The 57,671-nt window shown below is 66.0% G+C and carries 57 protein-coding genes (1 of these 57 running past the window's edge); 32 read left to right on the top strand and 25 right to left on the bottom strand.

What is annotated here, in order from left to right; translation table 11 throughout:
• The 10 genes in view from AU198_RS14650 to AU198_RS14605 are tightly spaced (at most 58 nt apart) and all read left to right on the top strand, a layout consistent with a single transcriptional unit that may run on beyond the window.
• Positions 1-10, top strand: partial view of an LLM class flavin-dependent oxidoreductase gene (locus AU198_RS14650; RefSeq protein WP_064348872.1) — the final stretch only. 1,064 nt of this gene lie to the left of the window's left edge; 10 of the gene's 1,074 nt are visible here — the last part of the coding sequence; its start codon lies off the left edge, out of view; its stop codon occupies positions 8-10.
• A 29-nt stretch (positions 11-39) separates the two neighbouring features.
• Positions 40-1,500 (top strand): class I adenylate-forming enzyme family protein, encoded by a 1,461-nt coding sequence (locus AU198_RS14645; protein WP_064348871.1) that lies wholly within the window; start codon positions 40-42, stop codon positions 1,498-1,500.
• On the top strand, positions 1,497-2,666 hold the full coding sequence (locus AU198_RS14640; protein ID WP_064348870.1) for an acetyl-CoA acetyltransferase: 1,170 nt from the start codon (positions 1,497-1,499) through the stop codon (positions 2,664-2,666). Before AU198_RS14645 ends, AU198_RS14640 begins: the two co-directional genes overlap by 4 nt.
• A complete protein-coding gene (locus AU198_RS14635) occupies positions 2,663-3,070 on the top strand; it encodes a Zn-ribbon domain-containing OB-fold protein (protein ID WP_064348869.1) in 408 nt (135 codons plus the stop codon). The genes AU198_RS14640 and AU198_RS14635 overlap by 4 nt, the downstream gene beginning before the upstream one ends.
• Positions 3,070-3,471, top strand: coding sequence for a nuclear transport factor 2 family protein (locus AU198_RS14630; protein WP_064348868.1), 402 nt, complete (start codon positions 3,070-3,072; stop codon positions 3,469-3,471). Before AU198_RS14635 ends, AU198_RS14630 begins: the two co-directional genes overlap by 1 nt.
• A gap of 58 nt (positions 3,472-3,529) precedes the next feature.
• Positions 3,530-5,551 carry an alpha-ketoacid dehydrogenase subunit alpha/beta gene (locus AU198_RS14625; RefSeq protein ID WP_064348867.1) on the top strand — a complete coding sequence of 674 codons (2,022 nt, stop codon included), beginning with the start codon at positions 3,530-3,532 and terminating at the stop codon, positions 5,549-5,551.
• On the top strand, positions 5,548-5,775 hold the full coding sequence (locus tag AU198_RS14620) for a biotin/lipoyl-containing protein (protein WP_064348866.1): 228 nt from the start codon (positions 5,548-5,550) through the stop codon (positions 5,773-5,775). Before AU198_RS14625 ends, AU198_RS14620 begins: the two co-directional genes overlap by 4 nt.
• Complete coding sequence (locus AU198_RS14615) at positions 5,772-6,626, top strand: enoyl-CoA hydratase/isomerase family protein (RefSeq protein WP_064348865.1); 855 nt, start codon at positions 5,772-5,774, stop codon at positions 6,624-6,626. The genes AU198_RS14620 and AU198_RS14615 overlap by 4 nt, the downstream gene beginning before the upstream one ends.
• Positions 6,627-6,632: 6 nt before the next feature.
• Positions 6,633-7,430, top strand: coding sequence for an enoyl-CoA hydratase/isomerase family protein (locus tag AU198_RS14610; protein WP_064348864.1), 798 nt, complete (start codon positions 6,633-6,635; stop codon positions 7,428-7,430).
• 4 nt (positions 7,431-7,434) lie between these two features.
• Positions 7,435-8,196, top strand: coding sequence for an enoyl-CoA hydratase/isomerase family protein (locus tag AU198_RS14605; protein WP_064348897.1), 762 nt, complete (start codon positions 7,435-7,437; stop codon positions 8,194-8,196).
• Here the strand turns inward: AU198_RS14605 and AU198_RS14600 are convergent.
• Together AU198_RS14600 and AU198_RS14595 are read right to left on the bottom strand one after the other, a co-directional pair.
• Positions 8,168-9,370: an acyl-CoA dehydrogenase family protein gene (locus AU198_RS14600; RefSeq protein ID WP_064348863.1), complete on the bottom strand. Its 1,203-nt coding sequence runs from the start codon at positions 9,368-9,370 to the stop codon at positions 8,168-8,170. The genes AU198_RS14605 and AU198_RS14600 overlap by 29 nt on opposite strands.
• A 2-nt stretch (positions 9,371-9,372) precedes the next feature.
• Positions 9,373-10,185, bottom strand: coding sequence for an enoyl-CoA hydratase/isomerase family protein (locus AU198_RS14595; protein WP_064348862.1), 813 nt, complete (start codon positions 10,183-10,185; stop codon positions 9,373-9,375).
• A gap of 91 nt (positions 10,186-10,276) precedes the next feature.
• Here AU198_RS14595 and AU198_RS14590 point away from each other — a divergent pair, with 91 nt between their 5' ends.
• Genes AU198_RS14590 through AU198_RS14580 form a run of 3 tightly spaced genes read left to right on the top strand, consistent with a single transcriptional unit; the run spans position 10,277 to position 13,605 of the window.
• Positions 10,277-11,473, top strand: coding sequence for a cytochrome P450 (locus AU198_RS14590; RefSeq protein WP_064348861.1), 1,197 nt, complete (start codon positions 10,277-10,279; stop codon positions 11,471-11,473).
• Entirely contained in the window at positions 11,470-12,270 is an 801-nt protein-coding gene (locus tag AU198_RS14585) for an enoyl-CoA hydratase/isomerase family protein (RefSeq protein ID WP_064348860.1), read from the top strand. Before AU198_RS14590 ends, AU198_RS14585 begins: the two co-directional genes overlap by 4 nt.
• Positions 12,271-12,318: 48 nt before the next feature.
• Positions 12,319-13,605, top strand: coding sequence for a cytochrome P450 (locus tag AU198_RS14580; RefSeq protein ID WP_064348859.1), 1,287 nt, complete (start codon positions 12,319-12,321; stop codon positions 13,603-13,605).
• Between the two features lie 101 nt (positions 13,606-13,706).
• Here the strand turns inward: AU198_RS14580 and AU198_RS14575 are convergent, their stop codons facing one another.
• Positions 13,707-15,047: a phosphotransferase family protein gene (locus tag AU198_RS14575; protein ID WP_064348858.1), complete on the bottom strand. Its 1,341-nt coding sequence runs from the start codon at positions 15,045-15,047 to the stop codon at positions 13,707-13,709.
• Positions 15,048-15,128: 81 nt separating this feature from the next.
• Between AU198_RS14575 and AU198_RS14570 the strand changes: the two genes are divergently transcribed.
• The 4 genes from AU198_RS14570 to AU198_RS14555 are packed head-to-tail and all read left to right on the top strand — an operon-like array spanning position 15,129 to position 18,197.
• The gene (locus tag AU198_RS14570) at positions 15,129-15,950 is read left to right on the top strand and encodes an SDR family oxidoreductase (protein WP_064348857.1); all 822 of its coding nucleotides are present in this window, start codon (positions 15,129-15,131) and stop codon (positions 15,948-15,950) included.
• Between the two features lie 5 nt (positions 15,951-15,955).
• On the top strand, positions 15,956-16,732 hold the full coding sequence (locus tag AU198_RS14565; RefSeq protein ID WP_082691032.1) for an SDR family NAD(P)-dependent oxidoreductase: 777 nt from the start codon (positions 15,956-15,958) through the stop codon (positions 16,730-16,732).
• Between the two features lie 5 nt (positions 16,733-16,737).
• Positions 16,738-17,259 (top strand): nuclear transport factor 2 family protein, encoded by a 522-nt coding sequence (locus AU198_RS14560; RefSeq protein WP_064348895.1) that lies wholly within the window; start codon positions 16,738-16,740, stop codon positions 17,257-17,259.
• Complete coding sequence (locus tag AU198_RS14555) at positions 17,256-18,197, top strand: SMP-30/gluconolactonase/LRE family protein (protein ID WP_231744675.1); 942 nt, start codon at positions 17,256-17,258, stop codon at positions 18,195-18,197. Before AU198_RS14560 ends, AU198_RS14555 begins: the two co-directional genes overlap by 4 nt.
• Before the next feature lie 7 nt (positions 18,198-18,204).
• Here AU198_RS14555 and AU198_RS14550 read toward each other — a convergent pair whose 3' ends face one another.
• On the bottom strand, positions 18,205-19,500 hold the full coding sequence (locus AU198_RS14550) for an amidohydrolase family protein (RefSeq protein WP_064348856.1): 1,296 nt from the start codon (positions 19,498-19,500) through the stop codon (positions 18,205-18,207).
• Positions 19,501-19,614: 114 nt separating this feature from the next.
• On the opposite strand from AU198_RS14550, the gene AU198_RS14545 reads away from it, so the two are divergent.
• Positions 19,615-19,821: a hypothetical protein gene (locus tag AU198_RS14545; RefSeq protein ID WP_064348893.1), complete on the top strand. Its 207-nt coding sequence runs from the start codon at positions 19,615-19,617 to the stop codon at positions 19,819-19,821.
• Position 19,822: 1 nt separating this feature from the next.
• Here AU198_RS14545 and AU198_RS14540 read toward each other — a convergent pair whose 3' ends face one another.
• Complete coding sequence (locus tag AU198_RS14540) at positions 19,823-20,965, bottom strand: acyl-CoA dehydrogenase family protein (RefSeq protein WP_064348855.1); 1,143 nt, start codon at positions 20,963-20,965, stop codon at positions 19,823-19,825.
• Between the two features lie 3 nt (positions 20,966-20,968).
• Entirely contained in the window at positions 20,969-22,015 is a 1,047-nt protein-coding gene (locus tag AU198_RS14535; protein ID WP_064348854.1) for an acyl-CoA dehydrogenase family protein, read from the bottom strand.
• Positions 22,016-22,182: 167 nt separating this feature from the next.
• On the opposite strand from AU198_RS14535, the gene AU198_RS14530 reads away from it, so the two are divergent.
• A complete protein-coding gene (locus AU198_RS14530) occupies positions 22,183-22,983 on the top strand; it encodes an SDR family NAD(P)-dependent oxidoreductase (protein WP_064348853.1) in 801 nt (266 codons plus the stop codon).
• Here the strand turns inward: AU198_RS14530 and AU198_RS14525 are convergent.
• The 4 genes from AU198_RS14525 to AU198_RS14510 are packed head-to-tail and all read right to left on the bottom strand — an operon-like array spanning position 22,976 to position 27,072.
• A complete protein-coding gene (locus AU198_RS14525; RefSeq protein WP_064348852.1) occupies positions 22,976-24,172 on the bottom strand; it encodes a cytochrome P450 in 1,197 nt (398 codons plus the stop codon). The genes AU198_RS14530 and AU198_RS14525 overlap by 8 nt on opposite strands.
• A gap of 7 nt (positions 24,173-24,179) precedes the next feature.
• Positions 24,180-24,632 (bottom strand): VOC family protein, encoded by a 453-nt coding sequence (locus AU198_RS14520; RefSeq protein WP_064348851.1) that lies wholly within the window; start codon positions 24,630-24,632, stop codon positions 24,180-24,182.
• A complete protein-coding gene (locus AU198_RS14515; protein ID WP_286141472.1) occupies positions 24,629-25,834 on the bottom strand; it encodes a CoA transferase in 1,206 nt (401 codons plus the stop codon). Before AU198_RS14515 ends, AU198_RS14520 begins: the two co-directional genes overlap by 4 nt.
• A 14-nt stretch (positions 25,835-25,848) precedes the next feature.
• Entirely contained in the window at positions 25,849-27,072 is a 1,224-nt protein-coding gene (locus tag AU198_RS14510; RefSeq protein ID WP_064348850.1) for a CaiB/BaiF CoA transferase family protein, read from the bottom strand.
• 78 nt (positions 27,073-27,150) lie between these two features.
• Between AU198_RS14510 and AU198_RS14505 the strand changes: the two genes are divergently transcribed.
• Entirely contained in the window at positions 27,151-28,383 is a 1,233-nt protein-coding gene (locus tag AU198_RS14505; RefSeq protein ID WP_231744673.1) for a CaiB/BaiF CoA transferase family protein, read from the top strand.
• A 2-nt stretch (positions 28,384-28,385) separates the two neighbouring features.
• On the opposite strand, the gene AU198_RS14500 is transcribed toward AU198_RS14505, so the two are convergent.
• The 3 genes from AU198_RS14500 to AU198_RS14490 are packed head-to-tail and all read right to left on the bottom strand — an operon-like array spanning position 28,386 to position 31,794.
• Complete coding sequence (locus AU198_RS14500; RefSeq protein ID WP_064348849.1) at positions 28,386-29,504, bottom strand: thiolase family protein; 1,119 nt, start codon at positions 29,502-29,504, stop codon at positions 28,386-28,388.
• Complete coding sequence (locus AU198_RS14495) at positions 29,501-29,725, bottom strand: hypothetical protein (RefSeq protein ID WP_064348848.1); 225 nt, start codon at positions 29,723-29,725, stop codon at positions 29,501-29,503. The genes AU198_RS14500 and AU198_RS14495 overlap by 4 nt, the downstream gene beginning before the upstream one ends.
• Positions 29,726-29,727: 2 nt before the next feature.
• The gene (locus AU198_RS14490; protein ID WP_231744672.1) at positions 29,728-31,794 is read right to left on the bottom strand and encodes a CoA transferase; all 2,067 of its coding nucleotides are present in this window, start codon (positions 31,792-31,794) and stop codon (positions 29,728-29,730) included.
• A gap of 130 nt (positions 31,795-31,924) precedes the next feature.
• Between AU198_RS14490 and AU198_RS14485 the strand changes: the two genes are divergently transcribed.
• The gene (locus AU198_RS14485; RefSeq protein ID WP_064348847.1) at positions 31,925-33,139 is read left to right on the top strand and encodes a cytochrome P450; all 1,215 of its coding nucleotides are present in this window, start codon (positions 31,925-31,927) and stop codon (positions 33,137-33,139) included.
• A 25-nt stretch (positions 33,140-33,164) separates the two neighbouring features.
• On the opposite strand, the gene AU198_RS14480 is transcribed toward AU198_RS14485, so the two are convergent.
• From AU198_RS14480 to AU198_RS14465, 4 genes are read right to left on the bottom strand one after another with little or no spacing between them, the layout of a single operon-like run.
• Entirely contained in the window at positions 33,165-34,220 is a 1,056-nt protein-coding gene (locus tag AU198_RS14480) for an acyl-CoA dehydrogenase family protein (RefSeq protein ID WP_064348846.1), read from the bottom strand.
• Complete coding sequence (locus AU198_RS14475; protein WP_064348845.1) at positions 34,210-35,403, bottom strand: acyl-CoA dehydrogenase family protein; 1,194 nt, start codon at positions 35,401-35,403, stop codon at positions 34,210-34,212. Before AU198_RS14475 ends, AU198_RS14480 begins: the two co-directional genes overlap by 11 nt.
• A complete protein-coding gene (locus tag AU198_RS14470; protein ID WP_064348844.1) occupies positions 35,400-36,710 on the bottom strand; it encodes an amidohydrolase family protein in 1,311 nt (436 codons plus the stop codon). Before AU198_RS14470 ends, AU198_RS14475 begins: the two co-directional genes overlap by 4 nt.
• Positions 36,711-36,756: 46 nt before the next feature.
• A complete protein-coding gene (locus AU198_RS14465; protein ID WP_064348843.1) occupies positions 36,757-37,182 on the bottom strand; it encodes an SRPBCC family protein in 426 nt (141 codons plus the stop codon).
• Between the two features lie 81 nt (positions 37,183-37,263).
• Between AU198_RS14465 and AU198_RS14460 the strand changes: the two genes are divergently transcribed.
• The 6 genes from AU198_RS14460 (at position 37,264) to AU198_RS14435 (ending at position 42,563) form a co-directional block, all read left to right on the top strand.
• Positions 37,264-38,160: an enoyl-CoA hydratase/isomerase family protein gene (locus tag AU198_RS14460; protein WP_064348842.1), complete on the top strand. Its 897-nt coding sequence runs from the start codon at positions 37,264-37,266 to the stop codon at positions 38,158-38,160.
• 65 nt (positions 38,161-38,225) lie between these two features.
• Complete coding sequence (locus AU198_RS14455; RefSeq protein ID WP_064348841.1) at positions 38,226-39,131, top strand: SDR family NAD(P)-dependent oxidoreductase; 906 nt, start codon at positions 38,226-38,228, stop codon at positions 39,129-39,131.
• Between the two features lie 20 nt (positions 39,132-39,151).
• Positions 39,152-40,534 (top strand): aromatic ring-hydroxylating oxygenase subunit alpha, encoded by a 1,383-nt coding sequence (locus AU198_RS14450; protein ID WP_064348840.1) that lies wholly within the window; start codon positions 39,152-39,154, stop codon positions 40,532-40,534.
• A 17-nt stretch (positions 40,535-40,551) separates the two neighbouring features.
• Positions 40,552-40,974 carry a Zn-ribbon domain-containing OB-fold protein gene (locus AU198_RS14445; protein WP_064348889.1) on the top strand — a complete coding sequence of 141 codons (423 nt, stop codon included), beginning with the start codon at positions 40,552-40,554 and terminating at the stop codon, positions 40,972-40,974.
• Positions 40,974-42,152 carry a thiolase family protein gene (locus tag AU198_RS14440; RefSeq protein ID WP_064348839.1) on the top strand — a complete coding sequence of 393 codons (1,179 nt, stop codon included), beginning with the start codon at positions 40,974-40,976 and terminating at the stop codon, positions 42,150-42,152. The genes AU198_RS14445 and AU198_RS14440 overlap by 1 nt, the downstream gene beginning before the upstream one ends.
• Before the next feature lie 99 nt (positions 42,153-42,251).
• A complete protein-coding gene (locus AU198_RS14435; RefSeq protein WP_286141471.1) occupies positions 42,252-42,563 on the top strand; it encodes a nuclear transport factor 2 family protein in 312 nt (103 codons plus the stop codon).
• Positions 42,564-42,648: 85 nt separating this feature from the next.
• On the opposite strand, the gene AU198_RS14430 is transcribed toward AU198_RS14435, so the two are convergent.
• The 7 genes from AU198_RS14430 to AU198_RS14400 are packed head-to-tail and all read right to left on the bottom strand — an operon-like array spanning position 42,649 to position 51,430.
• A complete protein-coding gene (locus AU198_RS14430; RefSeq protein WP_064348838.1) occupies positions 42,649-44,367 on the bottom strand; it encodes an MCE family protein in 1,719 nt (572 codons plus the stop codon).
• Entirely contained in the window at positions 44,367-45,557 is a 1,191-nt protein-coding gene (locus AU198_RS14425) for an MCE family protein (protein ID WP_064348837.1), read from the bottom strand. The genes AU198_RS14430 and AU198_RS14425 overlap by 1 nt, the downstream gene beginning before the upstream one ends.
• On the bottom strand, positions 45,554-46,885 hold the full coding sequence (locus AU198_RS14420; RefSeq protein WP_064348836.1) for an MCE family protein: 1,332 nt from the start codon (positions 46,883-46,885) through the stop codon (positions 45,554-45,556). The genes AU198_RS14425 and AU198_RS14420 overlap by 4 nt, the downstream gene beginning before the upstream one ends.
• Positions 46,882-47,952 (bottom strand): MCE family protein, encoded by a 1,071-nt coding sequence (locus AU198_RS14415; RefSeq protein ID WP_064348835.1) that lies wholly within the window; start codon positions 47,950-47,952, stop codon positions 46,882-46,884. Before AU198_RS14415 ends, AU198_RS14420 begins: the two co-directional genes overlap by 4 nt.
• A complete protein-coding gene (locus tag AU198_RS14410) occupies positions 47,942-48,973 on the bottom strand; it encodes an MCE family protein (protein ID WP_064348834.1) in 1,032 nt (343 codons plus the stop codon). Before AU198_RS14410 ends, AU198_RS14415 begins: the two co-directional genes overlap by 11 nt.
• Positions 48,973-50,172, bottom strand: coding sequence for an MCE family protein (locus AU198_RS14405; protein WP_156431611.1), 1,200 nt, complete (start codon positions 50,170-50,172; stop codon positions 48,973-48,975). Before AU198_RS14405 ends, AU198_RS14410 begins: the two co-directional genes overlap by 1 nt.
• Positions 50,173-50,215: 43 nt before the next feature.
• A complete protein-coding gene (locus tag AU198_RS14400) occupies positions 50,216-51,430 on the bottom strand; it encodes a cytochrome P450 (RefSeq protein ID WP_064348833.1) in 1,215 nt (404 codons plus the stop codon).
• Positions 51,431-51,622: 192 nt separating this feature from the next.
• Here AU198_RS14400 and AU198_RS14395 point away from each other — a divergent pair, with 192 nt between their 5' ends.
• The 4 genes from AU198_RS14395 (at position 51,623) to AU198_RS14375 (ending at position 56,054) form a co-directional block, all read left to right on the top strand.
• Positions 51,623-52,186, top strand: a complete 564-nt coding sequence (locus tag AU198_RS14395; RefSeq protein ID WP_064348832.1) for a TetR/AcrR family transcriptional regulator — start codon at positions 51,623-51,625, stop codon at positions 52,184-52,186.
• Positions 52,187-52,450: 264 nt separating this feature from the next.
• Positions 52,451-53,224, top strand: coding sequence for an SDR family NAD(P)-dependent oxidoreductase (locus AU198_RS14390; RefSeq protein WP_064348831.1), 774 nt, complete (start codon positions 52,451-52,453; stop codon positions 53,222-53,224).
• A gap of 66 nt (positions 53,225-53,290) precedes the next feature.
• Complete coding sequence (locus AU198_RS14385) at positions 53,291-54,079, top strand: alpha/beta fold hydrolase (protein WP_064348830.1); 789 nt, start codon at positions 53,291-53,293, stop codon at positions 54,077-54,079.
• A 619-nt stretch (positions 54,080-54,698) separates the two neighbouring features.
• Positions 54,699-56,054 carry a tryptophan 2,3-dioxygenase family protein gene (locus AU198_RS14375; RefSeq protein WP_064348828.1) on the top strand — a complete coding sequence of 452 codons (1,356 nt, stop codon included), beginning with the start codon at positions 54,699-54,701 and terminating at the stop codon, positions 56,052-56,054.
• A gap of 19 nt (positions 56,055-56,073) precedes the next feature.
• Here the strand turns inward: AU198_RS14375 and AU198_RS14370 are convergent, their stop codons facing one another.
• Positions 56,074-56,880, bottom strand: a complete 807-nt coding sequence (locus AU198_RS14370; RefSeq protein ID WP_064348887.1) for an LLM class flavin-dependent oxidoreductase — start codon at positions 56,878-56,880, stop codon at positions 56,074-56,076.
• Between the two features lie 468 nt (positions 56,881-57,348).
• Here AU198_RS14370 and AU198_RS14365 point away from each other — a divergent pair, with 468 nt between their 5' ends.
• Positions 57,349-57,600 (top strand): hypothetical protein, encoded by a 252-nt coding sequence (locus tag AU198_RS14365; protein WP_064348827.1) that lies wholly within the window; start codon positions 57,349-57,351, stop codon positions 57,598-57,600.
• The last annotated feature ends 71 nt before the right edge of the window (positions 57,601-57,671 follow it).

Below are 57,671 nucleotides of genomic sequence, written 5' to 3'. Positions count from 1 at the left end.
GTCAGCTTGAGTCAACAGCTTCCGACCCGGATCCGTGCCGTGCTGGCACTGGATCCGGCGGCAGAAGCCATCGAGTACCGGGGCGTCTGGACCGACTGGGAAACGATCGGCCACATTGCGACTGCGGTCGAGAGCCGGTTGAGCGCCGCCGGATTGGGCACCGGCTCGCCAGTCGGTCTGATCCTGCGCAACCATCCGGCCATGGTGGCGGCGCTGCTCGGGGTCCTACTCGTCAATGGCTGCGTCGTCACGATCAATGCCGGGAGTGGGGACACCCGGCTCGCCGCCGACATCGAGCAGCTCCGGTTGCCCGCGGTGATCGCACTCGGTGCGGACTGGCGTCGACCCGCGATTACGGCGGCGGCCTCGGGCGCGCTCGGTCTGGAAGTCGGCACCGACCCGGTTGCGTTGCGGACGGTCGACGGGCTCGAGCGCCGTGGCCCGGGCCCGTTCCGTCCGGTGCAGGATGGTGTGGCGGTCGAGATGCTCACCAGCGGCACCACCGGCCCGCCGAAACGGGTCCCGTTGTCCTACAGATCGTTTGAGCACACCGTCGATGCTGCGGGAGCCCACTACGGCACCGGCGATGCCGGCCGTGTTCGACTGCGATCCGGTATAGCGATCATCAGCTCACCGCTAGTCCACATGTCCGGGCTGTTCCGCACGCTGCTGAACATCTGTGAGGGCCGCAGGATCGCGCTGCTGGAGCGCTTTCGGGTGGACGATTTCGTCGACCTTGTCGTGCGGCACCGTCCGAAGGCGGTCAGCCTTGTGCCGTCGGCGCTGGCTATGGTGCTCGACGCCGCGGTGCCGCCGGACGTCTTCTCCAGCGTGCAGGTCGTCACCTCCGGCACGGCACCACTGCCGGTCGACCTGCAGGAAGCCTTCGAGGCCCGTTACAACGTCGCGGTGTTGCCGTCCTACGGGGCCACCGAGTTTGCCGGGGGCGTCGCAGGCTGGAATCTGGCGCTGCACCGTGAGTGGGCAAAGACCAAGCGGGGCAGCGTCGGCCGCCCGCAGCGTGGCCGCGAGGTTCGTATCGTCTCCCCGGATGACGGCACCGAGATGCCGACTGGGACGCAGGGGCAGATCGAGGTGCGCACCCGCGGCGGCGAGTGGGTGCGCACCACGGACCTCGGTCGCCTCGACGAAGACGGCTTCCTTTACGTCGACGGGCGCACCGACGACGCCATCATCCGCGGAGGCTTCAAGATCTCCCCGGCCGACGTCGTCGACGCATTGCGCAGCCACCCCGCGGTGCGCGACGCCGGCGTTGCCGGGCTCCCGGATGCGCGGTTGGGCGCGGTACCGGTCGCCGCGGTGGAGCTCGTCGACGGCGCCCATGTCGGACCCGACGAGCTGATGGATTTCCTTCGTCAGCGGCTCACCCGATATCAAGTCCCCGCACGGTTGTTGGTGGTCGACGAACTGCCGCGCACCCCGTCTCTGAAGGTGAGCCAGCCCGCACTGCGGGAACTGTTCGGACAGGAGCCGACGTGAACAACAACATTCGCGGCGCCGCCGCCATCGTCGGTGTCGCCGACGAGGTGTCGCCGTCCGGCGTCATCGACATACCGCTACGAGAACTCGAGGCCCGCGTGATCAGCGCGGCGCTCGCGGACGCCGGCCTGTCGCTCAGCGACGTGGACGGCCTGTGCACGTGCACCGGCGGTACCCTGATGCACTCGGTCGAACTGGCCGAATACCTCGGAATCACACCGAAATTCACCGATGTCACGCAGACCGGGGGCGCGAGCTACGGGCTGTACGTCGAACACGCCGCCGCCGCGATCGCCGCCGGCCTCGCCGAAACCGTCGTCATCGTTTACGCGTCGACCCCACGTGCGGCCCGCAAGCGCGGCGAGAAGGGCCTCGGGGTGTTCGCCACACCTGAACGGCTCGAGTGGGAGACCCCGTTCGGCGTCATGCTTCCGCTCAGTGCGTACGCGCTTGCCGCCAACCGGCACATGGCGGTCTACGGCACCACCGCCGAACAGCTCGCGCAGATTGCGGTAGACACCCGGGCATGGGCGGTCCGCAATCCCCGCGCCAATCAACGGGATCCGATCACCGTCGACGACGTCCTGAATTCCGGCTACCTCACCGAACCCATTCACAAGCTGGAGTGTTGCCTGGTCACCGACGGCGCCGCCGCGATCGTGCTCACCAGTGCGGAACGGGCCCGCGATCTCGGCAGGCCGGCCTACGTACTCGGCGCGACGTCGGCGGCATCGCACGCCATGATCACGCAGATGCCCGACCTGACCGTCACCCCGGGTGCGGTGTCGGGGCCCGCGGCGTTCGCCACCGCGGGCCTGAGTCCCGACGACATCGACGTTGTGCAGTTGTACGACTCGTTCACCATCACCGTGCTGCTCGCGCTCGAGGACCTCGGGTTCTGCAAGAAGGGCGAGGGCGGGCCGTTCGTCGCGGAGGGGGTGCTCGCACCCGGCGGCGCGCTGCCCGGCCAGACCAGCGGGGGAGGGCTCGCCTACACGCATCCGGGCGCGTTCGGCGCCTTCCTGCTTGTCGAAGCCGTCCGCCAGGTGCGGGGAGAATGCGGTGAGCGACAGGTTCCCGGCGCCCAGACCGCCCTTGCGCACGGCACCGGGGGCGTGTTGTCTGCGACCTCGACGGTCATCCTCGGAACGGAGGCGGTGCTATGACCAACGAAGCCAAGAGCAACGGATTGCCGGTGCCCGAGCCCAGTGCGGTTTCGGCGCCGTTCTGGGATGCGACCCGTAAGCACCGACTGGTCATGCAGCGCTGTACGGGATGCCGTCACCTGGTCTGGTATCCCCGGCACGTGTGCCCGCACTGTGGAGAGTTCTCGCTGCAGTGGGAGCAACTGAGCGGGCAGGGCGTCGTCCACGCGGTCAGCGTGCACCACCGCGCCGCCCATCCGGGGTTTGCCGACCGGGTGCCGTACTCGGTCGTGCTGGTCGACCTGGACGAAGGTGCTCGGATCATGTCGAACGTCTTCGGACCACCGCCGTCGGTGGGCGACGAGGTATTCGTCGGCTGGATGCCGCTCGACGACGGGCGCAACCTCCCGGTGTTCGAGCCCTGATGAGCAGCGCCGACTTGCGGCAAATCCGCGAGGAGATCGTGCTTCGCCACGTCGCAGGCGAGAACGCTCGCGATCTCGAGGCGGTCATGGCCACCTTCGCCCACCCCCGGTACGAAATCGTGCCCAGTGCAACCGTTTACGAGGGTGACACCGCCGTCCGGCAGATGATCCTGCGGCAGTGGGAGGAACTGCCGTGGCTGCACTACTCGGCGGAGGCCATCTACCACGGCCCCGACGGCCTGGCGGTGGAGACGAGAACGACCTGCCCCGGTACCGAGTTCGACACGCTCAGCATGAATGTCTTCGGTTTCGACGGCGCCGGGTTGATCTTGGAGAGATGTTATTTCGACCGGATGCTGTTCGCTGAACAGCTGAAAGGCGTCACCAAACAGAACGACTGAACAAATTTCGTCATGTTGTAGAATCGCCGCAGCCGAAGTGCGCGGGCAAGGAGATTCAATGGCCACCCAGTTGGACACCGAGGCACAGTCATCGACCAACGATCGCGCGATCGAGTTGTACCGCCTGATGAGCAAGGTGCAGCACGCCGATCAACGGATCCGAAAAGGCTTGTCTTCGGGTGAGATCGCGATGAGCTATTGGCCCGTCGACGGTCAGGAGGCGATGTCGGCAGGTGCCGCGCTGGCGCTGTCCGACACCGATCAACTCGTCAGCACGTACCGCGGTCTGGGCGATGTCGTCGCCAAGGGCATCGACCTGGCCGGCTATTTCGGCGAGATCCTCGGTCGAAACACCGGGCTGTCTCGAGGTAAGGCCGGTGCCATGGGAATCTCCGATCCCGACCATGGCATCGCGTGGACGACGGGCATCGTGGGGGCGGGTCCGCTGATCGCGAACGGCATCGCACTGGCCGCGTCGATCCGCGGCACCGGGCAGGTGGTGCTCGTCAGCTTCGGCGACGGTGCCACCAGCATCGGCTATATGCACGAGGCGATGAACATGGCGGCGCTGTGGTCCCTTCCGGTGGTGTTCTTCTGCCAGAACAACGCGTGGGCGGAGTGCACGGCGATGTCGCGATACACCCGGACCGCCCGGCTGTCGGACCGGGCCGCCGGATACGACATGCCAGGCGCGACGGTCGACGGCACCGACCCCCAGGCCGTCCACCACGCCGTGTCAGAGGCCGTCGCACGCGCACGATCGGGCGACGGTCCCACGTTCGTCGAGGCGGTCGCCTACCGGTTGCAGGGCCACTACTTCGGTGACGGCATGGCCTACGCCGATCCCGACGAGCTGGCGGCCAGACGCGCCGACCCGCCGTTCGATCGCTACCGGCGCCGACTGGTCGAGGAGGGGACCGCCACCGCCGACGACCTCGATCGGATCGACGCCGAAGTGTCGGAAAAGGTCGAATCCGCCTTCGCCGCCGCCCGCGACGCCGAGTCACTCGAGGCCGAGGAACTCACGAACGATGTGTTCGCGGACAACGGGTCTGAGTTGGCCCCGGGCACGGCGGCGCGTGTGTCGCTGCCCGAAGGTGAGACCGAGGACCTCGGGCTGGTGCAGGCGATTCATCGCACCCTCGACCGAGCGATGGCCGCCGACGACTCGATCATCCTGCTGGGCGAGGACATCGGCGATCGCTCCGGCGGCGGCATGTTCAAGATCACCGCGGGGCTCTCGGCCAAGTACGGCGAGCAGCGGGTGCGTGACACCCCGATCGCGGAGTCGTCGATCATCGGGGCGGCCCTCGGTGCTTCGCTCGCCGGTCTGCGCCCGGTCGCGGAATTGATGTTCATGGACTTCCTCGGTGTGGCGATGGACCAGATCACCAACCACGCTGCGAAGGTCCGCTACATGTCCGACGGCCGTCGAGGCGCACCGTTGGTGATCCGGACAATGGTGGGAACCGGTGCCGGCCCCCAGCATTCGCAAGCCGTCGAGGCCTGGGCGATGCACTCACCGGGGCTCAAGGTCGTCTGGCCCAGCACCGCGGCGGATGCCGCGGGTCTGCTCAATGCGTGCCTGCGGGAGGACGACCCATGCCTGTTCATCGAATCGATGAAGCTGTACTACGGCGGCGGCAAGGGGCCGGTTCCGGTGGCCGACTACGTCATTCCGCTCGGGCAGGCCGATATCAAGCGGGCCGGTAGCGACGTCACCATCTGCACCTACGGCGTCATGGTGCACGCAGCCTTGGAGGCGGCGAACACACTCCAGGACGAGGGCGTCTCGGTCGAGGTCCTCGATCTGCGGACGCTCGTCCCGCTGGACCTCCAAGCCGTTCTGGATTCGGTCGGAAGGACCAAACACCTTGTCGTCGCCCATGAATCGGTCGGCTTCTGCGGGCCGGGCGCCGAGATCGCCGCCGCCGTCGGCACCGAGCTCTTCGGCGAGCTCGCGGCGCCGATCCAGCGCGTGGCGGGCACCTACACCCCGGTGCCGCGGGCCGCGACGCTGGAGGCGGCCTGCCGCCCTGACGCCGGGAAGCTCAGCGAGGCCGTCAGGAGGATCACATGACCGAGATACGAATTCCCAAGCCGGGCGACGCGATCACCGAAGCCGAACTGACCGAGATTCACGTCCCCGACGGCGGAACGGTCAGCGAAGGCGAGCCGCTGTACGCAATCGCCACCGACAAGGTGGAAATGGATATCGAGGCCCCGACGTCCGGTGTCGTGACCTGGAAGGTCGAGGTCGGTGGCACCTACAGCGTCGGCGAACTCGTTGCCGTGATCGCATGACCGGGCTGCCCGAGTCGCTGAGCGTCGATCTGGGTGCGCCCGAGCTGATCGGCGAAATCGTCGGCGACACACTGACCGTCACCATCAACCGTCCGAAGAAACGCAACGCCGTCACCGCCGACGGCTACCACGGGATCAAGCGTGCCGCGATGATCGTCGCGGACGAACGAGCGCTGCAGTTCCTGGTGATCACCGGAACCGATGACGTGTTCTGCGCCGGCGGTGACATGAACGCGGTGGGCAACCCCGACCGATCCTGGGATGCGTTCACCGAGGCGTACGACGCGACACCTTTCGAAGTGCTCGGCAAGATCCCCAAGATCGTCGTGTGCGCGGTCAACGGCATCGCGATGGGCGGCGGCCTGGTGATGACTCTGTTCGCCGACCTCGTGATCGCGTCGGACCGGGCCCGCCTTCGGGTTCCCGATCTGACCCGGGGCGTCTACGAGGCGTACGTCGCCGCGCGCCTTCCGCAGCGGATCGGAACATTGCGTGCCAATCACATGATCTACGGAAACGACTGGCTCGACGCCGCCGACGCCGAGCGTTACGGGCTGGTTGGCAAGGTCGTGCCCCACGACACGCTGGCTGCGGAGACGCAGGCGCTACTGGACCGGGTCCGCAATACCGGCCCCGCAGCACGCGCGGCGATGAAGCGCGAGATGGCACGTGCCCTGCCCGCGGTCGACGTCAGCGGCTACTGGTCGTCGATCGGAACCTCCGAGCAGATCGAGGCGTTCTCCGCCTTCCTCGAAAAGCGTTCGCCGCGATGGTCGATCGATTCCGACCGCGACGCGTTCGTGCAGACCCGTCGGGCGGCGTGGATGCCGTCTGACCCCGGAAAGGATTAGCTGCCGTTGACAGAACTGCCGACCGGCTCCTCGGAGCTCACCGGATGCGACGAGATCCTCGTGGCCAGCGACGGTCCCGTCCGAATCGTGACCCTGAACAACCCCGGTGATGCCAATGCGGTCAACAATGCGATGCATGGCGCGTTCGCCCGGCTGTGGACCACGTTGGGCGAGGACTCCGAGGCCCGCGCGGTGCTCATCACCGGGACCGGCGACTACTTCTCGGCGGGCGGCAACCTGGTGGAGTGGCTGGAGACGCACGTCAACAACCCGGTCACCCGGCGCGAGGGGATGCGCGACGCCCGCCGCATCGTGCGCGACATGATCGATTTCCCGCTGCCGATCGTCGCCGCCGTGAACGGTCCCGCGGTCGGATTCGGTTGCAGCATCGCCGTTCTGTGTGACATCACCTTGATGTCCGATCGGGCGTTCCTCGCCGACACCCACGTCGCCAGCGGCCTGGTCGCCGGTGACGGTGGCTCGGTGCTGTGGCCGCTGATGATGAGCCTGATGAAGGCGAAGGAGTACCTGCTTCTCGGCGAGCGTATCCCCGCTGCCAAGGCGGTCGAACTCGGTTTGGCGAATCGAGTGGTACCGCACGACGCGATCAAACAGGAAGGACTCGCGCTGGCGCACCGGCTGGCGGCCCTTCCCCCGCGTGCCGTCCAAGACACCAAGCGGACGTTGAACCTGCACGCCGAACGCGCGGTGACGGCCATCCTGGACTACGGGATATCCGCGGAGACAGAGTGTTTCACCACTGAAGAGCACCGGGCCGCGATCGACAAGTTTCTGAATCGGTGACGTGATGTCCGATGGCACGACACCGCTGGTGGTACGTGAGGACAGGGGCGCCGTCGCGTTGCTGCTGCTGAACCGCCCGGCGCAGCGTAATGCGTTGCGTTACGGGTCGTGGACCGAGTTGTCCGATCAGTTGACGGCGGTGGCTGCCGACCCCGATGTGCGCGGCGTCGTCCTGGCCGGTGCGGGCGGATTCTTCTGTGCGGGCGGGGATTTGAAGAGCGGTCCGGCGCACGGTGCGGGCCCGCTCGGGCCGGCGGGCCGGGTCGAGCATGCGCAGCGAGTCATGGAGCAGCTCAAGGCGGTCCCGGTGCCGACCGTCGCCGCGGTGGAGGGCGCCGCGGTGGGCCTCGGGTGGAGCCTCGCGCTGTCGTGTGATCTCGTCGTTGCCGCAACCGACGCCTTCTTCAGTGCTCCGTTCGTCGCTCGCGCCGTCGTCCCGGACGGCGGCTTGGCCTGGCGGCTGACCCACCAGCTGGGCAGGCAGCGCGCCGCCGCACTGCTGTTGCGCGGGAAGCGACTTGCGGCGTCCGACGCTGCAGACGTCGGCCTGGTCACCGACCTCGCCGAGCCCGGCACCGCGGTCGACCGTGCGCTCGCCGTTCTCGACGAACTGGCACAGGCCGATTCCGCGGCGATGGAGATGACCAAGCGTCTGATCAACTCGGTGGAGACCGCCCAGCTGGCGGCCTTCCACCCGCTGGAGCTGGCGATGGCGACCGTCGCCCAGCAGCGCTCGGCTAGCGCGGCAAGCCGAGACCGGTGGTAGAGATCAGGTCCCGCTGAATATCGCTGGTACCGCCGCCGATGGTGTGCAGCAGCGACAGCAGCAGGCCTTCCGAGAAGTGACCGTCCAGCACGGCCTCGGGGTCGTCCGGCATCAGCGCGCCCGCAGGGCCCAGGATCCGGGCGCCCAGTGCGCGAAGCTCGGCAGTCAGTTCCGAGTGGTACAGCTTGGACAGCGACGGCAGCGCCGGATCCAACGATCCCGCCGCCTGTAGGTGTGCGATCCGGTAGGACAGGATCCGTCCCACCTCCACCCGCTCGACCGCCCGTGCCAGCGCCAGCCGGTTGGTCGGATCCGTCAACGGGTCATGGGGTTTCCCGCGCTGCGCATGGCACCAGTCGACGAGCTCGTCGAGATAGCGCTGCGCCTGCGCGGCACGGGTCACGTTCGATCGTTCGGCGTTCAGCAGAGCCTTGGCGACCTTCCAGCCGTCACCCTCCGCGCCGACCAGGTTCGCCGCGGGCACCCGCACATCGTCGAAGAACTCCTCGGCGAATGTCGGGTAACCCGTCATCGACCTGATGGGCCGGCGGGTGATGCCCGGGCTGGAGAGGTCGACGAGGAAGAACGAGATCCCCGCCTGCCGCTTCTCGCCCACGGGCGAGGTCCTGGCGAGCACGAAGATCCAGTCGGCCAGCACGCCGTTGCTCGTCCACGTCTTCTGCCCGTTGAGCACGTAGTGATCGCCGTGGCGACGCGCGGTCATCCGCAACGCTGCCAGATCGGATCCGGCCTCGGGTTCGGAGTACCCCTGCGCCCACATCCGCTCCGAGCGCGCGATCAGCGGCAGGTGCTCCTGCTGTTGTTCGGGGGTGCCGAAGCGAAAGAGCACCGGCGCCAGCATGTTCACCCCGTTGGTGTTGACCAGCGGCGCCCCCGCGTAGGCGAGTTCCTCCCTGATGACCACCTGTTCGACGACGCCGAGGCCGCCGCCTTCGTACTCCGCGGGCCAGTGCGGAACGAACCAGCCCTGGGCGTGCAGCATGCGACAGAATGCCACCGCCCGTTCGTGGCCGTCCCGGGGCAGGTAGTCGGGATTGGCGGCGGTGCGGCGGAACTCGTCAGGCAAGTTGTCGGCCAGCCAGTTGCGGACCGACTCGCGCAACCGCTCGACGTGTTCCCCGCCGCCGAACCGGACGATCGGCCTCAGCGGCATGCTCAGACCCGGTCGGCGGGTTTGGCTGCCCTCTTCATCAGCTCCCGCATGTACTCCTGGAACTCCTTCGACCCGGTGACGACCGCCTGCAGGTCGTTGGTGGCCTGCTGGTGGGTGCGAAAGCCCATGGTCTCCCAGGCCCGCATGATGCCCGCCTTCGTGGCCTGCAGCGTGATCAGCGGCGCCTTGGCGATCTTGGCGGCCAGTTCCTCGACGGTGCTCTCGAGTTCATCGGCCGGTACGACGCGGTTGACCAACCCGAACTCCAGGGCCTGCTCGGCCGAGATCCTCTGCGCGGTATAGAGGTACTCCGCGGCACGCTTGTAGTTCATGAACACCCAGGGCTCGAACATCGTCTCGGCCCCCGGCAGCCCAAACCCGGGCACAAGCGGCATCTGGAACCAGGCGTCGTCGGAACAGACCGTGATCTCGGGCAGCAAAGCCCAGGTCGTACCGCCGCCGATCGCGTATCCGTGCACCTGAGCGATGACCGGTTTCGGAAACTCCCACAGCTTCAAAACCGGCCACAGGAACAGTTGTGCAGCCGAACGCCACACCTTGCCCGAGGCGTCCAACTCCGCCTTGAACTCCGGGTAGCTCCCGTCGGGTACGTGACCCGAGCAGAAACCCTTTCCGTTGGCCTTGATGATGACGACCTTGATGTCATAGTCGTACTGCGCGTCGTCGAGCGCCTCGTTGACGCTGTGCACCATCTGGGAGGTCTGGGCGTTGGCACGTTCGGGATTGTTGAGAATGATCCGGGCGATCGGACCGTCCTTCTCATAGATGACATGGTCCAGGGTCCGCGTTTCCAACCTGCCCGTCCCTCCTCGACTTCAGTGTTGTACAGAATTACGCGGAGTGTACCATTGTTTAACGCCTGTCCACCCAGGAAAGGACCAGCCGATGGTGACAGCGGAGTTGCGCTGGGATCCGTTCGACCGTGCCCTACACAAGAATCCGTACGAGGTGTGGCGACGACTGCGCGATGAGGCGCCTGTCTACTACAACGAGCAGTACGACTTTTACGCGTTGAGCCGGTTCGACGACGTGCTGTCGGCCTCCCTCGACACCGAGACGTTCTCTTCCGAGCACGGCATCACGCTGGATGCGATCACGCCCGAACCGTGGCCGCCGCCGAAGGCGATGATCATGATGGATCCGCCCGACCACACGGCTATGCGAAAAATGGTCAACCGCACATTCTTTCGCAGCAAGATCGCCGAGCTCGAGGACCGGGTACGCATGCTATGCCGCGGATATCTGGATCCCCATGTCGGCAGCGGGGGATTCGACTACGTTCGTGACTTCTCCATGAAGCTACCGGTCATGGTGATCAGTTCGCTGTTGGGCTTCCCGGAAGAAGACCATGACAATCTGCGTGAGTGGACGGATCTGCAGCTTCACCGCGAGGAGGGCACTGCGGAGCTCAGCGAGTTGGGCCAACAGGCCAACGAGAAGCTCTTCGGGTATTACAAAGAACAGATTCAGAAGCGCCGGGTGAACAGCACCAGCGATATCGTCGGCAACCTGATGGACTCCGACCTGGTGCAGCCCGGCCGAGAAACTCGTCGTCTCGACGACGGCGAAGTCCTGTTCTTCATCGCGCTCATCAACGTCGCGGGCAACGAGACCGTCGCGCGACTGCTCGGCTGGACGGCGTTGACGCTCGCGCGCTTTCCTGGCGAACGCGCAAAGCTCGTCGAGAACCCCGGCCTCATCGGCGGCGCGGTCGAGGAACTACTGCGATATGAGGCACCGTCGCCCGTGCAGGGCCGCTTCACTCTGCACGACACCACCTTTCACGACACCGTGATACCAGCCGACTCCAAGGTCGCGCTGTTGACGGGCTCGGCCGGGCGTGACGAACGCCAGTACCCGAACCCCGACGTCTTCGACGTCAACCGCACCGGCATCCGGCACCTCAGTTTCGGCCACGGCGCGCACTTCTGCCTGGGCGCCGCGCTCGCCCGACTGGAGGCCAGGGTGGCCATCGAGGAAACCCTGGCCCGTTTCCCGACGTGGGAGGTGGACGAGGACGCCGTCGAATACGTCCACACCAACTCGGTGCGCGGTCCGGCGAGCGTGCCGATCCTGCTGTGAGCGCCACCGGACTGACCGCGCGCACCGAGGACGGGGTGCGGTGGTTGGTACTGGACCGCCCGGACGTCGGCAACTCCGTGACCCGGGCGATGCAGCGGGACCTCATCGACAACTTGGAGCGCGCATCGAGTGATCCCGGCATTCGTGCCGTCGTGTTGACCGGCGCGGGCACCAGGCACTTCTGCACCGGCCCCAACCTGCGCGACCCCGAGATGCGGCCGAGCCAGGACCGGGTCGCCGGCGACGCCGCGCGCAGGCTTCGCACCGGATCACAGGCCGTTGTCTCGGCGATATTGGACTGTGAAAAGCCGGTCGTCTGCGCACTGAACGGCGTCGCGGCCGGTGTCGGCGCGAGCATGGTCCTGGCGTGCGACCTGATCGTCGCCGCCGAAAGTGCGCGGCTGATCGAGCTGTTCGTGCGACGCGGCCTGGCGCCCGACGGCGGTGCCGCCTACCTGCTCGCGCGGAAGGTGCCGTTCAACATCGCCAAGGAACTGCTGATGTTCGGCGAGGAGATCACCGCTCAGGAGGCGCATCGCATCGGGTTGGTGAACAAGGTCGTCGCCGACGATCAGCTCACCGCGGAAGTGACGGCGTGGGCCCAGCGCCTCGCGCGCGGCGCGACACGCGGAATCGCCGCCGCCAAGGCGATGCTCAACCAAGCCCTCGACGTGGACCGCGCCGCGGCATTCGATACCGAGGCACTTCTCGTCGAGCAGGTGGCAGCCACCGATGACGTCGCCGAGGGGATGACGGCCTTCATCGAGAAACGCGACCCGACGTTCCGCGGACGGTAGCGGCGCCCACGCCGCCGGCCGATGTAGCGACAACCAAGGAGGCCGAAGATGGCGCGCAGCACTCCCGGGGTGATCGGGCCCTTCGCCAACGCGGTCCGGATGAATGTCGTTGCCGCCGTGCAGAACCGGGCGCGTGGGTATCGGGGGTGGACGGGCGCGGTCAACACCGACTTCGATCCGATGGATCCTGCGACGGCGTCTACGCCGTTTGAGGCCTACCGGAAACTCCATCGCAGCGGTCGGGTCCACTACAACCCCCGGCGGTCCAATTTCATTCTGAGCCGACTCTCCGATGTCAGGACCGCTCTGCGCGATACCGAATACGTGACGAGCGCCGAAGGGGTCACCCGGCTCAAGTTCTCGGCGCCGCTCGCTGTACTGACCGACGGAAACGAGCATGCTCGGCTGCGCAAGCAGGTCCAGCCGGGCTTCAGTAAGGGCGCAATGGACAGCTGGAAGGGGATGACGGAGAAGCTGGCGACCGAACTCGTCACCGAGGTCATCGACGACCCCGGCTGTGATGTGGTGCAGCGATTGGCGATTCCGATGCCCATCCGGATGATCGCGCAGATCCTCGGCATACCGGAGTGCGACGCCGACGACTTTCGGCACTGGTCGGAAGCCGGTGTCGGCATCATGGACTTCTCACCCACGCCGCGCGGTGTCGTCGGTGCGGTGAAGTCGATGGCGGCGATGGCCACCTTGCGCCGCTACTTCCTGAACCAGTTCGCCCACGGTGGTTTGAAAGGCTCCGGCACCGTGGTGGGCCGCCTGCTCGAACACAACAGCGACGGCAGCCTCACTGATGAGCAGCTGTTCCTCATCGCGATCCACCTGCTGATCGCGGGCAACGAGACAACCACCAACCTGCTGGGCGGCATGTTCGACACCTTGGCGCACAACCCCGACCAGTACGACACGATCCGAGCCGACCCCGACCTCATCCCCATGGCGGTCGAGGAGCAGTTGCGCGTGACGACACCGATCCAGAACCTCTACCGGTACACCTGTGCCGACTACGAGATCGCCGGCGTCACGATACCCCGCGGATCTCGAATCCTTCTGTTGTTCGGCGCGGCCAACCGCGACCCCATCGCGTTTGAGGACCCCGATCAGTACCGTGCGGACCGAAATCCCCGGACGCACATCGCCTTCGGTTACGGTGCGCACATGTGCGTGGGTGCTCCGCTGGCGAGGATGGAGGCTCAAGCGGTTCTACGTGAACTCGTTTCCCGGGTGTCGCGGATCGACGCGGTTGGCGACACGACGTGGTCGCGGCACAGCTCGTTGCGTGGGCCCACGCGGCTTGCGGTCCGGCTCACCCCGGTGCGGTGAACTCAGCGCAGCACGGCACGTAATACGTTGAGCGTCAGATAGATCGGGTCTGCGATTGACAATGCGACATTCGCCGTGCGGATTCCGGTCATGCTGACCGCTCAGCCGAGCAGCTCGGTCAGTGGTGTCACGTGCCCGATCCGACCGCCGGTCAGGAGCGGTTCCATGAGCAGGAGTTGGCGCATCACCCGACGGTGGAGCAGCGCAATCAATGCGGGGTCGTGATGCGGCGCCGCTGTGCGGACGAACTTCTCGAGGGTCTCGTCGCCCTCCGCGCGGTCGGCGGGTCGACTCCCGAGCAGATCCTGGATGTCATCGAGGTCGGCGGCGTCGATGGCGTGCGCGTACTCGCTCACGCGGTGACACAATCGCGCAACCTTCGCCACGGCGGACCGCTGGTACTCGGCGATACCGGCTGGCACTGCGAGCGACTCCACCATCGACGCCAGGCCGGCGATCGCGCCGGGATAGGCCGTGAGCATCGGATCGGGTAACGACACAGCCGATAGCTGGACGTCGGCCTGCCGGGCGATCGATTCGATCGCGTGCAGCGAGAGGAGATGGAACCACTCGATGTACTGGACGATGTCAGTCAGCGGTAAGTCCAGGTGCAGAACGATCGCGACACCGAGCGGCGTGCAGAGCGCGAACTTGGCGGTGTGGAACTCGATCGCGGCCCGGTCCAACGGTGTTCCGGAGGCCGCTTCGTAACGCCGCAACACCCTACCGAGGTCGCCCATCGGCTCCGTCACGTTGCGCAATCGCAGGCCCGCGAGATCGTGGCAGACGTCACCGATGTGAGCGAGTTCGACGTCGATCAGGCCGGTGACACGACCGTCGGCTGCCATGTACTGCCCGGTGTCACCGAGAACGAACGACGGGGTCGACCGGTGGGCCGGGGCGTTGCGCCGCAGCCATCCGATTGCGAACTCCAGTAACGGTTCCGGACGCCGCTTGTTGCTCCGATAGCGGGTCACGAACGTCTCGAAATGGTCGAGGGCGAGCGCACGTGCACCGTCGGGGATGCGCAGGTTCGCAACCGCGAACGCCGCCGGGTCGATGGAGTGGGTACGCACGAGTGCGTCGACGTAGGAGTCCATGATCGCGTCGACGTCGTGAGCATCCTCGGTGTGACACGGATTCGGCACTCCCGGCAACAGGTCCATCACGACCGCCGATGCTTCGGGGATCTCCCCGTGTACGTGGGGGACGGGGATCTGGTGCGCCTCCATCACCCGCAGGATCGCTGCCTCCGCCGCGACGCCGGCGAAGCCGAACCCCTCGCGATCGCCTCGGACATAGAGGCCGACCTCCCGACCGCCGCGGTCTGCGGTGACGAACCACGCAGGCCGCCAACGGTGGTGGCGTTCGATGGTGCGCACCGGTCCGATATTCGCTGAGATCCAGTCCTCGACGACGGAGTCCACGCCGTGTTCAGTCACTGGACAATAGTACAGATAGTGTGCTCTCGTAATATCTGAAAGACTCCGCCGCCGAACGGCAGCGACCACACTGGAGGCATCATGAGCCTGTTCGACGCCTTCTCCTATCGAGACAAGCGTGTCGTCGTCGTCGGTGGCGCCACCGGGATGGGCAATGCCACAGCTCGGCTCGCTCAGGACGCGGGTGCCGACGTCGTGGTCATGGACTACGCCGACTGCGACCTGCCCGGCGTCACCGCGATCCGAGTGAATCTGGCGGACCGGAACAGCATCGACACTGCGGTGGCCGAATGCGGGGGCACCGTCAACGCCGTCTTCGCGTGCGCGGGCGTGGCGGACGGTCCCGGTATCGAGCGCATCAACTTCATCGGTCACCGCCACCTCATCGAGCGAATGCGCGCCGAGGACATGCTCCCCCGGGGCAGCGCGATCGGGTTCATCTCGTCGGCGGCCGGCCTCGCCTGGCGGTCGAACCTGCCGCAGCTCACCGAGTTCCTCGACATCCTGGACTTCGACACCGCCGCCGCGTGGGCGGTCGACAACGGTTGTGCGCACTACATGTTCACCAAACAGGCGGTATGCGCGTACGTGGCGCGCGAGGCCATGGATCTCATCTCCGACGGCATCCGCATCAACGCCATCTGCCCCGGTCCCACCGACACGCCACTGGCGCGGGCCAATGCGGAACTCTGGCTCGACTTCGGTGCCGACTACCGCGCGAAGGTCGGCGTGGCCGCCGCCACGCCGATGGAACAGGCCTACCCGCTGCTGTTCCTGTGCAGTGATGCGGCGCGCGTCGTCAACGGCATCACAATGGTGACCGACTCGGGATATCTCAGCGCCGGCATCACCGAGGTGTTCCCCGCAGGCACGCCGATGGCGAAGATGCTGTTGGACGGGTAGTGGCCATGAGTGCGGACCTCGCGAACAGCGTCGTCGTCGTCACCGGCGCGAGCGGTGGAATCGGCCGTGTGATCGCGCGGCGGTACGCGCGCAGCGGCGCCACGGTCGCGTTGGTCGCGCGGCGGCCAGACCAACTGGCGGTGACCGCGGACGCGATCGCCGAGGACGGTGGCCATGCCTCGGTGCACGTCGCCGACATCCGGGACGAGAGTCAGTGCAGGGACGTCGTTTCCGCGGTCATGTCCCGCTGGGGGCGTCTCGATGTCCTGGTCAACAACGCCGCGATACCGGGCACCGATCAGCCGGTCGTGGAGGCCACCGTCGACAACTGGAACGAGGTGCTTGCAACGAATCTCGTCGCCCCGATGGTGTTGTCGCGAGAGGCGCTGCGGCAGGCAATGATTCCGGCCAGGAGCGGCAATATCCAGTTCCTGTCCTCGGCTGCGGCGCGCACGGTTCAACCGCAGAAGGCGCACTACGCCGCGGCCAAGCTGGCATTGAGCGCACTGGGGCAGACGCTGGCACTGGAAGTGGGGACCGCCGGGATCCGGGTCAACACCCTGGTGGTCGGCACGGTGGAGGGTCAGTTGGTCGACAACTACCTGGCCCGGCGGGCGGCCGCCGATGGAGTGAGTCCGGACGAGGTGCGACGCACACTGGTCGCGTCGACCAAAATGGGCCGACTGATCCGCCCGGACGAGGTCGCGGACGTCTCCATCTGGCTGGCCTCCGACGCCGCGTCGGCGATCACCGGCCAGGACATCAACGTGACAGGAGGCTGATGCGGATGGCTCACCGCGACCAGGTCGCAATGTTGGTGGCACGCGACGAAATTCGTCAGCTCGCATTCCGGTACGCGGCCGCGCTCGAGTCACGAGACGTCGACGCGATGGTCGACCTGTACTCGCCGGACGCCCGCTTCGGCGAATACGGCGACGGTCCAGACGGACTGCGGCGGCTGATGGCACACAGCCTCGACGGATGCCTGTTCGTGGTGATCCTCGTGGCCAACCATTTGATCGACTTCGATGACGACGCGCAGGCCCGCGGCCAGGTGTGGGCACACTGTTTCGCCCAGACCGAGGCCGACGGCTTCGTCGAGCAGCTCATCAAATACGAGGATCGCTACGAACTGCGCGACGGCCGGTGGCTGTTCTCCCACCGCAGGCACCGCCTGTGGTACGGCATCGGGCACGCCCAGTCGCCGCTGCGCCAACCGGCAGCCAACTGGCCCGCCGGCCAAATCGGTGTCGGCGATATCCCGTTGTCCGACAGTGTGTTCCACAGCTGGTGGGCGGGTCGATCGTGACGCGCGGCACCCACTACTACCTCACCGACGGTCTGGCATTTCCGGAGAGCCCGATTGCGGAGGCGGACGGGTCGATTCTGGTCTCGGAGATCGCCGCCGGGTGCATCGCGCGGGTGCGGCCCGACGGCACCAAGGAGAAGGTCGCCGACACCGGCGGCGGGCCGAACGGGATCGCCCGGCTGCCAGATGGTCGGCTCGTCGTCTGTCAGAACGGCGGCGCCACGTTCGGAATCGGACCGTGGCCGTACGATTTCGACGGCTGCGCCATGCTGTTCCGTCCGATCGGAGCCGCGGCCGCACCGCTGACACCTGCGATCCAGATCGTCGACACAGACGGTCGGGTTGACTCGCTGACCACCGAATTCATCGCCCGCGATGGGCAACGGTCACCGCTGGTCCGTCCGAGCGACGTGTGCGTGGACTCGTCTGGTGGCTTCTACGTCACCGACGGCGGAACGTTGAGGGGTCGCACTCGCGATGTCACCGGGCTCCTGTACGGCACCCTCGACGGCGAATTGCGAGAGGTGGTCTACCCGCTGGAGATGCCGAACGGGGTTGCGCTCTCGCCCGACGAATCGAAACTGTATGTCGCCGAGACCAGAACGCGCCGGATCTGGGAATTCGACCTCGCCGCACCCGGCGTCATCAAGGCTGCGCGTGGGTTGGCGACGGTGCCGAGCGGAGGACCGCTGAATGTCGGTGGCGCCGACGGCCTGTGCGTCGACACCGCGGGGCGGATTCTGGTGGCGACGCTCGGCACCGGCGGGCTGACGATCTTCTCGGCGGACGGGACACTGCTCGGCGCCGTTCCCGCGGACGATCCAATGACCACCAACGTGACGCTCAGCGCGGACGAGTCGACGCTCTACATGACCCTCGCCTCGTCCGGGCGGATCCTGGTCGTCGAGGACTGGTTGGCCGCCGCGGGAATTCGGTGAGTCGCGGCTATTCCTTGTTGGTCATCTGGTCGGCGAGATTCTGGATGAAGGCGCCGTACCCGACGCCGCCGTGGTCGGACATCACGGCGTCGTAGTCGTACTCCGGCGGATTGCCACCGTTGGGCCGCCAGCCGGAGTCGGCCGTGCAGGAGGCGAACCCCTCCTCTGGGAACGCGTACCAGCGGCGGGTGTTGAGTTCGACGATCTTGTGCGCTTCTTCGTCGGGAACACCGGCCAGCATCTCCTCGGCGCGAGCCCGGCTCTTCGGCCAGAACGAGTCGGAGTGCGGATAGTCGCACTCCCAGGTGATGTTGTCGATGCCGATCAGATGGCGCAGTCCAACCCCGACCTCATCCTCGATGAAGCAACCGGTGATGTTGCGGCGGAACAACTCTGACGGCGCGATCGTCGGATGGATGTTCTGGTAATACTTGTGTTTACGCCACACGTAGTCGGCGCGCTCGATGATGTACGGCATCCATCCGATGCCGCCTTCGGAGAACGCGACCTTCAAGTTCGGGTGCTTGTGAAAGACCGGGGAGAACATCAGCTCGACCGCCGCCGACATCGACGTCGTGCCCATGAGCGTCACCATCACCGCGAACGGCGCTTCGGGCGCGGTGGCCGGTGGCATGCCGCCGGAGCCGAAGTGCATGACCGCGGTCAAGTTGGTCTCCTCCAAAGCGGACCACACCGGATCCCAATGCGGGGTGTGGAAGCTCGGTAGGCCGAGATTCAAAGGGTTATCGGGCAGGCCGACGGCGCGACAACCCTTGGCCGCCATGCGCTCGATCTCCTTGACCATGAGCTGGGTGTCCCACAGCGGGGTGATCATCATCGGGATGAACCGCGCCGGATCGGTGGCACACCACTCGTCGATCGAGAAGTCGTTCCATGCCTGCACGCACAGCAGTGCCAGGTCCTTGTCGGTGCCCTCGAGGAAAACCGTGCCGCAGAACCGCGGAAAGGACGGGAAGCACAGCATCGCGTGGACTCCGTCGATGTCCATGTCCAGCAGGCGCGCCTTGGGGTCGTAGCACCCGGGGATCATGTCGTCGTAACGCACCGGGTCCACGCCGAACTCCTCGGGACGCTTGCCGGCGACGGCGTTGAGCCCGATGTTGGGATACGCCCGCCCCTCGTAGACCCACTGGTGCATCGGCGGCTTGCCGTCCCGCGGGAACTCTACGATGCGGGGGCCGTCGTGCAGATACTTCTCGGGCAGGCGGTCGGACCAGACGTGCGGAGGTTCGATGAGGTGGTCGTCGACCGAGAGCAGCTTCATCGACGGTTGCAGTGGCATCGCTGGTTCCCCGTCCTTCCGGCTGATAGGCTCAATAGAACAATTGAACATATTATGCTTAGTTGACTATAGCGCCCGGTGGTGTGGGAACTCAACCGTGGCAAGGAGGCGCCGATGGATCCCAGTGATCGCATTCCGCACGACGACTGGGCCGATCAGGATCTGCTGACCCGCGCCGAGGCTGCCGAACGGTTGGCCGCCGAGATCGCCGACGTCAGGGCCAGGGTGGACGCCGGCGCGTCCGACGAGGTCACGCTGCGTCGGCTCGCGGCGCTTCAAGAGGCGCATGCCCAACTCGTTGATGGACGGGCGCCGAACTGAGTCACTTCGATCGCGGGAGGCCGAGCACCCGTTGCGCGACGATGTTGCGCTGAATCTGCGCGGTCCCGCCGTAGATCCCCGCGGCCCTCGACCATACGTAGATGTCCCACTCCAGCCCCTCGCGCAGCAGCGGTTCGCTGTCGGTGAGATCCATCATCGTGTGGCCGAACACCTGGTCGGCGCGGGCCATCAGCAGCTTGTCGACGGACCCTTCCGGACCCGGGAGGGCGCCACGCTGCCGCTCACTCAACGACCGCAACACCTTGACCTGCAGGGCACGCAATTCCGCGTACACGCGACCGAGCCGAACCCGGGTCATCGGGGAGTTCTCCAACTGCCCGCGGCGCACCTGCTGTTCTAAGTCGCGCAATTGCCTTGACAGCCTGCTGATCCAGTTGATGTCGCTGGGGCCGCGCTCGTAGGCGAGCAACTGGTTGGCGATCGTCCAGCCCTGCCCGCGCTCGCCGAGCAGGTTCTCCTCGGGCACCTCGACGTCGTCGAACGTCACCTCGGTGAATTCGCGGTTGCGTGCGGAGTTGACGATCGGCGTGACGGTGATACCGGCTGTCGACATCGGCACCAGCAACACCGAGATGCCCTGATGCTTGGGGACGTCGGGTTCGGTGCGGCACAACAGAAAACACCAGTCGGCGACGGCGGCGAAGCTTGTCCAGATCTTGCGCCCGTTGACCCGAAACACGCTCCGAGCACCGGTTTCGACGAGGTCGGCCCGGGTCTTGAGCCCGGCCAGGTCCGATCCGGCCTCGGGTTCGCTGAACCCCTGACACCACCGCACCCGGCCCGAGAGCAGGCCGGGCAGCAGTTCGGCGCGCTGGGTGTCGGAGCCGAACAGCCGCAGTGCGTTACTGAGGTGGCCGACCCCTTCGATCGGCGCCGCGCCGGCGCGGCCCAACTCGTCGTTGAGGATGGCTTCGTAGATGGGGGGCAGGCCGTGGCCGCCGTACTCGACGGGAAACGACAACCCGATGTATCCGGCTTCATACAGGGTCTGATGCCAGGCGTTCTGGGCGTCCGCGCGTGCCGCGGGGTCGTCGGGGATCGCGGCGTCGGCGCTGTGGTCGCGCAGCCACTGACGCAGGTGTGCCCGGAATTGCGCTTCCTCAGGGGTGTCGTTGAAGTCCATCGCCTATGCCAACCCCTCGTTGGCCAACCGCAGGTGTGCGATTGCCTCGTACTGGGCCGTCTCGTCGCCGAACAGACGGCGGTTCAGCAGAGTTCGGCGCACACGTAGATGCGAGACGTGCTCCCAGGTGATGGCGATCCCGCCGAACACCTGAACCGCGGTCTCCACGACGTCACGGCCGGCCGCGGCGGCGTACGCCTTGGCCGTCATGGCCGCCAGCAAGGCCTCCTCGGTGGGCAGGTGGTCGACGGCCCACGCCGCGTGCCACACGCAGCTTCGCGCGCCCTCGACGCCGATCAGCGCATCGGCGAGCATGTGCTGCACCGCCTGGAACGAGCCGATCGGGACCCCGAATTGGACTCGCTCCCCGGCGTAGCGGACCGCGTCATCGAGGGCGCCCTGCATGACCCCGAGCAGGTCGGCGGCGACGACGGTCAGTGCGAGTGCTTCGACGCGACGCCAGCGCTCCTCGGAGATCGGCTCGCCGACGGTGGCGATCGGCACCGCGCTGTCGGAGGGCAGTCGGCGCAGCGTCCGGGTGAGATCGAGGCCGTCGGCGGCCGCTCCGCCGCCCAGTGGGGCCGTGCCGAGGTGGCGCAGCCCGTCGGCCTGGTTGGCCACCAGAACGTGGGTCGCGCCTGCGGCGTCGAACGCCACCGCGCCGCCGTCTGAGGCGCCGAACCGGCGCAGGTCGACGGTCAGCGCCGGGGCGATGCGCAGTTGTCCCTCGGCCAGAAGATCCAATTCCTTCTCCGCGCGCGCGGCTTCCAACAACTCGGCGGCGAGCACCGCTTGACCGGCGACCGGCACCGCACACAGCGTGCGGGCCAGCTGCTCGATCGCCAGGATCGTCTCGACCCCACTGGCCTCCAGCCCGCACAGGGCGGGGGAGCGCAGGGTGGGAATGCCGATCTCGACCACCTGGCTCCACTGCCGCGCCAGGGTGTCACCGCTACCGATGTCGCTCGGATCCGTGGTCGCCAACTGATCCGCCAGCGCGGATACGGTGTCCTGCAGGAGCTTTTGCTCGTCGGTCAGGCCGATGTCCATCGACCGATCAGCCGTCTGTCAGAGGCTGTGCCAGCCCACACACCGCATTGGATTCGCAGCGCTCGCGATCCACTTCGACACGCATCCGGCTTCCTTCCTGTGCGTTCGGATACCATCATGAATGATAGAACGAATATTGTTCAACTGTTCACTCGAGGAGGCTCGTCTTGTCCCGGCTGGAGAATCGAAACGCCCTCGTCACGGGTGGTGCTCAGGGGCTCGGGCGCGCGGTCGCTCGTCGACTTGCGGCCGAAGGCGCGCGGGTGACGATCGTCGACCTGAACGAGGAGAAGGGCCGCGAGTGCGTCGGGATCATCGAATCGGCAGGGGGTAGGGCGGCATTCGTCCGGGCGAATGTGGCCAAGCGGGAGGACATCGAGGCCGCCGTGCAGGCGGCCGCCGTCGACGGGCGCCTCGACGTCCTGGTCAACGCCGCCCAGTATTTCGCGATGCCCAAGGCGCTGGAACTGGTCTCGGACAAGGACTGGGAATTGTCGGAAGCCACGGGCCCAAAGGCGACGTTCCGGTTCATGCAGTCGGCGTTCGGCGTGCTGAAGGAATCCGGTAAGGCGTCGGTGGTCAACTTCGTCTCGGGTTCTGCGCTCGGCGGGATGGCCTACACCGCACCGTATTCCGCGGCCAAGGGGGCGATTCAGGCGTTGACGAAGGTCGCCGCCAACGAGTGGGCGCGCCATGGCATCCGGGTGAACGCGGTGTGCCCCTTCGCGCTGACGGACGTGCAGCGCAAGATGATCGGCACCGAATGGGACAACTACACCCGCACCGCGGACGCATCGCCGATGAAGCGCGGCGCCGATCCGGACACCGAGATCGCACCGGCTGTGACCTTCCTCGCCAGTGACGACGCGGCGTTCGTCACCGGAACCGTGCTGCACGTCGACGGCGGCATGACCGAGTTGTCGACCGTGGACTATTCGCAGTCGCCAGGTGTGTTCAGCGCTACCTGAGCGTCATCTCCACGCTGGTGTATCCCCGCACGGTGGCGGTCAGCACGCGCTCGTGCGCCCCGATCGAGTAGTTCGGGAACTTCTTGGCGATGTACTCCAAGACGAGTTGAGCCTCCCGGCGGGCCAACCACTGGCCGAGGCAGATGTGGATGCCCCAACCGAAGTACACGTCCGTGCCGCGTGGGCGGTCGATGATGAACCGGTCGGGGTCGGGGTAGCGGCGTTCGTCGCGGTTGGCGCTGCCGAGCAGCAGGAGTACCCAGTCACCGGCGGCCATTGTCACACCGTGTTTTTCGACGGGTCGGGTCAGGGTGCGCGCGACCCAGTGGCTGGGGGTGTCGTATCTGAGTGCCTCGTTGACGGCGGCCGGGATCAATGTCGGGTCGTCGACGATTCGGCGCCACTGGTCGGGATGCTCGTACAACGCCACCAGTCCGTTGGAGATCAGCTTCTGGGTGGTCTCCGAGCCCGCCGCCGACAACAGGTTCGCGAACATCAGCACCTCGTGGGGGCTGAGCGAGCGCTCGCCGCCGGCCTCGGGGTCGTCGAAGGTCGCGTTCAGCACGGTGCTGATGAGATCGTCGCCGGGATGCCGGCGGCGATGGTCGATGAGCTCGCCGATGTACGCGCTGATCTTGCGGTTGGCCTCGATGGCGCTGGCCGGCATCGCGACCTCGCCTTCGTGCCGGGTCAGGAACGCCTCCCACCACACTCGGAGCTGCTCGCGGTCGGCCTGCGGAACGCCGAGCAGGTCGCCGATCACATCGGTGGGAATGGAGAAGGCGAACGCCTCCATGGCGTCGACGGTGGTGTCCGGTCGCAGCTTGTCGAGGTGGTGTGCCACGACCGCGCGCAGCGCATTCTCCAAGGCCGCGACCGCCTTCGGGGTGAAGAATCCCTTGAGCACTCCACGGACCCGGTCGTGCCGTGGCGGATCCATGGAGATGATCGAGTACTTGCGCCCGTCGTTGTCCGGGTTCTCCGGCGCGGGGCCCTGCTTGGAGGAGTACGTCGACCAATCGCGCAGCGCGCCGGAGACGTCGTCGAATCGGGATAGCACCCACCATCGGTCTTCAGGATCCCGGTACACCGGCGCCTCGTCGCGCAACCGGCGGTACACGGGATAGGGATCATCGAAGATCGCCTTGGAGAACGGCGAATACGTCAGCTCGTTGATCGCTGGCACCATGATTTCGTCACCTGTCCACCGGGGGAGTTCGTTCGATGAGCTCGAGCAGGTTGCCGTCCGGGTCGGTCGCCATCAGGCCGCGGTTGCCGGCGCCGAACGCGACGGTGCGGTCTGGAAGCGCTCGGCCCCCGTGCGCCACGATCGCGTCCACCACCCGATCGGCGTCGTCGACCCGAAACGACAGGTGGGTGAAGCCGAGGGTGTTCATCGGGCGCGGGCCCGGTGCCTCGACGGTTCCCGGCCGGACGTAGCCGAGCAGTTCGAGGCGAAACCCGTCGCGCTGCAGGTAGACGAGTTCGAGCAGCAGGCCGGGCACGTCGAGCAGCTGGGCGGTGGCGTCGTCGTCGACTGTCATCCGGCCGACGGCTTCGAAACCCAGTGCCGAGCAGTAGAACTGCTCGGCACGACCGATGTCGCGCACGCACAGCCCGATGTGGGTGAGGCGGTGCCCGTCGCTCATCGCGGTCGTTCGGCGAGGTCGTCGAGCAGTGCGTTGTGCTCGCCCAGCAGCGGCGGCCGCGTCGGTGCGGCCGGCGGGGTCGCGCTGAACAGGTACGGCGTGCCCGGGTAGGTGATGGTCCTGTCCAGGTCCGGGTGTGGCACCGGAACGTGAAAGCCCCGCGCGACGGTGTGCTCGTCGTCGAACGCCTCGTGGGGGGGAAGCACTGCGCCGCAGGGAAAGCCGCGGCGCTGACTGGTCACGAAGAACTCCTTGGCGGGCAGTCTTGACGCGATGAGGCGGATCGCGTCGCGCGCGGCGCTGAGGATCGCCGTGGTTTCGTCGTCGACACCGATCATGGCCAGGTCGACTGGTTCCTCCCGGCCGGCCGCCAGTTCGAGGAACACGGCTTCCGGCAGTTCCTCGGAGAGGCCCAGTTCGTCGAGCCACGCCAGGAGCCGGGCGAAGTCCTCCTGCTTGCGGGGGAGCACCCCGGTGGTGGCGTAATGCCCGTCGGCGCACCGTACTTGCACCGGAGAGCTGCGTGTCGGGTAGGCGTGCCTGCCCGTCTGCCGCAGACAGATGTCCTGGTTCACCAGCCAGTGATACGTCGTCTGCTCGCTCGTGACGTTGCACGCCGCATTGACGTTGACATCGACCAGTTGGCCCTGCCCGGTTCGATCGCGGTGTGCGAGGGCCACGAGAGCACCGATCGCGCAGTACATTCCGGCGATGTTGGCCGACTGATCGCCGCCTCCCCGGATCGGCGGCAGGGTGCGGTCGTCGTATCCGCAGTTCCACACCGGGCCGCCACCCGCGAGCATCGTCAGGTCGGTCGTCGGTTGGCCGCTGCGGACGCTGCCCAGCCCGAACGGGCTCACCGACACCCAGATCAACCGGGCGTCACGGGACGCGCATGCGGCATAGTCGACGTCCTCACACCGGTCGCTGCCCGCGATGACCACGTCGGCAGTGGCGATCAGCGACGCAAGATCCCGCTGTCCGGCATCGGTGCGCAGATCGATTGTCACCGAGCGCTTCCCGACGTTTCCCGCCCACCAGCGCAGACTCCGATCCGCACCCGGCTGATCTTCGACGAATGGCGGCCGGGCCCGGTGAGTCGATCCGGTCGGCGGCTCGACCACGATCACGTCGGCGCCCAACTCGGCCAGCACCCGACCGCCGACCGGAGTGAACTGGTCGGAGATCTCGATGACCCGCAGGTCGCTCAGCGCGGTCAGATCACACCTCGCTGTGCCCAGTCGTCGAGTTCTGCCTCGGAGTGGCCGAGCAGATCCACGAGCACCTCGCGATTGTGTTGGCCAAGGCGGGGTGCGGCCGAGGTGATCTGCCACGGAGTGGCAGAAAATCGCATCGGGATGCCCTCGACACGCACCTCGCCCATATCGGGATGAGTCACCGAGGGGAAGAGCCCCATTGCAGAAAGATCGGGGTCGTCATCGATACGTTCCGACGGGCTTTTGACCATGCTCGCCGGTAATCCGGCGGCCACGAGGTCGTCGGCGAGCGTCGCCGCGTCCCGGGTGGCGGTGACGTTGCCGATCAGCGCGTCCAGTTCATCAGCGGCGCGCACACGCTGCTCGAGGGTGGCAAACCGATCCGACGACAACTCCGGTTCGTTGAGGACCTTCGCGAGCACGCCGAGTTCACGCTCGTCGCGGCAGGCGATCGCGATCCAGCGGTCCGCGCCCGCACACGGGTAGATGCCGTGAGGCGCCATCTCTGCGAAATCGGCCCGATTACCGCCGGCGGTCGCGGCGCGGCCGTTGACCGTCCAGTCGAGCACCTCCGTCGGCAGCATCGCGATGCCCGCGGGCACGGTCGCCAGGTCGACGTGCTGGCCCTCCCCGGTCCTGTCGCGGTGGTGCAACGCCGCGAGGATGGCCGTGGTCATGTACAGCGCCGACATGTGATCCATGTAGGAGAAGCCCCACCCGGCGGGTTCGGCATCGGGGAGGCCGGCGGTGAACGTCAAGCCGCTCATCGCCTGGACGATCGGCCCCCATGTCTTGAAATCCCGATTCGGGCCGGTGTGGCCGAACCCGCAGTTGGACACGTAGATGATGTCGGCTTTGATCTTCTGCAGTTCCGCATAGCCGAAGCCGCGCTTGTCCAGGACGCCTGCCGCGAAGTTCTCACAGACGACGTCGCTGATCGAGATCAGCTCGCGCAGCAGGTCTTTGCCTTCCGGCGTGCGCATGTTGATCGTGACGCCGTACTTGCCGACATTGTGGTTGTTGAACCCGGCGCCGAAGTTCACCCCGCGGCGCTCGTCGACGTACGGGCCGACGCCGCGCAAGGCGTCCCACAGTCCCTGCGTGGCAGGGTCTTCGACCCTGAGGACCTCCGCTCCGAACGCAGCAAGGATCTTGGTGGCTCCGGCACCCGCCAGCTGACCACTCAAGTCGCACACTCGTACGTGGGACAACGCGCCCGTCACAGAAGCGACAATAGCAGCTGGACATAAAGTGTTCTATTGTTCAATTCGACGGTGTTGACCACGACGGAGGCTGTGCAGATGACAGCAGGTGTCCCTGCGCCGATGAAGGGTGTGCGCGTGCTGGAAGTCGCGCAGTGGACGTTCGTCCCCGCTGCGGGGGCGGTGCTGGCCGACTGGGGGGCCGACGTCATCAAGGTCGAACACCCGCGCACGGGCGACTCCCAACGCGGGCTGCGCAGCCTGGGCCACATCACCATCGAGGGCGACCGAAACCCGGTGATGGAACACGCCAACCGCGGCAAACGGTCGATGGCCATCGACATGTCGACGCCGGACGGCCACGCGCTGCTGATGGACATCGCGCGCACGGCCGATGTGTTCCTGACCAACTTCCTGCCCGAGGCCCGCAAGAAGCTCAAGATCGACGTCGATGACATGCGCGCGGTCAATCCCCGCCTCATCTATGCCCGCGGCAGTGCGTACGGGCCACTCGGCGCTGAGGCCGACACCGGCGGTTACGACATGACCGGATTCTGGAGCCGCGCCGCGGGGGCCATGGGGTCGACCCCGTCCGACCTGGAAGGTGTTGTCCCGCAACCGGGCCCGGCCTACGGTGACTCGATCGGCGGCATGACCATCGCCGGCGGGATCGCGGCGGCGCTGTTCGAGCGTGAGCGCACCGGGCATGCCCGTGTGGTCGACATCTCGCTACTCGGCGTGGGTGTGTGGGCGTCGGGGGTGGCGATAAACGCGGCCCTCGTCAGCGGCGAACCCTGGGTGGCCAACCCCGCCGGCGCGAACGTGGCGCCGAACAATCCGCTGGTCGGCTTCTACCGGACCGCGGACGGCCGCTTCCTCGGCCTGTCGATGATGCAGGGTTTCCGCTACTTCGGCGAGTTCTGCCGTCGCGTCGGAGTGGGTGAGTTGGCCGACGACGAGCGCTTCGCCGGCCATGAGGCGTTGACCGAGAACACCGCGGCGGCCGCCCAGATCCTACGGTCCGCGATCGCCGCGCGGCCACTCTCGCACTGGCGGGCGGCGCTGGAGGGCTTCGACGGCCAATGGGCGGTGGTGCAGAACACCGTCGAGGTTGCCGCGGACCCGCAGCTGCGCGCCAACGGCGGCATCGTCGACGTCGAAACCGGCGGCGAGCGAGCCGAACTCGTCGCCAGCCCGGTGCTGTTCGACGAGACGCCGCTGCGGCTGCGCCCGATGCCGGAGTTCGCCGCCGACACCGAACAACTGATTCTCGAACTCGGCGGTGACTGGGACCGCATCACGGCGCTGAAGGAAAGCGGTGCGATCGCGTGAGATCACCCACCCAGTAGGGCCACCACGCACGAGCCACCACCGCCGACGGCCTGTGCGAGGCCGATTCGCGGTTGCGGTACCTGGCGTGGACCCGCCTCTCCGCGAAGCTGGCTGACGATTTCGGCGGCCTGCGCCAGCCCGGTCGCACCGATCGGATGGCCGCGGGCGATGCAGCCGCCGTCCGTATTGGTGGGTAGGGAGCCGTCCGACGCCAGACCCCCGGACTCGGCAAGGTTCACCGCCCCGGCCGCGTCGGTCAGGCCCATGGCGATCAATGCGGTGATCTCCTCGCTGGCGCACATGTCGTGCAGCGACACCACCCCGATGTCCTGTGGATCTACGCCCGCGTTGGCGTACGCGCGTTTGGCGGTCAGGGTGATCTGGGAGGGTGGGCCCACGACCGGTCCGACCAGGGGCCAGTCGCGGTCGGCCGGCCAGCTGGTCTGCTCGATCGACAGCACCGGCACCGAACGCGGTACCGGATCTGTCGAGACGACGATGGCCGCGCCGCCGTCGACCGAGGCGTGGCACATCATCTTGGTCAGCGGTTCGGCGACCATCCGCGAGCCGAGCACGTCGTCGACCGTCACCTCGTCCGGGTTACGGCGTGCGGCAAGAGGATTGAGACGGGCCTGGTTGTAGGACTTGGCGGCGACGGCGGCGATGACGTCTGGCCCGCAGCCCGTGTCGTGCAGGAAACGGGCGGCCTCGATGGCGTAGTGCAGTTGCGGTGGGAAGCGGTCCCAGAAGCCGACCGCGGCCGGGACCACTCCGCCCGGTTCCAGTGCGGTGGTCTTCTCGTACCCGATGGCCAGCGCGGTGCGACAGCGACCCGACGCGACCGCCCAGACCGCATGCCGCAGGGCGACCATTCCGCCGGCGGACGCACTCTCGGTCGCGGTCACCGGTATTCCTGTGCGGCCCAACCGGTGTGCCACACCGATGCCGGTCTGCGGTCCTGCCAACGCCGAGGAGGTGAACACCTCGCCGACGGCGTCGTACCCGACGCCCGCGTCCTCCAGCGCCTTCTCGGCCGCGGCGACGCCGAGGTCGGCCAGCGGGGTCTGGCCGTGCTTACCGAATTCGGTGACACCGACCCCGGTGATGTGTACGCCGGTCACGACGGATCCGCCACGAACATCTCGACGGTGTCCTCGCCGAGCGTGGCGCGAATCAATCGACCCGGGGTGCCCGGCGCGGGCCGGGCACCGTCGACCACAACCTGGAACCGGCCGGCGTCGGTGTCGACCCACGCGACGCTGTAGCCGTCCCGACCGTAGTCGGGGAAAGGCGATTTCGACGGCACAAAAGTCGATGACCACACGGTCGCGATCTCGGACATCGTCAGACAGCCGTCCTCTCGAAGATCGCACTGGAGGATGTACTGCCCAGTGCCGGAGGTGGTGTCAGCGGCAGCGGTCCCGCGCCGGCGAACCGCCACGGCAGACCCACCAGCCGTCCGGTGCGCAAATCCGGGTCGGGGTGAGCGATTTCGGGGAAGAAGCCGCGTGCGGCCAGGTGCGGGTCGCCGACCAGTTCGTCGGCGCTGCGTACGACGGCGGCGCGGACACCAGTGGCGGCTAGTTTCGTCGCGATGACCTCGGCGCGGGACGACCCGATCTGTGCGGTGAGCTCGGCCGTGTCGATGGGCTCGTCGTCGGCCGACTCGACCGCCACCCACCGCTCGTCGGCGCTGCGGTACACCGCGCGGCGCACGGCCGAATCCGAGTCCACCAGTTCCGCCGATGCCGCGGCGAGATATTCGGCGACGGTGTAGGCGACCACCTCCGACATCGACAGGTCGATGACCGCACCGGTGTCGGCGCGCGGTCCGACCGCCCACGCGGCGATGACGACCGCGGCCACCACGGACGACAACGGATCGGCCAGCACGGTGCCCAGCCGCGCGGGTTTCCCGTCGTCTCCCGTCGTCAGGCCCGCCAGGCCACCGTAGGACTGAACATTGTTCGCGTACACGCGATATCCGGCCAACGGCCCGTCCGATCCGAAGCCCGACACCCGCATCACGAGTCGCCCCGACGCAGCCAGTTGCTCCGGTGACACGTTCAGCCGATTCAGCCGGGACGACCCGACGTTCTCGATGACGACGTCGGCTTGCGACACTGCCGCGGCGACGTCCTCGATCGCGTGATTCGCGTCGATCAGCACGCTCCGTTTGGAGTGGTTGGCCACCGCATAGTAGGCGCCGCGTTCCAGCCCCGCGATCCCATCGGCGAAGGGGCCGCTGCGCCGGTAGATGTCGAGCCGGTCGGGATCCTCCAGGCGTACCACGGTCGCACCCATCGCACCGAGCAGCGAGCCGACGATCGGGCCCGCCAGGACATGGGTGAGCTCGGCAATGCGCAGCCCACGCAGGCCATCGGTCCGGTGTTGACCGCGGTCGCCGAGATCGGTACGCCACGGCGGACCCAGCACGGTGACGTCGCGGTCACCGAATCGCGCCGTGGTCAACGACTTCCGGTGGGCCAGCTGCGGCGAAGTCAGCAACTCACCGGGCAAATTCACCGGAGTCGAGGGGACGCCGTTGGCCTGCAGGATGGCTGCGCATTCGGCCTTGTCTCGGTCGCGGGTCCACTCGGTGACCTTGGCGTTGATCAGGCCCGCGTTTTCGATTCGGGCGGGACGGTCGTCGAGACCGGCCGCCCATTCGGGCTGTCCGAACGCCGCCAACAGGCCCTTCCACTGATGGTTCTCCACCGCCGTGATCCGCACCAGCCCGTCCCGGCACGGAAACACCCCCGACGGCGCAAGGTACCGACCGCTGCCCGCGCGACCCGGGCATCGGTACACGACATGCGCGCACTCCGGCAGCGCCGAGGTGTAGATGACCGCTTCCTGGATCGACACGTCGACGCGTACCGGCGTCGACGAGTCGCGCCGGTCCAGTCCGTGGAGCGCGGCCAGTGCCGCGACGGCCCCCGCGGACTTGAGAGCGACGTAGCCCGGCGCGGGGATTGGTCGCCCGTCGCCGTCTTCGATCGTTGCGAGCAGTCCACCGCTGGCCTGGGCGACCAGTTCACCTCCGGGATGCTGTGGTCCGTCGGCGCCGAACGGGGTGAGTGTCACCACGACCGTGGACCCGTCGACGGTTGGGGCCGCGGCGTCGTCGACGATGACGATGTCTACGCCGCGGGCGTGCCGAGCCGGGTCGGCGGTGGAGTCGAGTATCCGCTTGCGGTGGTCGAGCACGAAATCGACGGCCGCGGCCGGCCCGTCGGGCCCCGCCAGCTGCGGACCCACCCGATGCGCGTTCTCGCCGGGAATCCTGGTGACGTCGGCGCCCAGGCTCGCCAGGAGCGCTGCGGCGGCCGAGCCGGCGACGCCGTCGCCGAGCTGCAGCACAGCCACGCCGGCCAGGAAATCCGTCATCGCGGGACGTTCCTGGCTCACCGTGCGCGCTCCTTCCCGAGGCTGCTGAACAATTGAACAATATTCGTTCTGTTGAGTCCACCGCGACCCGACGCGCTCGTCCTGTGCCATGGGTTCACAGATTCACATGAAGTGTTCTATTGTTCATGATATGTCGACGATCGCCGGCCTGTCGGAAGCCCGTTTCGATAACCCCGCGTTCTACCAGGGCGACCCCAACGCGACGTTCCGGCGGTTGCGCGAGACGGATCCGCTGCACTGGTACGACGAAGGTCAGTTCTGGGTCGTCACCAAGTACGACGACATCAAGGCGATCTCGGCGCGGCCGGAGAAGTTCAAGTCGGAGCGCATCGGAATCATGATGGATCTGATCGCGCACCGCCAGGGAGTCGACCCGCAGGGATACGGCAGTCGCGGAATCATGTTCATGGACCCGCCCGAACACCGTGCGCATCGCAAGGCGATCGGGGTCAGGTTCACCCCGGCGGCGGTCGCCAAGATGGAGGATCGCGTGCAGCAGGTCGTCGCAGAGGCGTTCGACGGGCTGCCCGACGGTGAGTTCGACTGGGTCGAGCACATCGCCGAACCGATTCCGGTATACGTCTTCTCCCACTTCCTCGGTGTGCCGGAGGAGGACTGGTCGAAGGTCGCGTCGTGGGCAACAACGATCGCCAAGGCCGGCAGCGGGCTGGCCAGCGACGAGGATTTCCAGCTCATCTTCGATCAGGTCGGGCCGTATCTGTTGGGCCTGGCCGCCGAGCGCGCCAAGGATCCGCGTGACGACCTGTTGACGATGCTCACGCAGGTGAGTATCGACGGGGAACCGTTCAACGAGGTCCAGATCATGGTCTACGCGATGACGCTGCTGGCTGCGGGTAGCGAAACCACCCAGAGCCTGCTGGCCGGCCTCATTCACTGTCTCGATGTGCACCCCGGGCAGGCCGAGGCGCTGTTCGCCGATCCTTCGCTGGCGGAGAACACCGTCGAGGAGACGATGCGGTGGTGGACCCCGGTGATGAGCATGGCCCGGCAGGCCGCCGCCGACGTCGAGCTGCGGGGTACGACGGTCCGCGCGGGCGACGGCCTCCTGATGGCGTACGCCTCGGCCAATCGCGACGTCGACCATTGGGGACCCACGGCCGACGAGTTCGACATCACCCGCCCCGATGCGTCCGGCCATCTCGGTTTCGGTGTCGGGGAACACTTCTGCATGGGGGCGGCGCTTGCCCGCCGCGAGGCGCGGTTCGTGCTCGCCGAGGTGATCAAGCGGGCGAAGCGAGTTCGCGTCACAGGGCAGCGGGTGAAGCGGGAGTCGTCCTTGGTCAACACCTTCGACCGGCTGGGCGTCACGCTCGACTACCGCTGACGAGTACTGCTTCGCGACAACGGGATCAGCTGCGGCCGGCCAGCCAGTCGGTGACGACTCGGCGATGCTGCGCACGCGAACCCAGCGCCGCGATGAGCGTGGTGGCCCGCCGCAGGTACACATGCGCGTCGTGTTCCCATGTGTAGGCGATGCCGCCGAAGACCTGCATCGCCCCCTCCGGGACGCCGCGTAGCGAATCGATGGCCCAAAAAGCCGCCAGCGACACCAGCGGTTCCGCGTCGGGCTGATCGTGGTCACAGGCATCGGCGGCCCGATTGACCAGCGCCCGACCGACTTCGATCGCCCCGCGCTGGTCGACGAGCCGATGCTTGATCGCCTGAAACGCGCCGATCGGCCGGTCGAATGCAATGCGCACTTTTGCGTACTCGGTCGCAGCCTCGTTGGCGGCGGAGGCGACGCCAACGACCTCGGCCACCCCCGCCACGCGCATGCGCATGACGGCTTCGCGGTGGCGGCGGACCGCTTCCTCGCCACGGGCGATCGTCTCGAGCGGCGCCCGGTCGAGACCGATGCGCGCTGCGGGGCCGTGATCGAGGGGGGTGACCGGTGTGCGCTGCACTCCCGCGCCCGCGAGGTCGACGACACCCAGCACCTGCCGGCCATCCCCCTGGGCAAGCACGACGAGGCGGGTGGCGACGGCGCCGTACGGGACGCAGTCGAATGTGCCCGACACCGTCTGCCCGACGAGCGTGGCCGGCTCCGCAACCACGAGCGCGACGCCGTCGACCCTTCGGCCCTCGGACCAGGCCGCGGCTCCGGTCGCGGCCAGTGGCAGCGGTGCCGCGACGGATCCGGTCACCTCGGTCAACACCGCCAGCTCGCGCAGGGTGCCACCGGCGCCGCCACCGCTTTCGGGCACCAGCACGTCGGGCCAGCCCAGCCCGCGGATGGTCGCCCATAGCGCGTCGTCGAACGCCGGGGTCGGCCCTTCCAGAAGCGCGCGGCTGCGGTCGACCGACCACGCCCGGGCCACGATGTCGAGTGCGGAGCGACGCAGCTCGGCCAGTTCGGCTGCCGTGTCGGCTATCTCGGCGAGGGAGACGGTGGTATCAGGGGTCACGGGGCAGCCCCAGCAGTCGTTCGGCGATGACGTTGCGTTGGATCTCCGACGTGCCTGCACCAAAGGTGGCCGCCCGCATCAGCAGGTAGCTCGCGGCGACGTTGCCCCGCTTGGCGGCGCCGGGCGATCCGCGCTCCAAAACCCCTGACGCTCCGGACAGTTCGACACCGAAGTTGGCCATCGACTGGTCCACCTCCGAGCTGAGAAGCTTGGCGACGGAGGCCTCCGGGCCAGGGGCGACGCCCCGCACGCCGGCGGCGGTGGCCTGGGCGGCGATCTGACGTAACGCCTCGACCTGGGCCGCATACCTGGCGATCCGGTCGGCGACATAGCTGTCATCGAAACCGCTGTCGGTCAGCGCATTCGGCTCCTGCGCCATCTTCACCAGGATGTCGAGGCGACGCTCGATCCGGTGCGTGCGGCTTTGGCCCACCCGCTCGTAGCCCAGCGTCGACTTCGCCACCTTCCAGCCGCCGTGCAGCGGTCCGAGCACATTGGCCAGCGGCACGCGCACTGCGTCGAAGAACACCTCGCTGAACTCGGCGGCGCCGGTGATCTGCCGAATCGGCCGTACCTCGATGCCCGGCGTGGACAGCTCGGCCAGGATGTAGCTGATTCCCTCCCGCTTCGGCGCGGTAGGGTCGGTCCGGGCCAACAGGTAGATCCGGTTCGCGTAGGAGGCCTTCGACGTCCAGATCTTCTGTCCGGTGATGACGAGTTCGTCGCCGTCGATGACTGCCGTGGTCTTGAGCGCCGCGAGGTCGCTGCCGGCCTCCGGCTCCGAGAAGCCCTGACACCAGACATCTTCCGCCGACAGGATGCGGGGGAGGTAACGCGCACGCTGCTCGTCTGTGCCCCACTGGATGATGGTCGGACCCAGTTGGTTGATCGCGCTGCGGTTGATCGGTTCCGGGGCGTGCACGGCAGCCATCTCGGTGTTGAAGATGAGCTGTTGGGTGGGAGTCGCGGCGCGCCCGCCGAATTCGGTCGGCCACGAGATGGCCGCCAGCCCGGCGACGTGCAGGCGATTCTGCCATTCCCGCAGTCGGTCGAGGCGAGCCGTTTCGTCTCCGTCGCGGCCGAGCAGGTCGGAGGTCAGCGACGACGACAGGAAGGCGCGCACCTCGTCGCGGAAGGCCCGGTCGGCGTCGGTGAGCACGACGCCGTAATCACGATCGGTCACGTGCCGCCGCGGATGATCGACGCCATGCGCTGTTTCATGTCACCGTAGGTGATCGCGGTGGTGCCGGCCTTGGGGGCGCGGCCCGCATCGACCTTCGGCGCGGACAGATCGAGTTCGGCGATCTTCTCGCGCAACGCCTTCACGGTGCAGTTCTGCCGCCCGAGACGCTCGACGGCGTCATAGCCAAAGGCGCGCGCGGCATTTCGCCAGGTGATGTCTTCGACCTCATCGGGCGAACAACCCTCCAACTGGGCGGCGAGCTGCTCGGGTGCGTCCGGCCAGCTGCTGTCGGAATGCGGGTAGTCCATTTCCCAGCAGAGGGTCTTCACGCCGATGCGGTCGCGCATCTCGACACCGACCCGGTCGCGGATGAAGCACGACATGAAATTGCGGCGGAAGACATCGGTCGGGGTCAGGCCGTCACCGAGGTCGTCACCCGTCCACGCGCGCTGGCGGGCGTAGAGGTCTTCGAACCGTTCGAGCATGAACGGAATCCAGCCGATGCCGCCTTCGGAGAGGGCGAACTTTATCGTGGGGAACTTGACGACGACGGGGGAGAACAACAGGTCTGCGGTGAACCGCATGGTGTCGATGGCCAGCATCGAGTTGTACGCGAGGTAGGTCGTCTGGTCGGAGGGGACGGGAACGCCGCCGCCGGTGCCGATGTGAATGTTGACGATAGTCTCGTGCTCACAGACCGCTTCCCACAGCGGATCCCATTGCGGATCCTGCCACGGCGGCTGCCCGTAGTTTCCGATGTGTTGGGGCACCGTCACCGCGTGACAGCCGCTCGAAGCGAGCCGCGCCACCTCGCCGGCCGCGAGAACGGGGTCCCACAGCGGAAGGATGCCCAGCGGGATGAAGCGGTCCGGATGGCGGCCGCACCAATCCTCCAGATGCCAGTCGTTGTAGGCGCGGACCATCACTTCGGACACGTCGCGGTCGCCGCGGTAGGTGAACAGCGCCCCGGAGATGGTCGGAAAAGACGGGAAGCACAACGAGGCCAGCACCCCGGCCGCGTTCATGTCATCGACGCGGGCATCGACGTCAAAGCAGCCGGTGCGCATGTCCTCGAAGCGCGACGGTTCGAAGCCCCACTCGTCGTTGGGTCGGCCCGCCACGGCGTTGAGCCCGATGTTGGGCATCTGCAGACCCGCGTACTCCCAAAAGCAGACGCCGTTGTTGTCCTGCACGATCTTTGGTGCCTGGTCTGCGTAACGCGACGGCACCCTGTCCTTGAACATGTCGGGTGGTTCGACAGTGTGGTCGTCGACGCTGATCAGCACGAGGTCCAGAGGGTCGATCACCGGGAACAGTCTAGGCTATTGAACAAAGTATGTATATCTGTTCCAGCTATGCGGTGGAGTTCACCGCCGCCGCCGCCAGCCAGTCGGCCATCATCCCGTAGACCGACTCGATGCTCTCTCGCGCGCTGGCGTCGTCGCCGGATGGTTCGTAGTCCACGTCCCACTCGACCCGGCAACCGTCGGCACCGGACCCGAAGACCGAGACGACGGTCTCGAAGCGGCTTACCGGCAGCGGGTTGTTGGTGATCCGGTAGGAGATCCTTCTCTGCTCCGGCCGTGCCCACAACAGCGTCTCGACCGTCGGGTCGCCGTCTGCGGTGCCGCGGATCCTGCGGCTCATGCCGGGCCCGTCCCCTTCGACCTCGACGTCGTTGATCACCGGAATCCACCGGACGTCGGCGAAGTCGGCGAGTAGGCGCCAGACCGCCTCGGCGCTCGCGGCGACGTCCTTGCTGACCCTGATCGACGCCATGTGGCGACCCTACCATCTATGTAACAATAGAGCGGAATATGTTCAGATGTGCAGTGTGCTGCCGGGTGGAATCGGGGTGTCGTGAGCGCTGACGATGGGTCCGCGGGCGATTTCGAGGTCGACGAGAACTGGGTGCGCTACGAACTTGTCGAACCACACATCGCGCAGATCGCGATCAGCAGGCCCGACCGCCGCAACGCGATCCTGTCGCCCGACATGCACGCCCTGTTCAAGGCCCACCTCGATCGCGCCGAGGCCGACGACGAGGTGAAGGTCGTCATCCTCGCGGCCGACGGCAAGGACTTCTGCAGCGGCGACGATGTCCGGCGGCTGCCCGTCGAACAGGCCGGCCTGAAGAAGGGCGGAAAACTGCCGCAGACCGCGCGGATGGGCAATGCCCGCCGGTTGCACCGCCACCTGACCAACTGGCTGGAGTTTCCGAAGACGGTCATCGCCGCGTGTCAGGGTGCGACGCTGGGGGCCGGGATGAACCTGGCGCTGGCCGCCGACATCCTGGTCGTCTCCGAGGACATGTATCTTGCGCGGCCGCAGGCGCGGATCGGGTTCGCCGGGTTCTCCACCGCGATGCCGTTGATCCTGCTCAAGCTGGGTCCGAACCGCGGCTACGAGGCGATGATCACCGGACGGAAGGTGCGCGCCGCGGAGCTGCGCGACTGGGGGGTGGCCGCGTCGGTCGTGCCGGCCGACGGTCTCCGTGACGAGGCGCTGCGCTACGCGCGTGCGATCGCCCACCACTCGGCCGACGGGCTGATGGTCGGCAAGCATGGGTTGATCACGTTCTGGCACGCGGTGGGCATGGCGCAGTTCGGGGACTGGGTTCCCATGGCGCACAGCGTTTTCAGCAACCTGTCCTGGCGGGACGACGAGTTCAACTTCATGAAGGAGCGGTCGGCAAGGGGCGGCCGTGAGGCGCTCGCCGAACTCGAGCGCCGGTACCGGGAGTGGGACTTCGACTAGACAAGACAATTAAACAGCGACTGTGTTTGTGTTTTGTATGATGAACGTGCGGTGAGGAGAGATGAATGGGTGTGCTGGACGGACGGACGGCCTTGGTCACCGGCGCAGGTCGAGGGATCGGTGCCGCCGTAGCCGAGGGTTTGGCGGCCGAGGGGGCGACCGTCCTGGTCTCCGACGCCGGCGTTGCGGTGGACGGCACGGGGCACGACGCGGGGCCGGCGGAGGCGGTGGCAGCTGCCATCAATCAGCAGGGTGGCAAGGCGTTCGCGGACGCCACCGACATCACTGACTTCGCCTCCTGCGAGGACTTGATCGGCCGCGCCGCCGATACGCTCGGCGGGCTGGACGTGGTGGTCAACGCCGCGGGCATACTGCGCGACGGCATGGTCTTCAAGATGAGCGAGCGGGACTGGGATTCCGTTGTCGCCGTCCATCTCAAGGGCACGTTCAACATCACCCGGCATGCCGCCGCATGGTGGCGGGAGAACCGTGGCGGCCAGTACCGGCTGATCAACTTCACCTCGATGTCCGGACTACAGGGCGCACCCAGCCAACCGAACTATGCGGCCGCGAAGATGGGCGTCGTCGGTCTGACGTTCTCCTGCGCCAACGCCCTGCGCAACTACGGCGTCACGTCGAATGCGATCGCGCCGATCGCCGGAACCCGAATGACGCAGGGCATCAAGGGCGGTGGAAGTATGGACTATTCCGATTCCAACGTGCGGCTGTCGCCGAAGAATTGCGTGCCCCCGGTGGTGTACCTGGCGAGTGCACAGTCCGACTGGCTCAATCGGCGCGTCATCTTTGCCGGAAACGGCCGCATCAGCCTGATGTCGAACCCCGTCGTCGAGCGAGAGATCGTCTCGGCCACCGGCACCTGGGACATCCCCACCGCCTTCGCCGAGATCGAGACGTCGTTCAAGGAAGCCGTCCTATGGCCCAACATCTTCGACAAGCCCCCTGCCAAGTGACCCGACGGGGGAGGTGACGAATGACTGAGCTGACGACCCACCGCGTACCGCAGAAATACGCCTGCGGCGAGACTTTCGTCCCCAAGAGCCGCTACATCGACCCGGAGTTCCTGCAACTCGAACTCGACCGGCTCTTCTCTTCGGTCTGGCAGCCCGCCTGCCGCGAGGAGGAGATACCCGACCCCGGCTGCTACTACGAGTACCGCATCGGCAGGCAGTCGATCGTGGTGGTGCGCCAGAAGGATCGCAGCATCAAGGCGTTCTACAACTCATGCGTACACCGCGGGATGAAGCTCGTCTGCGGTACCGGCACCGCGACCGAGGGCGACCTGCGGTGCGGATTTCACGGCTGGCGCTACTCGTTGGACGGCCGGTCCTCCTTTGTGCCGTGCCGTGAGGAGTTCGCCCCTCGGCCGCGCGAACAGTGGGGGCTGACGCCGGTCCATGTCGGGAGCTGGGGCGGTTGGGTTTTCATCAGCATGGCGTCCGATCCGCCGGACCTGCTCGACTGGCTTGATCCGCTGCCCACCGCACTGGCCCCGTTTCGCCTGCAGGACATGCGATATGGGTGGCGTAAGCGGACGACACTGCCGGCCAACTACAAGACCGTCATCGATGCGTTCATCGAGGGCTACCACACGCCCGGCACGCATCCGCAGACGTTGCGCACCGCCAAGACTCCTCACCCGACCACCGAGCCCGCACAACCCCAGGAGTACGTCTACGCGCCCTACACGCCGACAATCGCGTACAAGAACCACTCCCGGTTCATCTACACGCAGCGTCCCGAGACCACCGAACGCGACAAGGGCCGTCAGCAGCAGTCCTCCCGCCCGGAGGTGTTCGCGAACGCGATGCAGTACAACTACCTCGGCGTGAACGCGCTTGTCACCGAGCGCGATTACCGAGCCGCGCAGCGGTTGGCGACGATGGAGCCCAGCGAGATTCCGCCGTTCGTCCTTTACCACCAAATGTGCGAGGAACTGGCGCTGGCCGAAGGTGTGGACTTCCCGCGGATGTCGATGGAGGAGTATTTCGCGGGCAACGGCGACTGGCACATCTTTCCCACGTTGGTCATCCTCGTCGAGAAGTCGTGTCTGCTCGGGTACCGGATGCTGCCCGACGCGACGGATCCGAACAAGTGCACCTTCGAGATGTTCACGCTCGAACACTTCGCTCCCGGTGAGGTCCCCGACACCGACTGGCAGGAGTTCGAGCGCTGGCAAGATCATGACGGCTGGGGTGAACTGCCGACGCAGGACCTGCAGAACATCGCCGCGATTCACGCGGGCATGCACTCGAACGGCTTCGAGGGGCTCTGGCTGAACACCGCCCAGGAGATGACGATCCGCAACGAGCATGCAATCGCCGATCGGTTCCTCTTCGGCGCCGACGAGCGGTGAGTGCCGGGGCGACGGTGATGAATGACGCGATACAGCAGCGGCCGGTGCCGCTGCTCACCGAGCTGAACCGGCCGTATTGGACGGGCGGCGCCGACGGCACGTGGCGGCTGCAACGCTGCCTCGACTGCGAGCGTCTGGTCCATCCGCCGGCCCTGCGTTGCCCGCACGATCACGGCGTTCTCGAGTACGCGACGCTCAGCGGCCGGGGAAGCGTCGAAACGTGGACGGTCAACGAGCATCCGTTCTTCCCGGGTTTCGCGCCGCCCTACCTGGTGGCGTTCGTGAATCCGGTTGAGGACAGTCGCGTTCGGGTGCTGACGAACATCGTGAACGTGCGGCCGGAAGACGTCACTGTCGGACTGCCGGTGCACGTCACGTTCCAACGGCACACCGACGGCGACGACGAGGTGTTCATCCCGATGTTCGAACCGGACCTCTGATGGGTTCACCGCTTGCCGACAAGGTCGTCATCAGTGGGGTCGGCCAATCCGAGATCGGTCGGCGGCTGGGCCGAGACGCCCTGCAACTCACCGCCGACGCGTGCCTGGCCGCCGTCGCAGATGCAGGACTCACCCTCGCCGACATCGACGGGTTGACGACGTATCCGGGTGCGTCCCAGGCCGGTCCGGGGTTCTCGGGGGCGTCGCTGCGCGACATTCACGACGCGCTCGGCGTCAAGCCGAATTGGGTAGCCGGAGGGGTGGAGTCTCCCGGTCAGCTGGGCGCCGTGGTCGATGCGATGCTCGCCGTCGCCGGTGGCATGGCCAACCATGTGCTGTGCTGGCGCAGCATCTGGGAGGGCACCGCCCAGGGTGCGGGCCGACGGCAGGGCTACGGGGCGCGGGGTGGTCGGCCGAGCGGGATGATGGCCTGGCAGCTGCCCTACGGCGCCACCGCGGCCAATCTGGCTGCAATGCAAATGCGCGCCAGGATGATTCGATACGGCCTCACGCGCGAACAGCTCGCATCGATTGCGATTGTCCAGCGCGCCAATGCGCAACGAAACCCGTCGGCGATATACACCGATCAGCTCGATCTCGATACCTACCTGAATGCGCGGATGGTGTCGGAGCCGCTGTGCATGTACGACTGCGACATCGCCTGCGACGGAGCGACCGCCTTCGTCATCTCGCGGGCCGAGCACGCTCGAGCACTGGACCACCCCGCGGTCACGGTCGAGTCGCTGGACTGCGCTCATCACGACCGCTTCACCTGGGAGGGCGGCGAGGACATCACCCGGATCAGCTCGCGTTGGTCGACCATCTGGGACCGAACGGATTTCACCGTGTTCGACGTTGATTACGCCTCGCTGTACGACGGGTTCAGCGTATTCGTGCTGTGCTGGTTGGAAGATTTCGGCTTCTGCAAGGTGGGCGAATCCGGCGACTTCATTGCCGACCCGGCACGCATCTCGCTCGGCGGTGACCTGCCGATCAACACTGCGGGCGGCCAATTGTCCGGAGGACGGCTGCACGGGTTCGGTCACCTGCACGAGGCGTGTTTGCAGATCCGGGCCGAGGCAAGCGGCCGGCAGGTTGACGACGTATCACTGGCAGCGGTGGGGGTCGGGGCTGCCAACAGTGGAACGACAACCATGCTGCTGCGACGGACGCTGTAGGAGAGCAGAAGATCCCACGCGTGCTTCGACTGCCCTCAGGCATGTTCTCGTCAACGTAGAGGTGCCACTTTGCACATCGACCTATAGACGTGTTTCGAGCTGGAGCAGGCCAGATCGAGATACTGCCGGCTGATGGACACCAAGGACTGGGCCGGATTGGCTGAGCTGATGATCGACGACATCGTGTTCGATTTGGGCGGCGGCGATGACGTGCCGCCGATCGTCGGACGCGGCGCCACGCTCGAAGCAGTGCAGACGTCTGTGAAAGATGCGGTCACGGTCCATCAGGTGCACAGCCCGGAGTTTCACCTCGACGGGGATGGGGCCCGCGTGATCTGGGCGGCTCAAGAGCCAGTGAAGTGGAACAACGGGACGGGGTCGACTGCCTACGGTCACTACCATGACCGATAGGTGCGACGCGACGGAGTGTGGCGTATCGCGGAGCTTCGGCTCACCCACCTTCTCATCGACGTCGACTGATGGGGTCTCGCTGACGTCAAGTGAGGCGGGGATAGGTCATGAGGTCCACCCAATTCTCGGCTATGGCCCTCTTAGCTAAGCCACTGGCGTAGAGGCTGATTCCGGCGTACGGGTCGAGAAACTTACCGGTCGTCGGATCGTAGGTCGTCACGGCGGCGCCCGCCTGTGGTTGGGTTGCTCCCGCCGATCCGGCTTCAGCCGGTAACGGGTCGTTGCTGGGAGCAGGCGGCGCTGTGGGGTTTGGAGCTACAGGAGCGGGTGGCGCCGACGGCCGGACGTATGGCGGGATCACCTGGTCGGGCGGCGGCTGAAATGGTAGAGGCGGTGGAGGTGGTCCGGGGGTCACCGGCGGGACCTGCGTCGGATACGGCGCGGTCAGTGCCGGCCCCGGGCCGGGCGGCACACCTGGCGGAAGCTGCACGGCAGGTGGCCCGGGATCGTAGTCCGCTTGCGGCGGGATGTACGGATACTTGTTCTGCGGCAGAGTCATTCGCGGATCGGTCACCGGTGTTCCCACCGGCACCGGCGGTCCACGCCATGGGTTGCTTCCGACCGGCAAATACCCCCGCGGATCGCGGCAGAGCTGCACCGTCGGCGCCCGTTTGCCGGGGAATTCCTGGCAGGGATAGTTGCGTGCGCCGCGAACGACTGTCGGATCGTTGTGCGGGACCTTGCAGTACATGTCTTTGGGGACGTCGCGAAGCGTGGTGTCGGCGGGTGAGCGTATTTCGGCCGGAGGCACGAACCCGGTGATACACGGCGGCGGATCACCGAAATTCAGCTTGAAGTCCGCCTTGGCGCCTTCGTCCGCCGGGTACTGATTGGCGATCGTGATGACTGCCGCGGCAAGGGCAGGCATGATCACCAGAACCTGTTCGATCGACTTGTGATAGATGACGCCGACACGGCCGGCGTTGGCGAGGTTCGCGGCCAGCACCGGAAACGTGGGACGGATACCTTCGAAGAGGGCAGTTGCTTCGTCGGTGGCGCCGGGAGCCGACTGCAGAACGGCGCGTATCTCTGGGTCGGCTTCGCGAAGATGAGTCGTGAGGCGTGCCAAGCCATCTGCCACCGATCTGATGTTCTGCCCGGACGCACGTTGGGCGTCGAGCAGCGGTTGAGATTGTTCGAGGAGCTCAATTGTCTCACTGGACGTGTTGTCGGCTTCTTCGATCAGCGACCGTGACGATTCGATGAGCCGCGCGAGCTCCGGACCCGACCCGTCGAAAGCTGTGAATGCCTCCCTCAATACGTCCCGCAACCGGCTTCGATCAAGCGAATCGACCAGGCTTTGCGCCTCGCGCAGCAGGCCGGCGATGTCGCCGCTGATGTGCGTGCGGTCGCGGTCGATGTGCCCATCGTCACCCAGGAAATCCGTCGACGCATTCGGCGGCGGCACCAGATCGACGTACAGCTCGCCGATGGCCGAGACACTCTTGACGTAGGCGTCGACGTCGTCGGGAACCTTCATGGCGTCGTCGATCCGCATCTCGACCAGGACATCGTTGTCGTGGGTCAGCGAGACCGATGTGACCTTGCCGATGGTCGTCCCGCGGTAGGCGACGTTCGCATTCGTATACAGACCGCCACTGGCCACGAAATTGGCCGTCACGGTGTAGGTTCCGAGGCCGAAAGCCTTCGGCAACTGCACGTAGAACACCGCGATCACGAACACACTGACGAGCGCGACCAGAGAGAAGATGGTCAGTTGCAGGCGGACGAGGGGAGTGAGCATCAGGGTTGGCCTGCAGACTGGGGATCGGGTGGATTGAGGGGCGGGATCTTGAACGGATCGGCAGCCTGCCCGGACAACGACGATGTCGCTCCGACGAGGTAATCGGGGACGGAGACGACTTCAGAAAGACGTTTCATGTTGGGATCGAGAGTGCTTGTCGTGAAGAAATTCTCACCCATCCGCCGCACCGTGAGGTCAAACGTGGCGAAGACGTTGAGGAAGTCGCCCCTGACTGCCCGCGGCAGTCCCTCGTTGAGCGGTATCGGAAACGCAGGCAGGATCGGCAACGCGTCGACGAGCGTTTCGGCGTTGTCGCTGAGAGCCTTGACCAAGGCATAAGCGTGGACGAGATCAGCGGCGAAGTCCGCTTTCGTCTGGGCCAAGAGGGGGGCGGAGACGTCAGCGAGCCGCTTCAGAGCCGCAAAGGCATCAACGATGCGGTGGCCGTTGTCGTTGAGTACGCGCGCGGCCGACGGGAGCGTCGCCAGTGCGCGCTCGATCCTGTCCCTACCAGCGGCGAGTCGACCTGCTAGGCGATCGACCTTCTCCATCGCCGTTGCGATGTCGCGTGCCTGAGCATTCAAACCTGCGGCCAATTCGGCGAGTCTGGGCAGGAACGCGGCGAACCGACCGGCGCGCCCGGCAATGGCAGCGTACGTCTCATCCGTAATATCCTGCAGCACACCGAGGTTACCGTTGTTGACGACGATGGCCAGGGACGACAGCACATCCTCGGTGCTCGGATAATTGCCGGTGTTTTCAATGCCGATCCGGGAATTCGGGCCCAGGGAGCCGATGGGTCGTTCGGCGACGGGTTCGGCCAGTTCCAAATGCCGCGAACCCAGCAGAGATGTTTGACCGACGGTCGCAGTGGCGTTGGCGGGCAGATGCACCGAGCCGTCGAGGGACAGCTGCACCAGCGCATAGAACGTGCCGTCGTCACGCTGCACGGGCTTGATACCTGACACACTGCCGACGGTCACGTCGTCCACCTTGACGGGGGAATTCTGTGGCAGCGACGAAATATCGGGTAGCTCGACCGATACGGTGAACGAACCGTCGCCATGGCCCGCGGTGCCGGGCATGTTCAATGAGTTCAACCCATTGAATTGGCATGCCGAGACCACCACCGCGAGTGACCCGATCGCCGTCGCTCGCCGCGCCCATCTGTGGAGGTGTCGGTTGGTCATCTGCCGGCTCCCGCCTGTCCGTCGGGCTGGTGGGGCGCGGTTGGTGCGTCCGGCACCATGAGCGAACTCAGATCGGCGTCGGGCGGTATCGAGGGTGGAGTCACCCCGGGCAGCGGGTGCCATTGCAGTTGTGCAATCGGCGTCTGCGCTTTGGCTTCCGTCTGCGGTGTGTCATAGATGATCTGCCCCTTGTACGCCGTGATGCTGGTTATCGGGCGAAACAGGAACGGCGGATAGTTCATCTGGAGCCGCTTGACCACCGGCGCCATCCGCTGACGGCAGATCTCCGCGCGCTTGTAATTCTCTGGTGTCTCGGCGGTCTCGAACATTCCCGCGCACATCAGTTGTACCGGGTTTCCGAAATTGGGCAACGTCACGATTCCCGCCAACGACGCCTGGGCCGGATTGTAGATGTTGTAGAAGTTGGCCAGCGCCGTCGGCGCCAGGTGCAGAACTTGTTCGATATCGTCGCTGCGTTCGTTCAGCAGGCTGGTGAAGTCGGCGAGTCGGTCGATCTGGCCGATCAATGCGTCGTTGTTGTCACTGAGCAGGCCCCGGACGTCGGAGAGTGCATTGTTCAGAGAGGCCAGCGCCTGATCGATGTCGAGGGAACTGTCCGCGAGCACTTGAGACACCGACGCGACGTGAGATGTGAACGCCACGATCTGTTCGTTGCTCTCCGCCAGGGCGTTCACCACGATGTGCAGGTTCTTCACGGTGTCGAAGATGTCGGCACGCGAATCGCCGAGACGCCCTGCCACTTGCGATAGTTCACGGACTGCACTTCTGAATGACTCACCGGAACCGTCGAAAGTGTCTGCGGCTTGGTTGATCAACTCGCTCAGTGGCCCCTGCGCCGAGCCTGGTCTGGGTCCAAGCTGCGCGGACAACTTGGTCAGTTCGTCTTTGACCTGATCCCATTCGATCGGTACCGCGGTCCGATCGAGCCCAACGACTGCGTTGTCGGACAGCGTCGGGCCGCCGTCGTAGATCGGCGCGAATTCCACGAACCGAGCGGAGACCAGATTCGGCGAAACAATCAGTGCGGTGGCATCGGCCGGAATGGGGACTCCCGCCTCGACACTCATCGCCACCCTGGTGTGCTCTGGGCCTGGTTCGATTCCGGTGATCCGACCGATGGTGACTCCGGCAACCTTCACTTCGTCGCCGACGTACAGTCCCACCGCCGAGGAGAACAAACCCGTGATGCTCCGCTGCTGCGCGCGCGGCCATACTGTGTACACCCCTGCGATGAGTGTCACGGTCAGCACTGCGGCGAGCACAGCCCGGGGCCATCGTCGGGGGTGGGCGAGTCCGAGCGCAGTCATGGCGTTTTCGGCCTGATCACGAGTCGCTCCCGAATGAATCCGCGGAGCATGTCGGCCAGACTGTCGGGCAGCTTGCCCGGCTGGAAGTAGGTGTCCAACAGCACGCCGGCGACGGCAGGAGTCGGCACACCCCAGACGTTGACGGAAAAGCCCGGGCCGGACCCCACAACTTCACCCAGTGTCGTGGAGAAGGCAGGAAGCCGCTTGAGCGCCTCGTCGAGATGGGCGCGGCGGGAGTTCAGATTTTCGAGCACGAGGTTGAGCTTGGCCAGCGCGGGACCGAATTCACGACGGTTGTCGGCGACGAACCCCGATATTTGCCGCGACACATCGCCGATTCCCGCGACGAGTGAGGCGAGCGCGGTGCGCTGTGCACTCAGCTCGGCGAACAGCGCGTTACCGTCGGTGATCAGCTGATTCAGTTGACGGGAACGAGTGGCCAGGATGGCCGACAGCGACTTCGCGTGAGCCAGTAAATCGGCGAGATCCTCGTCGCGGGCGTTGATGCTGCGGGAAAGCGCGGCCACGCCGTCGAGTGCGCTACGCAGTTGGGGGGTGGCGTCGCGCATCGTGGCGGTCAGAGTTTGCAGCGCGGTTTCGAAGGTGTCGGTGTCCAACTCGGCTGCGGAGTTTCCCAGATCCTGTAACGCGTCGGGCAAGGTGTACGGGGTTGTCGTGCGTCCGAGCGGCACGGTGTCGACCGACCCTGCACCACCCGGGGTGACCGCCAGGATCCGTTGGCCGAGAACGGTGTCGGTCTTGATCGCCACCAGCGTCTGGTCGCCGAGACGCAGATCGCGGTCGACGGTGAAAAGCACCTTTGCGGCGCGGGCGCTCACGTCGAGGTCGACGGAGCTCACTTTGCCGACGTTGTAACCGTAGATCTGCACATCGCTGCCACTGGTGACTCCGGCGGCGTTGGCGAAGTAAGCGGTGTAGACCTTTCCCTGCGGCATGAAGGGCAGTGTTGAGTAACCGAATGAAACGAGCACCAGCAGGATGACGAGAATGATTCCGAAAATGCCTGTGCGTAGGGGGTTTCGGCGACCCCGCTCCTCAACCGTCATCGGAGCACCGTCCCTTTGACGAATCCGTCGGCCCGAGTAGCGGAATCAAGATGTCGCTCCCCGCGGGACCGTTTATCTTGAGTTTCACCGCGCAGAAGAAGATGTTGAAGAAGGCGCCGTATTGACCGAGCGCGCTGAGTCGCAGGTAGTTTTCGGCGAGGGGTTCGATCACGGCGTTGACCTCGTCCTTCCGGTCATCGAGAACGGTCGCCAGGGGGCGCGCATTTTCGATCACCCCCTGCAGAGGACGCCGCGACGAGGTCAACAGATCGGTGAGGTCGGCCTGCGCGGAGGCGAGCGGCTGGATCGCCCCCGCAATCGGGCCGCGACCCTCCGATAGGGTTGTGGTCAGTTGCTGCAGTTGATCGATACTCGTGTCCAGCTGTGCCCCTTTGTCATCGATCGACGTGAGTACGGTGTTGAGATTGTCGATGACTTCGCCGATCAACTGGTCGCGTCCCGCCAGTGTTCGGGTGAAGGAGTCGGTATCGGACAGGACTTTGGCCAGGGTGCCGCCGTTGCCTTGGAGTAGTTCGATGATCGCGTTGCTGACCTCGTTGACCTTGTTCGCGTCGAGGCCTTTGAGGACCGGGCGCAAACCCCCAAGCAGAGCGTCGAGGTCCACTGCCGGCACGGTGTTCGAGCGCGGAATGGTATCGCCGGGTGTCAGCGGCCGCAGTTCCCCTGAGCCAGTGGTGATTTCGAGGTAGCGGTTGCCGACCAGGTCTTCGTATCGAATCGCGGCACGGGTCGAGCTGTATATCCGGTATGTCTTGTCGATCGCGAATTCGACGTCGACATGGTCGCCGTTGATGGCGATGTCGGTGACGGACCCGACGGGGATGCCTGCGACACGTACGTCTTGGCCGGGCTTCAGGCGTGATACCGAGTCGAACTCCGCACGATAGGACACTGTCGAGCCCAGCCGGAACTTTCCGAAGGTCATGACGAGAAGGCCGAGGACGAGCAGCATCACAACGGTGAAGGCTGCAACCTTCATGCCGAGTCGGTCCCTCGGCATCAGTAATCGTCTCGCTCGGCATAGGCGCCGTTGAACAGAAACTGGAACGTCGTCAACGGATCGAATTGCAGCTCGGTGTTGGGCTGGTAGGGAATGTAGGCGTTGTCCGTCACCAGGAACTGCGGCCGAAACCACGATCCGTTCTTCATCTTTCCGGGCAGATTCGGCAACCCCCGACAATTGGGGCCGCCGGACGCGTTGACGATGGGCAGGCTCTCGGGGTAGGTGTACGGCGCGACGCCGGGTATGAAGAAGGCGTTCATGAAGACCCCGGGCACAGTGCCGCCCCAAGCGGGAGCGAATTCCTTGAGCGTGGTCGCCAAACCGTCGAGCAGGCAACCCAATTGAGGGGAGTAGTCGCCCAGGACCTTCAATGGGGCCCGCAACCGCTGAACCGCGGCGATCAAGTCGCTCTGCGAGGGCTCGAGCACGTCCGATGCGGTGTTCCCCAGCCCGACCGCCGCCATCAACGTCGTAGCCAGGTTCTCCTGCTGGTCGACAATGGTGTTGCTGATCGATTCGGTGTTGTCGAACAAGGTCAGTAGGTCCGGCGTCGCTTCTGCGTAGATATCGGCGACTTCGCCGACCTTTTGAACACCCGACTGGAGGGTGGGCAGGTGCGGGTTGAACGTTCCCATGTAGTCGGTGAACGTCGAGATCGTGGTCCCGATGTCCCTCCCGTTTCCGCGCAACCCTTCGCCGATTGCGGTCATGGTGGCGTTCAGCTCCACCGGATCGATCTTCTTCAGAGTGTTGACAAGCGTTTCGAAGAGCGTGTTGGCTTCGACGGCGACCTCGGCGGCGTGCAGGTGTGAGTTGGCCGCGAGTGCGCTCTTGTCGGGAATCGTCGGGCTGAGGAAGTCAACGGATTTCGCGCCGAACACGGTGTTGCTGGCGATACGGACGGTGACGTTGGAAGGGATGTAGTCCATCTGATCGCGGCGGATCTCCAATGTCAGTTCCGCCTGTGCGCCGTCGTATTCGATCGAGGACACTTTGCCGACTTCGACTCCCAGGTACTTGACCTTGGCATCGCGGTCCATCACGAGACCGGCCCGCGCCGAGGTCACTGTGACGGTGTCGACGGCAATGAACGCCCCCGAGTACGCAAGGTAAGTCAGCGATGAGATCACTGCGAACACCGCGGCCATGATGAGCGCCGCTATCCGCAGCGCTCTCTTGCGGTGGATCTTGATCAACGCCCTGCATCCTGCGCGGGATTCGGCGGGAGTTGAACTGTGATCATCGGACTGCCAGTTCCAGACGTTCCAATCTGCGGACCAGGATGCTGGTCAGCCAGTCACCCACGTCGACAGCCTCGATCCATTCGGTCCGTTCGAGCAGCATGCGCAGGACGATCCGCGCCTCGAGCCGGGCAAGCGCTGCGCCTACGCAGAAATGAGCACCCTTGCCGAACGTGACGTGGCCCTTGCCGCTGCCGCGGTCGAGCCGGAACTCGTGCGGTGAATCGAATTGTGCGGCATCGCGATTGGCGGCGCCCCACAACAGCAGCAGATGTGAGTTGGCGGGGAGGTCGACCCCGCCCAGCGTGGTGTTGTGCAGAACGTGGCGGTAGTGGCCACGGAATGGAGGCTCGTATCGCAGCGTCTCCTCGATGAAGGGCACGAGGAGGTCACGATCTTCGCGGACCTGTTTCTGTATGTCGGGTTGGCTGACGAGAATCCATGCGGCGCTGCCGAGCAGCGAGGCCGTGGATTCCCCGGCGGCGCTGAAGAGCGTGAGCATGATGCTCAACGCGACGGGCTGTTCCACCTCGCCGGAGGCGCAACGTGCAGCGAGATCGCTGATCAGTCCCGGTTGTGGATCCCTGCCCGCCGCTTCGAAGTGTTCCAGCACATAGCCGCCCAGTTCCATTGCCGCCAGACCGGCGGCTTCGAGTTGCTCAGGGGTGACGATCCCGTCGAGCAACGTGGTGGTGGCGTATCCCAGCCTGATGAGTTTGTCCACATCGTCGTGGGGCAGGCCGAGCAGTTGAGCGACCACCTTCATCGGGAGCCGGTTGGCGATGGCGCTCATCCATTCGATTCGTCCGTCGTCCACCGACTCCGTCCACAGCTGGTGCGCAGTCTCTTCCGCGAACTCCTCGATCACCTGGACTCGTCTAGCCGACAGGTGCGGCAGCAGAATCTTGCGATGCACGGCGTGTGCGGGATCGTCTGCGGTGGCGAGCGCGTGCGCCGGGTCGCCGAGCGGCATCATCGGGAACGGGTTCACCGCGCCGCTGTGGTCGTAGACCACGGTTGCGGTGAGATTCGAGGAGAAATCCTGCACCCGGTTGGTCGCCTCGACGAGCGCGTCCCAGCCGCAGACCGCGTAGAAATCGGACTCGCCGATGCGGTGCACCGGTGCTTCTGACCGCATCTGCTCGTAGAGCGGATACGGGTCCTGGATGGCGGCATTTCCGAAGAACTGAGCAGGGTCATCCAAGATCGCCACGGTCCTAGCGTTCGTCTTGTGGCCGAGGCCGTCAACGGCGCCGAAGGAAGTTGACATGCTCCCCGTGGCGCGGTCGGGCAAGACCTTCTCACGGACGACCCCTGAACTGCGCATTCCATGAGAGAATCGGCGCTGTCTTTCTCATCCTGAGAGATAGAGCCCTAAGGCTGTCGGCGACAGGAGACGCGTGCGGTGGCTGGTACTGATTGGCTGGTCGGTCGAGATCGAGCCTCCGAAGCGACCAGACGCATACACGCCGCTGCCGCCGATCTGATCGCCCGTCGTGGATGGGAGGCGTTCACCATCGACGCGCTGGCTGCGCAAGTGCACTGCTCGCCTGCCACGATCTACCGGCACGCCGGCGGCAAGACCGCGATCCGCGACGCCGTTGTCGCCATCCACGCGGCCCGCACGGTCGAGACCGTGCGCGAAGCCATCCGCGGCCTCTCCGGTGCGGAGCGGGTGGTGGAGGCGACGGCGTTGGCGTTGGAGCGGGCCCGGTCCGACCCGTTGACCAACGCGCTCCGCTCCGCCCATCCGCCCACCGAAACCGACTGGCTGACGACGTCTGAGGTCATCGCGCAGTTTGCCGCCGAGATGCTTGGACTCGAGGATCCCGACCCCCTTGCGGAGCAGTGGCTGATTCGGGTCTTTTTGGCGCTCTGGAGTTGGCCCATGAAGGATCCCGACGCCGAGTACCGGATGCTGCAGCGATTCCTCGGTCCGCCCTACCGTCAGGACGCCCAGCAGTCCTGACCTGAGAGGTGAGGTACGCGCTGGCGAGTGGTTGCCGCCGAGCGCGGTGCTGCCTACCAATTTGGCCATTTCGACCGGCACCTCCGGCGTGTGGACATAGGCTTTGCGCGTCCAACCCGAGACGACTGCCCCGATCACGGTGTCGCCCAGGGATTTCCGTTTCAGATCGCGTGACCGCGAGGTCGAGCTTGACAGCTATCGGATCGGCGACGTCGGCGCACTAGGGAGGCTTTCAGCGATGTTGACGAAGGCGATGGGTGAGCTGTGACCCAGGAACTCGGACGTCTCGAAGGAAAGTCCACCGTGATCACCGGGGCGGCGTTCGGCATCGGCTGGGCGACGGCGGTGCGCTTCGCGGGCGAGGGAGCCCGGTTGACAGTGACCGACATTCAAAGTGAACCGCTGCTTGCGCTCGCCGACGAACTGCGAGAGACCGGAACGGAAGTCGAGACGGTCGTCGGTGACGTCTCGGTCGCCGACGACGCGAAGCGGATGGTCACGGCTGCCGTCGGCCGCTACGGACGGCTCGACGTGCTTGTCGCCAACGCCGGAATCATCCCGCTCGGCGATGCGCTGGAGGTGTCAGCCGCCGACTGGGACGAGGTCATGGCCATCGACGGGCGCGGGATGTTCTTGACCTGCAAGTTCGCGATCGAGTCGATGTTGACCACCGGGGGCGGCGCCATCGTCTGCCTCTCCTCGATCTCCGGACTGGCAGGGCAGAAGCGGCAGGCGGCGTACGGGCCCGCCAAGTTCATCGCCACCGGCATGACCAAGCATCTGGCGGTCGAGTGGGCCGATCGCGGGATCAGAGTCAATGCCGTTGCGCCCGGGACGATTCGAACCGAGCGAGTCAAGCAGCTTCCGAATGAGCCGGGTGGCTCGGAGTACCTGGCGGCGATCGAGCGCATGCACCCGATCGGCCGTATCGGCGAGCCGGCCGAAGTCGCGAGCGCAATCGCCTTTCTCGCCTCCGACGACGCCTCGTTCATCACCGGTGCCGTGCTACCCGTCGACGGGGGCTACCTAGCGCAATAGTGGTCGACCCCCCGCCCCCGCACATCGATAGAGAAGGGGTTCCGCTCGAGCAAAGGAGATCCGAGGATGAACGTGACACGAACCGGCTCTGGCGGCCCACCCTTGGTCTTCGTGCACGGGCTTGCCTGCGATGCCACGGACTGGCAGGCCCAGGTCGACTGGTTCAAGACAAGGACCACCGTCGTCGTGTGCGAGCTGCCCGGGCACGGCTCAAGCCCGGGCACAGCCAAGGACTGCACCATCGAGGCGTACGGCGCTGCGGTGGCCCGAGCCATGACGGAGTCGTCGATGCCGCCGGCGATCGTCGTGGGCCACAGCATGGGGTGTCGCGTGGCTCTCGAGGCGTACCGGGCACAGCCCGGCGCCGTGGCCGGGCTCGTACTCGTCGACGGCAGCCGGATCGCCGACGGTGACCCTGCAGTCGCCGAGCGGGCCATGTCCGATGAACTCACGGGGGATGGCTACGGGCGATTCATGAAGTGGTTTTTCGAATCGATGTTCGTCCCGTCCAGCGATCCCGTTCTGGCGAACCGGATCGTCGATCGAGGGCTCGGCTTTCCCGCGCCGTTCGGCAGGAAGCTGCTGACAAGCCTGGCCGGTTGGGACGCCGGGGAAGTGGAGAGTGCACTGGACTCTGTGCGGGTTCCGCTGCTGGCGATTCAATGCACCACACTCGACGCGGCACGCGAGCGTGTCTCGCTCGATACGGGACAGACTTCAGCCTGGATTGATCTGGTCCTCGCGCATGTGCCACGGGCCACCGCGGTGGTGTTGCCCGGTGCTGGCCACTTCCCGCAGATCGAACAGGCCGAGGAGATCACCGCGTTGATTGCCGACTTCTACGACGCCATCTGAGTGCCACCGATGCCGAATGTCAGTAAGTGTCTCCGAATCCGTCACCGCGCGGCTCCCTCAACGACAGAAGGCAAGGCCTGGGTGTTGCGTGGGTATGGGTGCTGCGTCGGCTCAGCCACCGGGACGTGCAACCGGTGGGTGTGCGGGTTGCGATCGGTACACCGGGCAGCGTCGGCTGGCGCCCTCTGCACGAGCTGAAGTCCGCCGTCCCGCACCCGGTGGTCCGCGGTGAGCCTCGCTGCAACGCCGAAGATGTCGAACGAGACCACGGATTGGCAGCAAGCAGCGGTGACGACGTTTGCGGGCTGCGCCATCGCTCTAACAGCAGCGCTACCCGAGGCTGATCCCTTCCCCCACCAAATTTGGAATTCATAGAGGCTACCGACAGGGAGATTTCTGGGGCTACGAGCTCTGACCCAGCCGGAGGTCGGAAAGGGTCCAGCGGTGGTCGACGGCCGGGGGTACGCGGTCCGCTGCTTACCGATCGGACAGGAAACCCTTCCCATTCGTGACCGAAGTACAGCCTCGCGGCGATTACGGTACGCCCGCGGAAATTCGAAGATTCTCCTTGAACCCCTTGTTCGGTCGAAGGCCGCAGGAACAACGACAAGGAGCAGAGATGGTCACCCACGAACAAGCACCCACCGCCACGCGACCCTCACTCAAGCGGGTCACCGGCGCAGCCTTGTCGCAGCCGAGGGCGGTCAAGTGCCCGTTCGCGGTACAAGTCCCCGTAGAGTCGGACGGCTCGATCGCCACGGTGAGATCGCCTGCCGACCTGTGGCGCGATCAGCCTGTGATCGACGCGATCGATCGTTGGTCGGCGAGCGACACGTCCGACGGCTTGACCTTGGCGAAGCTCATCTCCGATCATGTTCGTGCCGTTGGGAAACACTTCCTTTCTGTTCCAATCCTGTTGCGGCTGACCGAAATCCGGCGTCAGTATGGCACGTACGATGCTTTTCTCGACGGGTTCCTCTACAGCATGCTCGACAAGTTCGAAGGCCGTTACTACAACCGCACATACCTCGCACTACCGCTGCTGGAGAAGATCATCGCCGATGCGCCGTCGGGTCTCGACCCTGAGCTCATGTCGGCCCTCCTGATGGCAGACGTCGTCAGATTCGAAACCGCGGCCGCGGAAGAACCCAACGGTGACAGTCCGGACCCGTCGACGTCGCGTAAACGCATCACCCACGCTCTGCGCTTCCTGGCGAGCTTCCGGGACACAGTCAGCAATGACGGCGGCCGCGACCCGAGCCCCGCCGAGGTGCTCGAAACCTTGCCGGCCGTTCCCGAAACGCAGGCCGGTAAATGGTTCGATATGACCATTGCGCCGGTGTACGTCGCCCACGACGAGTACTTTTTCATGCGGTCCTTGCAGGCCCACGAAATGGTTTTCACCACGCTGGCCGCGAATCTGCGCGCGGCGACGACGGCGCTTCGCGATGGTCGCTTCGAGGACGCGGTGTCCAGCCTGGAGCACGCGAACAAGGTCTACCCGCGGGCGGCGATGCTCTTCCGACTGGTCGCCACGATGCGCCCGGAGCATTTCCACGCCTTCCGCGAGTTCACGCAGGGTGCCAGTGCGATCCAGTCCGAACAGTACAAGCGCTTCGAAATCGCCTGCGGCGCACCGTCGGCCGAACGCCTTCAGTCAGACGCCTTCACCAACGTGCCCGCGGTGCAGGCCGATGCCGTGGCAGGCCACGACGATTTTTCGCAGGCCTATCTGGATGCCCGTCGCGACGGCGCATTCACGGCTGACGAGTGGAGCGTCCTCGACTCCGCGCTGAACAAGCTCGAGGGCGGACATCAGCGCTGGAAGGCCACCCATCACTCACTTGCCGCGCGGATGCTCGGGGAGGCTCACGGCTCCGGTTACACCGAAGGTGTTCCGTACCTTCGCAAGTGCTTGGACAATCGGCTCTTCTGGCGGCTTGCCGACTACTTGGAAGGCTCGAAGGTCAGTTGAGCCGTGGGTGGCCGGCCGCTCACCTCAAAGGTCCCTCGCGGATCACTCCCCGGACCAAATCCACAGTTGTCGACGCCCAGGGGAATTCCACGACCCACCATGTCGCCCCCGCCGCAATGTAGGGGGCCGGATCCGTCCCAGGCGATAAGGGAACTACGAAATCGAAGTCGTCTCTCGGTTTGAGCGCATTGATATCGGCGACCGCATCGGCCACCTGGTCGGGAGTTTCCAGGAATACCGGAAAATACCCGTCGTGGCGAGCGGCGCGGCGCCGCGGCCGACGGTTGTGGATCAGTCCTGCCACCCATATTGGGATCCGCGGTTGGACCGGTCGCGGTAGGAAGCGCACTCCGTCGACGGTGTAGTGCTTGCCCCGGTGAACGACCTCTTCGCCTGTCCAGGCGCGGGTGATCACCTCGAGGGATTCATCGAGCATGGCGGCGCGCTCACGGTCGTCGATCTCTTCACCGGTCTTGGTGTATTCGACACCGTATGCGTCACTGCCCAGCCCCACACCGAGTGTCAGGCGACCTGAACTGAGGCGGTCAAGAGACGCGGTTTCCTTTGCGACCTTTGCCGGTCGGCGCCGAGCAAGCGGCGTCACCATCGGCCCGAGCCGAATGCGGGAGGTGACGGTCGCCATCGCCGCCAGCGTGATCCACGGGTCTGCGATCGCCGATATCGGTTCGCACCATCGCAGGTGGTCCCAGACGAATACGCCAGTCCAACCCGCTTCTTCGGCCTCGGCGGCCAAGTGCGCCACCGTGAGCGGATCGGCGAGCTCCTCGAACGGGGGCAGGAATAGTCCGGAGCCGACTGTTCTCATCGAGTAAGCGTCCTCCATATCTCGCGGCCTGTCACTCCCCGAGAGCGGACGATGCGAAGCCGTGTAAACGACGACGTGTGTGGTCCGAGTGCGCAACCTGCTGCGTGTCTTCAACGATCGGGATCCCGATCGTCGCAGAGCAGCGATCGCCGACACCTACTCGCCGGATCACGACGGCGCCGGGGTGATGACGGTGAACAGATCGGTGATGCGGTCTTCGTTGACTAGCCCCACGTCGAATCCCGAGACGATGGCGTCTATTCCTCGGTTGTCAGATCAGCGATCAGACGCCGGAGACGCTGCGCTTACTCACTGAGTGGATCGAAACGCGCCTGACGCAGCGCCTCAGTCACCATGCGAACGCGGGCGTTCGCAAACTGAGAACTTTCCGAAATCCGTGCTCCGCTCGCGAGCGATCGTGGTTCACTGACCTCCACGCAAATTCTTGACGGGCGTCAGGGGGCAACGGTGGCTGATCCAAGCGTCGACGATCGGGAGCAAGGCCACGACTCGGAGTTGGCCGTGGACGTCCGTGTCCGCGTCAACCCGGACACGGACGCCGAGGCTCGTGGCGTCATCGTCGAAGATTTCGGTGAAATGACCGCCGTGCCCGTCGATATCGGGTCCAATCACATCGCCGATCCCGCCCGTCGGTGGGCGGTGATGCTCGACGAGGGCACACTGCTGTTCGCCGACTCCGAACAACTCACGCCCGAGTAGGTCTGGCTGACCTCTGACCCCGCCGTCCTCAAGCAGGCGGCGGGGTCAGAGGTCAGCCAGACCTACTCGGG

The sequence above is a fragment of the Mycobacterium sp. GA-1199 genome (assembly GCF_001500045.1).
Classification (GTDB): domain Bacteria; phylum Actinomycetota; class Actinomycetes; order Mycobacteriales; family Mycobacteriaceae; genus Mycobacterium.
This window is presented reverse-complemented; position numbering and strand designations above follow the sequence as displayed.

Coding starts and splice junctions, on each gene's coding strand:
- AU198_RS14525 (WP_064348852.1), bottom strand. CDS start 24,172: ATGGTGCCAGCGATCAACGAGCTGACGTATTCGCCGTTCTCCAAGGCG.
- AU198_RS14455 (WP_064348841.1), top strand. CDS start 38,226: ATGGGTGTGCTGGACGGACGGACGGCCTTGGTCACCGGCGCAGGTCGA.
- AU198_RS14415 (WP_064348835.1), bottom strand. CDS start 47,952: ATGACGGTTGAGGAGCGGGGTCGCCGAAACCCCCTACGCACAGGCATT.
- AU198_RS14540 (WP_064348855.1), bottom strand. CDS start 20,965: ATGGACTTCAACGACACCCCTGAGGAAGCGCAATTCCGGGCACACCTG.
- AU198_RS14410 (WP_064348834.1), bottom strand. CDS start 48,973: ATGCCGAGGGACCGACTCGGCATGAAGGTTGCAGCCTTCACCGTTGTG.
- AU198_RS14495 (WP_064348848.1), bottom strand. CDS start 29,725: ATGTCCGAGATCGCGACCGTGTGGTCATCGACTTTTGTGCCGTCGAAA.
- AU198_RS14420 (WP_064348836.1), bottom strand. CDS start 46,885: ATGACTGCGCTCGGACTCGCCCACCCCCGACGATGGCCCCGGGCTGTG.
- AU198_RS14590 (WP_064348861.1), top strand. CDS start 10,277: ATGGTGACAGCGGAGTTGCGCTGGGATCCGTTCGACCGTGCCCTACAC.
- AU198_RS14560 (WP_064348895.1), top strand. CDS start 16,738: ATGGCTCACCGCGACCAGGTCGCAATGTTGGTGGCACGCGACGAAATT.
- AU198_RS14445 (WP_064348889.1), top strand. CDS start 40,552: ATGAATGACGCGATACAGCAGCGGCCGGTGCCGCTGCTCACCGAGCTG.
- AU198_RS14605 (WP_064348897.1), top strand. CDS start 7,435: ATGTCCGATGGCACGACACCGCTGGTGGTACGTGAGGACAGGGGCGCC.
- AU198_RS14505 (WP_231744673.1), top strand. CDS start 27,151: ATGACAGCAGGTGTCCCTGCGCCGATGAAGGGTGTGCGCGTGCTGGAA.
- AU198_RS14545 (WP_064348893.1), top strand. CDS start 19,615: ATGGATCCCAGTGATCGCATTCCGCACGACGACTGGGCCGATCAGGAT.
- AU198_RS14625 (WP_064348867.1), top strand. CDS start 3,530: ATGGCCACCCAGTTGGACACCGAGGCACAGTCATCGACCAACGATCGC.
- AU198_RS14450 (WP_064348840.1), top strand. CDS start 39,152: ATGACTGAGCTGACGACCCACCGCGTACCGCAGAAATACGCCTGCGGC.
- AU198_RS14600 (WP_064348863.1), bottom strand. CDS start 9,370: ATGCCGCTGAGGCCGATCGTCCGGTTCGGCGGCGGGGAACACGTCGAG.
- AU198_RS14430 (WP_064348838.1), bottom strand. CDS start 44,367: ATGCTCACTCCCCTCGTCCGCCTGCAACTGACCATCTTCTCTCTGGTC.
- AU198_RS14520 (WP_064348851.1), bottom strand. CDS start 24,632: ATGAGCGACGGGCACCGCCTCACCCACATCGGGCTGTGCGTGCGCGAC.
- AU198_RS14440 (WP_064348839.1), top strand. CDS start 40,974: ATGGGTTCACCGCTTGCCGACAAGGTCGTCATCAGTGGGGTCGGCCAA.
- AU198_RS14570 (WP_064348857.1), top strand. CDS start 15,129: ATGAGCCTGTTCGACGCCTTCTCCTATCGAGACAAGCGTGTCGTCGTC.
- AU198_RS14375 (WP_064348828.1), top strand. CDS start 54,699: ATGGTCACCCACGAACAAGCACCCACCGCCACGCGACCCTCACTCAAG.
- AU198_RS14565 (WP_082691032.1), top strand. CDS start 15,956: ATGAGTGCGGACCTCGCGAACAGCGTCGTCGTCGTCACCGGCGCGAGC.
- AU198_RS14370 (WP_064348887.1), bottom strand. CDS start 56,880: ATGAGAACAGTCGGCTCCGGACTATTCCTGCCCCCGTTCGAGGAGCTC.
- AU198_RS14385 (WP_064348830.1), top strand. CDS start 53,291: ATGAACGTGACACGAACCGGCTCTGGCGGCCCACCCTTGGTCTTCGTG.
- AU198_RS14635 (WP_064348869.1), top strand. CDS start 2,663: ATGACCAACGAAGCCAAGAGCAACGGATTGCCGGTGCCCGAGCCCAGT.
- AU198_RS14425 (WP_064348837.1), bottom strand. CDS start 45,557: ATGACCAACCGACACCTCCACAGATGGGCGCGGCGAGCGACGGCGATC.
- AU198_RS14630 (WP_064348868.1), top strand. CDS start 3,070: ATGAGCAGCGCCGACTTGCGGCAAATCCGCGAGGAGATCGTGCTTCGC.
- AU198_RS14535 (WP_064348854.1), bottom strand. CDS start 22,015: ATGGACATCGGCCTGACCGACGAGCAAAAGCTCCTGCAGGACACCGTA.
- AU198_RS14620 (WP_064348866.1), top strand. CDS start 5,548: ATGACCGAGATACGAATTCCCAAGCCGGGCGACGCGATCACCGAAGCC.
- AU198_RS14615 (WP_064348865.1), top strand. CDS start 5,772: ATGACCGGGCTGCCCGAGTCGCTGAGCGTCGATCTGGGTGCGCCCGAG.
- AU198_RS14485 (WP_064348847.1), top strand. CDS start 31,925: ATGTCGACGATCGCCGGCCTGTCGGAAGCCCGTTTCGATAACCCCGCG.
- AU198_RS14550 (WP_064348856.1), bottom strand. CDS start 19,500: ATGCCACTGCAACCGTCGATGAAGCTGCTCTCGGTCGACGACCACCTC.
- AU198_RS14580 (WP_064348859.1), top strand. CDS start 12,319: ATGGCGCGCAGCACTCCCGGGGTGATCGGGCCCTTCGCCAACGCGGTC.
- AU198_RS14465 (WP_064348843.1), bottom strand. CDS start 37,182: ATGGCGTCGATCAGGGTCAGCAAGGACGTCGCCGCGAGCGCCGAGGCG.